Source organism: Alteromonas sp. KUL106 (assembly GCF_009811415.1).
GTDB lineage: Bacteria > Pseudomonadota > Gammaproteobacteria > Enterobacterales > Alteromonadaceae > Alteromonas.
The window spans coordinates 1-57,671 of record NZ_BLIG01000039.1; the positions used below are offsets into that span (position 1 = coordinate 1).

At 44.6% G+C, this 57,671-nt stretch carries 43 protein-coding genes and 1 pseudogene (1 of these 44 running past the window's edge); 17 read left to right on the forward strand and 27 right to left on the reverse strand.

The window, feature by feature from the left end; translation table 11 throughout:
* The first annotated feature begins 434 nt into the window (after nt 1-434).
* Nucleotides 435-1,841, forward strand: coding sequence for a sodium:alanine symporter family protein (locus tag GVO63_RS13935; RefSeq protein ID WP_159580639.1), 1,407 nt, complete (start codon nt 435-437; stop codon nt 1,839-1,841).
* 67 nt (nt 1,842-1,908) lie between these two features.
* Here the strand turns inward: GVO63_RS13935 and GVO63_RS13940 are convergent, their stop codons facing one another.
* The 3 genes from GVO63_RS13940 to GVO63_RS13950 form a co-directional block, all read right to left on the reverse strand.
* The gene (locus tag GVO63_RS13940) at nt 1,909-4,482 is read right to left on the reverse strand and encodes a hypothetical protein (RefSeq protein ID WP_159580641.1); all 2,574 of its coding nucleotides are present in this window, start codon (nt 4,480-4,482) and stop codon (nt 1,909-1,911) included.
* Between the two features lie 222 nt (nt 4,483-4,704).
* Nucleotides 4,705-5,358, reverse strand: coding sequence for a cupin domain-containing protein (locus GVO63_RS13945; protein WP_159580643.1), 654 nt, complete (start codon nt 5,356-5,358; stop codon nt 4,705-4,707).
* 50 nt (nt 5,359-5,408) lie between these two features.
* Nucleotides 5,409-6,029: a flavin reductase family protein gene (locus GVO63_RS13950; protein WP_159580645.1), complete on the reverse strand. Its 621-nt coding sequence runs from the start codon at nt 6,027-6,029 to the stop codon at nt 5,409-5,411.
* A 93-nt stretch (nt 6,030-6,122) separates the two neighbouring features.
* Here GVO63_RS13950 and GVO63_RS13955 point away from each other — a divergent pair, with 93 nt between their 5' ends.
* Nucleotides 6,123-6,710: an acyl-CoA thioesterase gene (locus GVO63_RS13955; protein WP_159580647.1), complete on the forward strand. Its 588-nt coding sequence runs from the start codon at nt 6,123-6,125 to the stop codon at nt 6,708-6,710.
* Nucleotides 6,711-6,753: 43 nt separating this feature from the next.
* Here GVO63_RS13955 and GVO63_RS13960 read toward each other — a convergent pair whose 3' ends face one another.
* The gene (locus tag GVO63_RS13960; RefSeq protein WP_308469300.1) at nt 6,754-7,338 is read right to left on the reverse strand and encodes a winged helix-turn-helix transcriptional regulator; all 585 of its coding nucleotides are present in this window, start codon (nt 7,336-7,338) and stop codon (nt 6,754-6,756) included.
* 49 nt (nt 7,339-7,387) lie between these two features.
* Here GVO63_RS13960 and GVO63_RS13965 point away from each other — a divergent pair, with 49 nt between their 5' ends.
* The 3 genes from GVO63_RS13965 to GVO63_RS13975 all read left to right on the forward strand — a co-directional run bounded on the left by GVO63_RS13965 (nt 7,388) and on the right by GVO63_RS13975 (nt 11,514).
* Entirely contained in the window at nt 7,388-8,749 is a 1,362-nt protein-coding gene (locus GVO63_RS13965; RefSeq protein WP_159580649.1) for a cytosine permease, read from the forward strand.
* Nucleotides 8,750-8,834: 85 nt separating this feature from the next.
* Complete coding sequence (locus tag GVO63_RS13970; protein WP_159580651.1) at nt 8,835-10,418, forward strand: hydantoinase/oxoprolinase family protein; 1,584 nt, start codon at nt 8,835-8,837, stop codon at nt 10,416-10,418.
* Nucleotide 10,419: 1 nt separating this feature from the next.
* Nucleotides 10,420-11,514 (forward strand): DUF917 domain-containing protein, encoded by a 1,095-nt coding sequence (locus GVO63_RS13975; RefSeq protein WP_159580653.1) that lies wholly within the window; start codon nt 10,420-10,422, stop codon nt 11,512-11,514.
* A gap of 106 nt (nt 11,515-11,620) precedes the next feature.
* Here GVO63_RS13975 and GVO63_RS13980 read toward each other — a convergent pair whose 3' ends face one another.
* Both GVO63_RS13980 and GVO63_RS19530 read right to left on the reverse strand, forming a co-directional pair.
* Entirely contained in the window at nt 11,621-14,182 is a 2,562-nt protein-coding gene (locus tag GVO63_RS13980; protein WP_159580655.1) for a TonB-dependent siderophore receptor, read from the reverse strand.
* Nucleotides 14,183-14,762: 580 nt separating this feature from the next.
* Nucleotides 14,763-14,933: a hypothetical protein gene (locus GVO63_RS19530; protein WP_201281915.1), complete on the reverse strand. Its 171-nt coding sequence runs from the start codon at nt 14,931-14,933 to the stop codon at nt 14,763-14,765.
* Between the two features lie 204 nt (nt 14,934-15,137).
* Here GVO63_RS19530 and GVO63_RS13985 point away from each other — a divergent pair, with 204 nt between their 5' ends.
* Entirely contained in the window at nt 15,138-15,320 is a 183-nt protein-coding gene (locus GVO63_RS13985; RefSeq protein WP_159580657.1) for a hypothetical protein, read from the forward strand.
* Nucleotides 15,321-15,478: 158 nt separating this feature from the next.
* Here GVO63_RS13985 and GVO63_RS13990 read toward each other — a convergent pair whose 3' ends face one another.
* Entirely contained in the window at nt 15,479-16,030 is a 552-nt protein-coding gene (locus GVO63_RS13990; protein ID WP_159580659.1) for a carboxymuconolactone decarboxylase family protein, read from the reverse strand.
* A gap of 149 nt (nt 16,031-16,179) precedes the next feature.
* Here GVO63_RS13990 and GVO63_RS13995 point away from each other — a divergent pair, with 149 nt between their 5' ends.
* On the forward strand, nt 16,180-16,770 hold the full coding sequence (locus tag GVO63_RS13995) for a TetR/AcrR family transcriptional regulator (protein WP_159580661.1): 591 nt from the start codon (nt 16,180-16,182) through the stop codon (nt 16,768-16,770).
* A gap of 10 nt (nt 16,771-16,780) precedes the next feature.
* Here the strand turns inward: GVO63_RS13995 and GVO63_RS19535 are convergent, their stop codons facing one another.
* Entirely contained in the window at nt 16,781-16,957 is a 177-nt protein-coding gene (locus tag GVO63_RS19535) for a hypothetical protein (RefSeq protein ID WP_201281916.1), read from the reverse strand.
* Nucleotides 16,957-18,156 carry an FAD-dependent monooxygenase gene (locus GVO63_RS14000; RefSeq protein WP_159580663.1) on the reverse strand — a complete coding sequence of 400 codons (1,200 nt, stop codon included), beginning with the start codon at nt 18,154-18,156 and terminating at the stop codon, nt 16,957-16,959. Before GVO63_RS14000 ends, GVO63_RS19535 begins: the two co-directional genes overlap by 1 nt.
* 306 nt (nt 18,157-18,462) lie before the next feature.
* On the opposite strand from GVO63_RS14000, the gene miaB reads away from it, so the two are divergent.
* The 6 genes and pseudogenes from miaB to GVO63_RS14030 all read left to right on the forward strand — a co-directional run bounded on the left by miaB (nt 18,463) and on the right by GVO63_RS14030 (nt 24,965).
* Complete coding sequence (gene miaB / locus GVO63_RS14005) at nt 18,463-19,896, forward strand: tRNA (N6-isopentenyl adenosine(37)-C2)-methylthiotransferase MiaB (RefSeq protein WP_159580665.1); 1,434 nt, start codon at nt 18,463-18,465, stop codon at nt 19,894-19,896.
* A gap of 29 nt (nt 19,897-19,925) precedes the next feature.
* On the forward strand, nt 19,926-21,002 hold the full coding sequence (locus GVO63_RS14010; protein WP_159580667.1) for a PhoH family protein: 1,077 nt from the start codon (nt 19,926-19,928) through the stop codon (nt 21,000-21,002).
* Complete coding sequence (ybeY, locus tag GVO63_RS14015; protein WP_159580669.1) at nt 20,999-21,475, forward strand: rRNA maturation RNase YbeY; 477 nt, start codon at nt 20,999-21,001, stop codon at nt 21,473-21,475. The genes GVO63_RS14010 and ybeY overlap by 4 nt, the downstream gene beginning before the upstream one ends.
* 116 nt (nt 21,476-21,591) lie before the next feature.
* Nucleotides 21,592-22,449: a CNNM family magnesium/cobalt transport protein CorC gene (gene corC / locus GVO63_RS14020; protein WP_159580671.1), complete on the forward strand. Its 858-nt coding sequence runs from the start codon at nt 21,592-21,594 to the stop codon at nt 22,447-22,449.
* Nucleotides 22,450-22,555: 106 nt separating this feature from the next.
* Entirely contained in the window at nt 22,556-24,061 is a 1,506-nt protein-coding gene (gene lnt, locus GVO63_RS14025) for an apolipoprotein N-acyltransferase (RefSeq protein ID WP_159580673.1), read from the forward strand.
* 141 nt (nt 24,062-24,202) lie between these two features.
* Nucleotides 24,203-24,965: pseudogene (locus GVO63_RS14030) on the forward strand (NYN domain-containing protein).
* A gap of 61 nt (nt 24,966-25,026) precedes the next feature.
* Here GVO63_RS14030 and pta read toward each other — a convergent pair.
* Nucleotides 25,027-27,165 carry a phosphate acetyltransferase gene (gene pta / locus GVO63_RS14035; RefSeq protein ID WP_159580675.1) on the reverse strand — a complete coding sequence of 713 codons (2,139 nt, stop codon included), beginning with the start codon at nt 27,163-27,165 and terminating at the stop codon, nt 25,027-25,029.
* A 50-nt stretch (nt 27,166-27,215) separates the two neighbouring features.
* Complete coding sequence (locus GVO63_RS14040) at nt 27,216-28,397, reverse strand: acetate kinase (protein ID WP_159580677.1); 1,182 nt, start codon at nt 28,395-28,397, stop codon at nt 27,216-27,218.
* 239 nt (nt 28,398-28,636) lie between these two features.
* On the opposite strand from GVO63_RS14040, the gene GVO63_RS14045 reads away from it, so the two are divergent.
* Nucleotides 28,637-30,487 (forward strand): GGDEF domain-containing protein, encoded by a 1,851-nt coding sequence (locus tag GVO63_RS14045; protein WP_159580679.1) that lies wholly within the window; start codon nt 28,637-28,639, stop codon nt 30,485-30,487.
* A gap of 171 nt (nt 30,488-30,658) precedes the next feature.
* Nucleotides 30,659-31,108, forward strand: a complete 450-nt coding sequence (locus GVO63_RS14050; RefSeq protein ID WP_159580681.1) for an Hsp20 family protein — start codon at nt 30,659-30,661, stop codon at nt 31,106-31,108.
* A gap of 99 nt (nt 31,109-31,207) precedes the next feature.
* Here GVO63_RS14050 and GVO63_RS14055 read toward each other — a convergent pair whose 3' ends face one another.
* The 10 genes from GVO63_RS14055 to dapB all read right to left on the reverse strand — a co-directional run bounded on the left by GVO63_RS14055 (nt 31,208) and on the right by dapB (nt 44,735).
* Entirely contained in the window at nt 31,208-31,600 is a 393-nt protein-coding gene (locus GVO63_RS14055) for a DUF3224 domain-containing protein (protein WP_159580683.1), read from the reverse strand.
* A gap of 91 nt (nt 31,601-31,691) precedes the next feature.
* Nucleotides 31,692-32,231 carry an NUDIX hydrolase gene (locus tag GVO63_RS14060; RefSeq protein WP_159580685.1) on the reverse strand — a complete coding sequence of 180 codons (540 nt, stop codon included), beginning with the start codon at nt 32,229-32,231 and terminating at the stop codon, nt 31,692-31,694.
* A gap of 71 nt (nt 32,232-32,302) precedes the next feature.
* On the reverse strand, nt 32,303-34,288 hold the full coding sequence (locus GVO63_RS14065; protein ID WP_159580687.1) for a methyl-accepting chemotaxis protein: 1,986 nt from the start codon (nt 34,286-34,288) through the stop codon (nt 32,303-32,305).
* 182 nt (nt 34,289-34,470) lie between these two features.
* The gene (locus GVO63_RS14070; protein WP_159580689.1) at nt 34,471-35,199 is read right to left on the reverse strand and encodes a hypothetical protein; all 729 of its coding nucleotides are present in this window, start codon (nt 35,197-35,199) and stop codon (nt 34,471-34,473) included.
* A gap of 266 nt (nt 35,200-35,465) precedes the next feature.
* Nucleotides 35,466-36,395 carry a hypothetical protein gene (locus tag GVO63_RS14075; RefSeq protein WP_159580691.1) on the reverse strand — a complete coding sequence of 310 codons (930 nt, stop codon included), beginning with the start codon at nt 36,393-36,395 and terminating at the stop codon, nt 35,466-35,468.
* Between the two features lie 467 nt (nt 36,396-36,862).
* Nucleotides 36,863-38,278, reverse strand: coding sequence for a cytochrome-c peroxidase (locus tag GVO63_RS14080; protein WP_159580693.1), 1,416 nt, complete (start codon nt 38,276-38,278; stop codon nt 36,863-36,865).
* A 327-nt stretch (nt 38,279-38,605) separates the two neighbouring features.
* Nucleotides 38,606-39,082: a transcription elongation factor GreA gene (gene greA / locus GVO63_RS14085; RefSeq protein WP_159580695.1), complete on the reverse strand. Its 477-nt coding sequence runs from the start codon at nt 39,080-39,082 to the stop codon at nt 38,606-38,608.
* A 117-nt stretch (nt 39,083-39,199) separates the two neighbouring features.
* Nucleotides 39,200-42,421, reverse strand: coding sequence for a carbamoyl-phosphate synthase large subunit (gene carB / locus GVO63_RS14090; protein ID WP_159580697.1), 3,222 nt, complete (start codon nt 42,419-42,421; stop codon nt 39,200-39,202).
* 13 nt (nt 42,422-42,434) lie between these two features.
* A complete protein-coding gene (gene carA / locus GVO63_RS14095) occupies nt 42,435-43,565 on the reverse strand; it encodes a glutamine-hydrolyzing carbamoyl-phosphate synthase small subunit (RefSeq protein ID WP_159580699.1) in 1,131 nt (376 codons plus the stop codon).
* Between the two features lie 366 nt (nt 43,566-43,931).
* Nucleotides 43,932-44,735, reverse strand: a complete 804-nt coding sequence (gene dapB / locus GVO63_RS14100) for a 4-hydroxy-tetrahydrodipicolinate reductase (protein WP_159580701.1) — start codon at nt 44,733-44,735, stop codon at nt 43,932-43,934.
* A 361-nt stretch (nt 44,736-45,096) separates the two neighbouring features.
* On the opposite strand from dapB, the gene GVO63_RS14105 reads away from it, so the two are divergent.
* Entirely contained in the window at nt 45,097-45,780 is a 684-nt protein-coding gene (locus tag GVO63_RS14105; protein ID WP_159580703.1) for a cytochrome b/b6 domain-containing protein, read from the forward strand.
* Nucleotides 45,781-45,836: 56 nt separating this feature from the next.
* Here the strand turns inward: GVO63_RS14105 and GVO63_RS14110 are convergent, their stop codons facing one another.
* The 6 genes from GVO63_RS14110 to grpE form a co-directional block, all read right to left on the reverse strand.
* Complete coding sequence (locus tag GVO63_RS14110) at nt 45,837-47,735, reverse strand: propionyl-CoA synthetase (RefSeq protein WP_159580705.1); 1,899 nt, start codon at nt 47,733-47,735, stop codon at nt 45,837-45,839.
* Between the two features lie 140 nt (nt 47,736-47,875).
* A complete protein-coding gene (locus tag GVO63_RS14115; RefSeq protein WP_159580707.1) occupies nt 47,876-50,446 on the reverse strand; it encodes a GGDEF domain-containing phosphodiesterase in 2,571 nt (856 codons plus the stop codon).
* Nucleotides 50,447-50,837: 391 nt separating this feature from the next.
* Complete coding sequence (locus GVO63_RS14120; RefSeq protein ID WP_159580709.1) at nt 50,838-51,320, reverse strand: cytochrome c; 483 nt, start codon at nt 51,318-51,320, stop codon at nt 50,838-50,840.
* 675 nt (nt 51,321-51,995) lie between these two features.
* A complete protein-coding gene (gene dnaJ, locus GVO63_RS14125) occupies nt 51,996-53,126 on the reverse strand; it encodes a molecular chaperone DnaJ (RefSeq protein WP_159580711.1) in 1,131 nt (376 codons plus the stop codon).
* Nucleotides 53,127-53,327: 201 nt separating this feature from the next.
* Nucleotides 53,328-55,253 carry a molecular chaperone DnaK gene (dnaK, locus tag GVO63_RS14130; RefSeq protein ID WP_159580713.1) on the reverse strand — a complete coding sequence of 642 codons (1,926 nt, stop codon included), beginning with the start codon at nt 55,251-55,253 and terminating at the stop codon, nt 53,328-53,330.
* 118 nt (nt 55,254-55,371) lie between these two features.
* Nucleotides 55,372-55,995, reverse strand: coding sequence for a nucleotide exchange factor GrpE (gene grpE, locus GVO63_RS14135; protein ID WP_159580715.1), 624 nt, complete (start codon nt 55,993-55,995; stop codon nt 55,372-55,374).
* 476 nt (nt 55,996-56,471) lie between these two features.
* Between grpE and GVO63_RS14140 the strand changes: the two genes are divergently transcribed.
* Nucleotides 56,472-57,671 carry the start of a PAS domain-containing hybrid sensor histidine kinase/response regulator gene (locus tag GVO63_RS14140; RefSeq protein ID WP_159580717.1) on the forward strand. Its footprint extends 2,241 nt past the window's final position, so only the first 1,200 of its 3,441 coding nucleotides appear in the window; the start codon lies at nt 56,472-56,474; the stop codon falls past the right edge of the window.

A 57,671-nucleotide genomic window follows, 5' to 3' on the forward strand; every position in this document is an offset into this window, starting at 1 on the left:
CAGGTATAGTCGTTCTACATCAAGGTGACACAACAAAGAGTACGGACATTTTAAACTCGCCCTACGGGAAGGTCTGGCAAGCTTCCTAGCTTCATTCTGGGAATTTAAAAGGGAACAGCCATTCCTGCATTCCCACGCTTCGCTAGGAAACTTGCCAGCGCCTTCTGAGTGGGCAATTATCTATGCGGATTGGTATTAATGAATAAATTTGCTATATACGAGCATAAAACGTCATAGTTTCAGTACGTTTTCATTGTCCAATCATTTAATTGTCGTGCTAGTATTGGTGCTTTATCGATAAAGCTCGGCTTATTCTAAGGTTTAGCAAATACGTGTTTGCTCAAGCCGAAGCATTTGTTCTGACAACGCACCTGTCATGTTCAGTTCATTTTTACACACCGAGCAGCCATTAAAACAATAACGAAGGAAAGTGCGTGATAAACGAATTCGTTTCATTAGTTAATAATATTCTTTGGGGAGACGGCCAAGTACTTATCATCATGCTGCTGGCATGTGGTATTTGGTTCACAGTGAAACTTGGCGGTGTACAGCTCAGACACTTCGGCCATATGTTCAGCCTGCTTAAAGGCAGCAACACCTCAACAAAAGACGGGATCAGTTCATTCCAGGCCTTATGCACGAGCTTATCAGCGCGCGTGGGCACCGGTAACCTCGCGGGCGTGGCCGTTGCTATATCGCTAGGTGGTTCTGGCGCTATTTTTTGGATGTGGATGATTGCTCTATTAGGCATGGCGACCGGCTTTGCTGAAAGCGTGTTAGGCCAGCTATACAAAGTACGTGACGAAAACGGCGAGTTTCGTGGCGGCCCAGCTTACTACATCAAACAAGGTCTGAATAAAACTTGGCTTGCAGTGGCGTTTTCACTTTGTTTATTCTTTGGCTATGGTTTTGTCTTCAGTGCCGTTCAAGCCAACACTATCACCGATGCATTAAACAACGCATACGCGTTCCCAAGCGAATATGTAGGGCTAGCCATTATTGCGTTAGCGGCATTGATTGTAGTGGGCGGCCTTAAGAGCATTGCCCGCTTTGCCGAGTTTGTGGTGCCCTTCATGGGCATAGGCTATGTGCTTGTGGCACTGGCTATCACGTTTATTAATATTTCAGAGCTTCCCGCTATGCTGCTCGACATTGTTAAATCAGCATTTGGTTTACAAGAGGCGGGCGCTGGTGCGCTGGGCGCGGCCATTAAAAATGGTATCCAGCGCGGCCTGTATTCAAATGAAGCAGGAAGCGGCTCTGTACCCCACGCCGCGGCAAGCGCCGTTCCAAATCCTAATCACCCAGTATCGCAAGGTTACATTCAGATGCTAGGTGTTTTCTTAGATACACTGGTGCTGTGTACATCTACTGCGTTTATCATTCTACTTGCCGGCGGCTCAAGCTCTGATCAAATGGAAGGAATACGCCTAACCCAAGATGCCATGAGTAGCCACCTAGGCGAAGGCGGTACTGACTTTGTGGCAGCCGCCATCAGCTTATTTGCATTCACATCTGTAGTAGCAAACTACGCTTATGGCGAAAGTAACCTACACATGTTCAAGCTGGATAACAAAATAGGCCGTGCAGTCTACACCATTGGTTATTTAGGCATGATCTACTGGGGTGCACAGGCAGCACTTCCTCAGGTATGGGCCATGGCCGATATGGCGTTAGGTTTGATGACGGTAATTAACATTATCGCTATCGTATGGATGACCCCAACCATTGTGTCTATCAGCAAAGACTACTTTAAGAAAAAAGACAGTGGCGCCAACATGGAATACAAAGTGGGTGACTGCGAAATACAAGGGAAGTCAGAAGATGGTGTGTGGGATTAACCCAACATTTTAAGTGTAAACAAGAAGGGGCATCATTGATGCCCCTTCTTGTTTCTTTAAAGCAATTTTAATGAGTTTGATAAAGTACTTTGCCGGTAGCAAAGGTTAACCTGGCATTACCGTTACTATCTTCGTCACAGTAAATGTTGTTATTCAAACTGGCTTCTCTTTCTGAATCTGCAAATAAGAAATCAGACTCCCATATAAGCTCGCCTGAACGCATATCTAATGCGTACACTTTTGATTTAGCTTGGCTAGAATCATATTGCAAATCATCGGTTAAGTTAAATTCTGGGGTAATGACATATGCCACACCTTGGGCTTTCGTATCGGAAAACTCGCTACAATAGTCAAGGCGATTTGCTGATGTCACTCTGGAGATTTCAATGCTCGAATCAGAGTAAACAGAAACAAAGCTGTCATCAACAACATTATAAATGTGATTGAAAAGAAGCTCTTGTGGGTTGGTGCTATTAACGTTAATTCTCTCCCTAACCATGATGGATACAAAGGGGCTATCGTCATAGTATGAGTTCACAATAGCGGGCTCATCGGAGATAAGATACACCTCTTGCTCCGTTGGGTATTTAACTTTTCTAAAGACTTCAAAGCTTTCTGGTGTCTTTTGTACAATAACGAGATGATCGTCGACAATCATTGCAATATAGTGTTTCTCTTGCCATGTATAACTACTCAGCCCTCTGATTCGTCCGCTTCCTTCAAGGCCCCATAAGGTTAGTTGCGCCACTTCCTGCATGCTGTCTTGTTCAACAATGAAGAGCTCTCTGTTTACTCTTACGAGGATATAGTCAACACCAGCCACGTTAACAAAATCAAATTCTGGAGGGCTACCATTCACATTAATCGCGTATTCTGACACTGCATTACTGTTAAAACTTTTTCTTACTAACGAAGAGTCAAATACCTCCCAACCGTAAATATCAAGAGAAGTGGTCGATAAAGAAACAAATGTAGGCTCTAGCTCGCCAGCCGCTTTTTCAGTAAACAAAGTACTTCTATCTTCATTTAAACTAAACACCCCTTTTAAACTACCCACCGCATAGCCGTCTCGTGTTGCAGCAATGTTTCCCAGAACCTCGTAATAGTCGGCGTCTGAAATTAAATTCTCTACAACAGGGTCAGGTGTGCTGTTGCCAGCTACTGTAAGGGTGTGTTTGAGCCTTGTTGCATAATCGCGATTTCTCACCTCTATTTCAAAGTGAACGTTTAGCGGGTAGCCAAAATTAGGCACAAATGCTTCCCACTCAATGGTTCCGTCATCGGATATTTGCATATCTAGCGGCGAGGTAACTAACCTAAATTCAAAAGGACCGTTACCCTCTGGGTTTAATATCTCTATATTATTTGAATATACTTCACCCACCTGAAGGTTACTCGCTACGCTCGCGAGCTCTATTTGTGGCTGGCTTTGTTTAACATAAACCGACACCGTCACAGGGTCTGACTCAACCTTTCCATCAAAAGCAATAACCTGAAGCTGATATTGGCCCGACTGAGTAAAGCTTACGCGAGTATTGTTAAAGCCGTTATTTTGAAATGTAACGTTAGCACCTTCAGGGGCCGATAACACGTTCCACTGGAAAGTAAGAAGGTCATCATCAACATCACTACTTTCGCTTGTGTCTAATAACATAAACACGTTACGGTCAGCTTCAAGTGACGTAGAGGCCACACTAACAAGTGGCGCCGTATTTTCAGCACTTAAATAGTCTTGGTTACCGATAAAAGAAAAGGGAATAACAAGCGTAGGCTCTTCAGCATTATTGATATCGCTGAAAAGGCCAACAGAGACAAGCCCTTCTTCCTTTTCTTTGATTATAAGCGTGCTTGAACCCGATATAGCTAGAGCAAGAGACGGTGAAGTGAATGAGCCTGGTCTCAAAGTCGTGATATCAACGTAACCATAAGGAGAAATGTAGATTCTGCCTTCGGGCACTAGCACTGGGTTATTTTCGGAAATCGTCGTGTCGATGTCTACGTCATCAATAAATACTGTAACACCGGATGACGCATAAGTAAGCAGCCCGTTTACGGTGGCTGACTCTGTGTATTGTTCACCAACAGATGCTTCAATCGTACCCTCGAAGTTTGCAACCATTCGTGAATTGTCGATGGTTAGGCTATCAAATGACAGGGCCCCCTCAAACGACTCGCCATTAGAAGACACAGACGATACAGATAACGTACCTTTACCATCAAAGGTATAGGGCCCCAAAGCGCAGTTTATGTATTCAACCTCAGAGGTATCATTTTTTAACTCGCCAACAATTAATTCCCCAGACTCACAGTCTAATCCAGACGGTTGCTCGTGATCCGTTAACACTCGGTCAAAACGGGCATAAGGGAATTCGTCAGCATGCACTAACATTACAGACGTATCTAAAGCCGACGTTACATAATAGGCAATATCATAAGCAGAAGTGCTGTCGACAACTGCTTCATTCTTAAGCCCCTCATACTTGCTAAAAAGTCCGCTTGGAGGAGGATTAGTAGGTGTTACAGGGGTTGGGGTAGGTGGAGGGGGTGAGGAATCTCCGCCTCCGCCGCCGCACGCAGTTAATGCAGATAAAGTGACGATAGCTACCGCACCATGTTTGAATAGGTTAACTAAGCTGTTCATATTACACTCGTAGTTATGAGCATACTTTTTAAGAACATCGGAAAAAATAGAAGGGGTACTGCTATAGAGAGGTAAATTTACTTAACTGTATCCAATACACGACGACTAAAACTATCCATGTTTTTAAACGGTAAGAATGCTCGGCTCTCTCTGTTAGTAATCAGCTCGAAAAGTTACCTAGTAATCCCCCTCTTTTCAAGCCCTATTTTATCATTGTACTTACTACGACACTGGCAAATGCCCGGTCTTTACCCATATCACTGTCTCTTCGTCAACGTAAGGATGATGCTGGCTCATATGCGGGCTTCGAATCCATGTACCTTTAGGGTATTCGCCGTGTTCATCTTTAAACGTACCTGATAGTACAAAAATCTCTTCGCCACCGAAGTGTTTATGGGGTTTAAATACTTCGCCCCTTGGCCACTTAACAAGCGCTACGTGCTCGTGCTCGAAGCTGTGTAGCGGCATCACTTGTAAACCACCCTGCCCTTGCAGCCATCCCACAGTGTTCGTGTTTACCCTAACCTCAGCCAAATCGCGCTTATCAAACTGATTCAGCTTCACTAAAATCACACAGCCTTCTTTGCTGAACGGGCTATGCTTGCTGCCTGGAGGGTTACGTAGGTAAGTACCTGCGGGGTAATCTCCGTGCTCATCGGAAAACACGCCCTCAAGTACAAAAATTTCTTCACCATACGGATGGCTATGCTGCTTAAAGCTAGCGCCAGGTTCATACTTCACCACGCTAGTAGTGTGGCCCGACTCTTTCGCTTCACGCTCCAGAGGTTTACGCCACACGGTTGACGAAGGTGATGCTTGCCACTCTTGCACCTGCGTATTAATAGCAAGGCGTTCATCAAAATTCATATTTAACATCTAGATCACCGGTTGGTAATGGCGCGTTGTCGCCCGCTTATTAAAGACCGCTATTCTGGCCTTAACATTTCAAAAAAGTTGTCTTGGGATAGAGTGTAGTAGTCACCACGACCACCGCCACGACTCACTGGCGCACTTTTAAGCGTACTGTAAACACCGTTATTGATAAGAGCCTTATCAATGTGTACGCCTACGACTTCGCCCATAATAAACCAACTATTCACTGCCTCACCTGAGGCTGACTTTAGCTGTACTACGTCGGTAAGTTTACATTCCATGCTCACCTTACTCGCTTTTACGCGGGGAACCTGCACAATTTCACTGTCTACGGTTTGAAGCCCGGCATGGTCGAATTCGCTCTCCTCTGGCGCTAGCGGCTTGCTTGTTGTATTCATCGCATCAACCAAATCTTCCGATACAAGATTCCAGCAAAACTCACCCGTTTCCTGAACGTTTACCAGCGAATCTTTTTTACTGCCCACCACCGAGAAACCAATAATCGGTGGCGTGTAGTTTAAAGCATTAAAAAAGCTATACGGGGCAAGATTTAACACACCCGCTTTTGATTTTGTAGAAATCCACCCGATAGGACGTGGCGCGATTATCGCGTTGAAAGGGTCGTGAGCCAGGCCATGACCTTCTTTTGGTTGATAAAAATGCGTTTGTGACAAAACCATTCCTTAAAAAGTGTGTTAGTTTAAAAACTAGCGTTTATATAGCTACGCTCCCCACCGTTTTCAAGATTAATAACAATAAGGGTGTTTATGACTGCACGTAGTGTCGCTTTTTCACGAACAAGACTCACTGAATTAATGGTGCCTTCTTTTGCTAATTTTGGTGGTAAGGTACATGGCGGTGTCATTTTATCGTTAATGGATAAGGTCGCCTATGCCTGCGCAAGTAAACACGCGGGAGCCTATTGCGTAACTGTTACTGTTGATGGCGTTGAATTTCTGCAGCCTGTTGAGGTTGGCGATTTACTTCATTTAGATGCGACCGTTCATTTTGTGGGCAACACATCCTTGGTTGTGGGAATAAAAGTCACTACAGAAAACATCAAAACCAATGAGGTAAAGCACACCAATAATAGCTTCTTTACTATGGTTGCCAAAGATGATGGCGGAACCCCTGTCGCCGTTCCTGAGCTTGAACTCACTAATCATCATGAGATGCGCAATTTTGTGACAGCCATTCGCCGCAGCAAAATTCGTAAGGAAGCCCAAGTTAAGCTTCAGCGTGATTATGACGCATTTATTCCTCAAGAAGATTTTGCGCTGCTAGATGAGCATCGATGTACCGTTAGCTTTGAACGGGATAAAGTGCCAGCTAGGCAAAATGCTGAAGATAAATAGAAAAACATTGAACCCGTTGTGAAACTAAAATTCACTAAGTAAGTTACTCAATCCACTTCAGCTTTTCTAAAGGGTACCCTAGGTACCACTTAGTTCGCTCTAACACTGGGCGGATAACAATTCTGTTTATCCCTAAACTTGGGTTGTCAGATAAACTGTCGCACATTTGTTTTAGCGCATTGTAGTTAGGGAAACAGGTGAATGAAATATAATCCACGTCACCGCTCATTCTTAAGCAGTCCATAAACTCGGGGATGTCTTGCAATGCGTTTTCAAACTGCCGCCGCTGCTGCGCTGTATTGCTTTTAAGATAGAACTCTACGTATGCCAACACATGTTCGCAGATACGATCTAAATCCATCTCGGTATGAAAATTAAAAAAGTACCCTGCTTCCTGCAAAGCTTTTTTGCGCTGAAAGCAGGCGCTTGCCGACAAACCAACGCGATCTGCTAATTCTTGATTAGAGAGATCGGCGTACTTGTGAATGGTGGCTAGAATTTTTTTATTGTATTCATCTAGCTTAATGGTCTTTTTGGCGATGTGCTGTCTCCTTCCAAAACTATCTTTTGTTTTGCGACTGTACTTAAAAAGAAAGTTTTTTAAAAGCGCTAAACAACGGTCAGAAATTCACTATTAACTCATTTACACTAAATTTTCACTTACTAAGAGAAAAGATATGGAATCACCATACGACACATCACAACAAAGTATTGAAGACAACGCGCTAGTTTCATGGCCCAGAGTCGCTGCTGTGTCAGCTATGGTCTCATTTTCGATACCGACATTTATGACGGGTATTGAGCTATTTTCATTACTTCCTTGGGAAAAAATTGCGATAACGCTACTTATTGGAGGGGCGCTGCTAACCCTAGTCGGCGGATTGATGGGCTCTATTGGCGCTATAACACGCAAAAATTCTTACATGCTGGTTAAAGTAGCCTTTGGTGATCAAGGTGCGCGAATTCTGAACCTGCTTTTTGCCATTTCACTGGTGGGCTGGTTTGGCTTGAATTTAGACTTATTTTCATCTTCCGTTGCCGCAATTTTAAATTATGACGCCCCCAACAACACTCTTACCATAGGCATAGAAGCCACTGTTGGCATGCTGATGATACTCACCACCATGTACGGGTTTAACGTAATCAACCGCTTGTCGATTATCTTAGTGCCTTTAATGTTAGTGGTAAGTGGGGTTTTATTATATCAGTCTCTTACCGTTACCTCTTTTCACCACTTTACCTCTGCTATGAGCCATGCCCACGGTTCTATTAGTCAGGGGGTTAGCCTGATTGTGGGAGTGATTATAATTGGTGCCATTATTTTACCCGATATCACCCGCTTTAGCCGTCAGCGTAGAGGCGGTGCTTACACCGCATTTTGGTCGTACTTAATTGCCCAAAGCGCGGTAATTGTTATTGCTGGCTTCGCCGCGTTTGCACTTAAAGCGAATAACATACTTGATGTGTTACTCGCACTGGGAATAGGAAGCTGGTCTCTACTTATTGTTATTGCGGGCAGCTGGATTTTAAATGCGCTAAACCTTTACAGTGCGGAACTTGCCGTCAATGCAAGTTTGCCCCGGTTAAAGCAAAACCTTGTGGCTATTGGCTTAGGTGTGGTGGGCATGTTCGCGGCTTTTGCTAATATTCTCGAAATATTCGTGTTGTTTTTATCCGTCTTGACGGCTGTATTTATTCCAGTAGCCGGCATTATCGCAGTAGACTTTTTTGTACTGAATAAAAGCGGATACTCTACTGCTGTTTCGCTCAAGCGAATAACTTGTACGCCCCCAACGTCTGGGCAGCTTTCTGATAAGGCTATTGCTTCTGAGCAATACCCCACCAGCGTGCAGAGCCCCCTATCTTCTAATCACAAAAGCGCGTTAATCGCATGGGCAGTAGGTGCTGGAATTGCCGGCTATGACTTGTTTGAGCCGCTCTCTCTTATTTCAGGTATTGCCGCATTAGATGCCATTGTTGTAAGTGCGATATTGCACTTAGTCGTTTGTTCTGCATCGCGCTTGTTTACCGATAGATGAGTTTCGCTATGAATTTAGTTGGCCCGCTGTCACGCACACTGACCTGTTTACTATTTATTTCACCTAACCATTAAGAGGCGCTACCATGCGTATAGGCATTGATGTTGGCGGCACACATACTGATGCCGTACTGCTAGACAATGAGACAATTTTAGCGACCAATAAATCATTAACCACTTCAGACGTCGCTTGCGGAATTATAGAAAGCCTTAATGCACTTCTTAACAAGGCGTCGATATCTGCAAGTGATATTAATGCGGTAATGATTGGTACAACGCAGTTTACTAACGCCATCATAGAACGGCGTCAGTTATCTAATATTGCAGTTATTCGCTTAGCCCTTCCTAGCGGAAAAGGCTGCCCTCCTATGATTGATTGGCCAGATGATTTAGTTAACGCTATAAACCCCAATATTTACGAATGTCATGGCGGCTACTTGTATGATGGCAGCCCCGTAGCTGATATCAATATTCAAGAAATAGAAGCCGTTATTGCTGATATTAAACGAAAAGATATTAAGTCGGTTGCGATTGCTTCGGCATTTTCGACCATGAATGCTGAACCAGAATTGCTGGTAGCTAAACTTATACATACAGCACTTCCCGACTGTGAAATCACATTGTCTCACCAAATTGGTAGTATTGGCCTGCTTGAACGAGAAAATGCCGCCATCTTAAATGCAACGCTGCGACCATTTGCTCGAACAGTGGTTAATGCATTTGAACGTGCATTAACGCTACACGCCTTTAGTTGCCCGTTTTTCATAAGCCAAAACGACGGAACACTCATGAATGCGGATTTCGTGCGAGCGTATCCGGCCCTTACCTTTGCATCTGGGCCCACAAACTCACTTAGAGGCGCCTATAAACTTACCGGCCAAGAAAACGCCATCGTTGTCGATATTGGCGGCACCACATCAGATATTGGTGTTTTACAAAACGGTTTTCCGAGGGAATCAAACCGAATAATAAAAGTGGGTGGAGTACGAACGAACTTCCGCATGCCTGATATTAATGCTGTGGGACTTGGTGGAGGAAGTGTTGTGCGCAATGAAGGCAAGCGCATTGGGCCAGATTCTTGTGGGCATAATTTGGTAAACGAGGCATTGATATTTAACGGCAACACCTTAACGACTACCGATATTATTGTTGCCAGTGGTAGTGCAGACATTGGTGATAGTGAAAAAGTAAAGCATGTCAGCACTGACGTTATCCAAAGCGCCATGAAAACCATGCGCGAAACCCTTAACCACCACATTGAAATGATGAAACCCGACGACATGCCAGTACCAGTAATTTTAGTGGGAGGAGGCGCCGTGTTAATTCAAGGCGATTTACCCGCTGCCAGTGAAGTTATTCGCCCAGAAAACGCAGGTGTAGCCAATGCTATTGGCGCAGCTATTGCGCAAGTTGGCGGAGAAGCAGAGAGCATGTTGTCGTACCGCGCTATGTCACGCGACAAAGCAATAGAAAGCGTGACTCAGCTTGCCAAAGACAAAGCCGTTGCTGCTGGTGCCGACAAAACGACAGTACGCACCATCGACATAGAAGAAACCGAGGTACCTTATATGGAAGGCGATATGCGACGCGTACGTGTGAAAGTTGTAGGTGACATCACCACAGATAACAAAAGTACACGAAACTCTAAGCAACACACAGGAGGCTACTAATATGCAGCGCAATTCATATGTAACGGTAGACGATTTAGAGGCGCTAAGCATGGGGTCGGTATTTCTGGCAACCGGTGGTGGTGGCGACCCCTACCTTCCAATGCTGTTGGCTAAACAGGCACTGTTGGAATACGGCCCAGTAACCCTTGTAGCGCCCGATGAGTTAAGCAACGAAGACTACGTAGTTGCTCTTGGTGCGGTGGGTGCGCCTACGGTGAGTTTAGAGCTTCTGCCCTCTATTGATGAAGCTGGCGATACGCTTCAAGCCTTTGAAAACCACACGGGCAAAAAAGTAGACGCCATTGCATCGTTTGAAATTGGGGGGGGCAATTCGCTATTACCACTTGTTGCGGCTGCCGGTGCTGGCATACCTATGATAGATGGCGATGGTATGGGCCGCGCCCTACCCGAAGCACAAATGATGACTTACGCTATTGCTGGTGCAAAGCCGACACCTGCGGTGGCACGTGACTATGCTGGAAACACGGCTGCGTTTTCAACTTCAGATACACTTACTTATGAGCGCCACATAAGAAGTTTTGCGATGGCGGCTGGCGGCATGATAACGACAGCGGAACACCCAATGTCGGGAGGCTTCATTAAAACCGCTATTATCCCACACACGGTGTCGTTCGCTATTAAATTAGGCAAGGTGCTTATGCAGTATCGCGGTCATGTTCAGCAAATAATGCCACATTTAAAAGCATGTTTTAAAGATTCAGTTTATGGGCAGTGTGAACTACTATTTGAAGGTAAAATAATCGATAAAAGCGTGGCTATTGTGGGAGGTTATGACGTAGGTGAGCTTACAGTAGCAGGCTTTAATGGCGAACCGCCAGTGACCATAAACATTAAAAATGAATACCTGATTGCCAAGCAAAACGACAAGGTGTTAGCAAGTGTTCCAGACTTGATTGTACTTGTAGATATTGAGACCAGCGAACCTATTAATGCAGAGCGTCTTAAGTATGGCCAGCGGGTAGCGATTATTGCAGTGGAATGCCCGAAGTTTTATAAATCAGAACGCGCCCTAGCGGTAGTATCTCCCAGAGCGTTTGGTTTCGATTTTGACTACGTTGCGCTGTCAGCGAACTAAACGTTTCAAATATTAATACAAAAAGCCCCGACAGATGGGATGTCCAACTGTTGGGGCTTTTCCTTTACAGCAAATTCTTGCTGCTATCCGTATTGCAATGGCTTAATTAAAAGCGATAAGACACTTTTCCGTAAACAAAACGCCCAGTAAAACCGTAAGGCGAGAAGCCTGAATACGGGAACAAGCGCGAGAACGTGGTTACATCATCAACCAGTTCGCGGGTTGTTTCAGGATACACATCAAAGAGGTTGTTGGCACCCACAGACACGGTCAATCCTTCTGTTAGCGCAATGCGAACGTCTAAGTCTGTGATCCACTCAGATGGAATAATTTCGTTTCGTGCCTCAACCGATGATGGGTCTTCCACTTCTCCGTAACGGGTGGTACGCAGCGTTGTTGTGTAACGGTCGTAATTCCACGTAACACCTAAGTTCACTTTGCTGTCAGGTGAAGCGGTTTCAAAACGACGAAGTTCCACATCGCTGAACAAGTTATCTTGATCAAAGCCAGCGTTTTGCAGAACATCTGGCGCATCAATGATATTCGTCACTTCATTATCATTAAAGTTAGCCCCTGCGTTAAAGTTAAACGCACCGTAATCCGCGGTATTTAGCGTATAGGTAGAGACAATATCCACACCCTGTGTGCGTGAATCGATAGCATTTAAGAAGAAACGCGCTTGGTTAGCGCCAGTTCCCTCAAGTAATGCCTCTATTGCATCGCCCGATAGGTTGTTAGACAACACAATACGATCATCAATATCAATACGATAGAAATCTACGGTTAAGTTGAAGTCGGCGGTCGGCGAGTAAGTAAAACCTGCGCTGTAGTTATTCGACTCTTCCGCATCTAAACCTGGACTACCTAATACTTGTGCTACATCACTTGATGGCGCAAACGTGCCTGTTTCGGTAGGCTCGCCATCAACGAATACCGTCGCAATAGAGGTAAAGAACTGCTGCTGTAGTGATGGTGCTCTGAAACCGGTTGACACTGACGCGCGAAGGGCAAATGCATCGCTGAGGGTTACTCGGTGCGACATCTTCCAGTTAAATGTACTGCCAAAATCAGAATAATCTTCAAAGCGTCCTGCTACAGCCACGTTCCAGTTTTCTAAAACATCGGCTTCTAAATCAACGTAAAAGCTGTAGTTGTGGCGGCTATTGTCACCTGCTGACTCTGGGGTAAAGCCAGGGAATACTTGCGAACCCGCTGCGCCAAATGGGCCGTCCACAGGGTCTGTAACAGCGCCGCCAGGCCCAAAGGTACCTTGAATGTAAGAGTTTTCTTCACCCGCAGTTATTTCGTAGCTTTCGTGACGGTATTCGGCCCCCATTGCAAAGTTCATTTCACTATAGAACAAACCCGTATCAACCAATCGTGACGCGTCTGCATTCACAATCGTCGTGTTGTATTCAAGCGTACCTGCGTCAAACTCAGTTTGGCTTGTTGGGCCAAGTGACGTATTTAATGTGTTTACTACGCCGTATTCTAGCTCGTTACCACCGTGAGTCAGTGACAGGTCATAATTCCAGACATCCCCATAACCTTTAATGCCAGCGATAAGCGACATATCGGTAATATCGGTTTGGATAGAAGGCAAGAAACCATCTGGATAAATCTCAACAATGTTACGCGAGTCCTGCGCACGACGATAAAAACCACTGCCAAGAGAGTCTCGAGTGCTATAGCCGGCTGTAGTGTAAAACTCAACGCTGTCAGTTAGCGCTTTACCCGCGTTAATAAACAGCGCGTAGTCCTCTACTTCACCGTTGCCGTAAACGTGGTTATAGCGATTAACCGTAAGTTCACGCGGGTCTATGTTGCCCTCAGCATCCCGCGCATAGTTTTCGCGCTGATCGTAGTCTGCGCGATTTGCTTGGCCGCGGTCGCGATATTCACCAGACACGTTTACAAAGCCGTCGTCGCCCCACTCAAAGCCCACATTGCCTCGAAGGGTGATAGTTTGACCGTCGGTTACTTCACGGTCACCGCCCTCATCAAATGCTAAATTTCCGTCGGCACCAACACTTACGCCCTCAAGATTTGGTACACCGTTCATTGAGGTAACGTTAGCACCGTAAGTCGCTGATACTTCGCCGCCTTCAACCGCATCTTTTAAGACAATATTGATTACGCCGGCAATAGCATCTGAACCGTATTGCGCCGCCGCACCGTCTCGCAATACTTCAATGCGTTTAATCGCATTGGCTGGAATTGCATTTAAATCTACCGCCGAAGAACCACGACCCACCGAGCCGTTCAGGTTAAGAAGCGCTGAGGTATGACGACGCTTACCGTTTACCAATACCAAGGTGTGGTCAGGTGCTAAACCTCTTAGCTGGGCTGGACGCACGTGGTCGGTACCGTCGGTAATAGAAGGCTGAGGAAAGTTAAAGCTTGGCAGTAACTGATTTAAAATCATATTGGTTTCAGTTAGGCCCGTGGCTTCTATCGAGGATGCATCAATGATATCGATTGGCACTGGAGAGTCATTAACAGTGCGGCCAACACGACGAGAACCTACAATTTGAATTTGCTCAACATCTTGCTCATCAACAGAAGCTTGCTCTTGTGCAAGAACCGACGTAGAAAAAGGCATTCCCGCTATCGCAGAAGCAATAAGGGAAAGCTTAAAAGCAGAAGCGTTAAATTTTGCCTGTTGCATTGTGTTGTTCCTGAATTCTTTTAAAAATTTTGCTTATTGAAGTGAGTCACTTTGCACTTGAAATCGTTGATTAACGCTCAGTGCAACATGTTAATTCTGTTGTTGGGGTACTGCTAAACGCCAGATTGTCTGATCAGACTTATTGTTATTAGAAATGAAAAGCATTGCGTGCTTTCGGGCTGAGTAAATCACAAATAGATTCGCTCGCACAATACTAAAGTCGTAATTATGCCTTAATATCGACGACGGGTAGATTTTTAAAGATGAAGTGACGGAATTATCTATTGCAGTGAAATTAAGCGTTTTAATAAGGACAAGCGCGCCTTGCGCACATTCACGAAAACACAATCCACAACGTACAAAAAGCGCTCTATCAAGAACGCGTTTGATACCTTTTTACAGTGAGGAAGTTAGACTTTTTTAAGCTTCTTCTTCAGTTTTTTCAGCTTCCCCTCTTGCTTAGCAATTTTAGCTTTTGTTGCTTTGATTTCTTTTTTTAGCTCTTTTTTCTTCGCCATGATTTCAATCCTTAGCATTAGTAGCAATGTTTATTTTACGAACGTTACGTTTAGTAAAGCGTTTATTGTTCGCTGTGTTTTGCGATGTATTCTCGAATGAAGCGTCTTACTTCGCGAGCAGCAGACGTATCTAATGCTTCGCACAGTTCAATAAATTGCGCCCGTTCTTCGTCGTTAATACGAATAATCATCTGACTATTCTTTTTTTTCTTCTTATTGTTTTTCTCAGACATTTTAACTCTCAACAAGGTCAGGCTACTTCATTCGATTTGAAAATGTATATCTTATGTATATACATTACAAGGAATATTGAACCTTTCGCTTTGTTTTTTCATAGAAACATCACAGCGTTGTCACAATTGTGACTTCAGGTTAAGCCATATTTTATTTTAAAAGTGCCAATATCGAATTTAGTCAACCTAGAAGTGAAGTAGACCATGACACAAGCACAATCTATGACTCATCTTTCTTGTTTCATCGAAGCGGTGGCTATCGCCAAGAACAATAAATGTAGCAGCCGCGAAGATTTGAAAGCGCTGCTGCAGCAGAAAGGTTATGAAGAATTGGTTGCAATTGAAACCGTAGCAGAATTAAGCCCCCAACTGCCTTTGGCTTCATGAGGGTTAAACGTTAAGCTTTTGAAAACGCTCGCGGTTCTTTTGAAAAGCTGCGTTGATTAGCGCACAGTTATCTAGATTCAAAATATTGGTAAACCGGCACGCTAGCTTAAAATGAAAAACGGAAGCTATGCTTCCGTTCCTATAGAGTCGAACTCACATTACTTGGGTGACCATTCAAATTGTTTGAAAGGCTCATCTACCGGTGTTTCGGCTAAGTGATTGGTATAGTTACTCATTACTTTTTGCGCCAGAATAAGAATAATTTCAAGAAGTTGCTGATGTTTATAGCCAGCAGCATAAAACGCATCTAACTGCGCATTGTCAACATTGCCTCGGCCGCGAGTAAGGGCAAGCACAGTCTCTTTAAGGGTATTCAGCTTGCTATCAGACAAAGTTTCATCGTTACGTAACGCTTCAATTAAGTCATCGCGCACTTTCATGCTTTTCGCAATGCCGGTATGCGCCGGTACACAGTAATGACAGGCATGCTCAACATTTACGGCCTGCCATACTACCGTTAGCTCTTCTGCATTAAACGATGTGTCTTGCGCTAGCTTGTGAAGTACTTGGTAACCTTCAAGTAACGTTGGTGCCTCTGCCATAACCGCGTGTAAGTTTGGCAACATACCAAATGCACTTACAGAATTATCAATGAGTGGCTTTGCTGCTTCTGGTGCAGTTTCTTTCGTATGTAAAGTAAAATCGCTCATGTCACTCTCCTATTGATGTGAACAAAAACCTGAGTAGCGCTATGCGCTTCTCACAACTCGTTATGACAGCAATAATAGGTTTACTTGAACGATCGTTCAAGCGACAATTGAACACCTGTTCAAAATATTCACGTATAAGGTATGCAGCAATGAAATATGACCACGATGACGTTATTGAAAAAGCCACTGAGCTTTTTTGGCAACGAGGCTTTCAGGCAGCAGGTATGCGCGATATTCAACAGGCATTGGATATGCGCCCGGGCAGTATCTATGCGCGCTTCCAAAGTAAAGAAGGTTTGTTCAAGCTCGTTGTAGAAAACTATGCTCAAAACAGCGCAAAGCGCCTAAAGCAGGTGGCAGAAGCTGAGTCACCGCTTGGCGCGCTTTATCATTTTTTTGAAACAGCGTTAACTGGCCCCGACGAGCAACGCTACATGCGCCAATGCTTACTGGTAAAGTCTATTGCTGAATTAGATATCATCGGTGATATAGCCAAAAAAGCAGTACTTGAGAGTATGCAAACCCTAAAGACTGGTTTTAGAGATATTATTGAAGCCTGTATTGAAAACGGTGAACTGCCTGAACAGACACCAGCGAAACTGGCTGCGGAGTGGCTTCAAAATCAATTTGTGGGTTTACGCGCGTTTGCAGTAGTGCAAGACGACGATGAACCTATCACTCAAATGATAGATAAAGTTCTGTTAGATATTAAGGGTCAATGGCCGTTAAACACACATTAGTCAGGTTAATTTATGAAAACAGCAAACGCAACAACTGCACGATAAGCAAAATTCCCATTAAGGGCCAAATCCACTTGGCCCATTTGGCTGCATCCTCATTGCTGATGCGCATTTTAGAACGTTCTATTAGCGGCACTATTAATGCTAGTGCACCGAACAACACGGCGAGTAAAATTAATACTTCCATTATCGTATCCCTATCGCATATTTAAGTACTTCTTGTTTAGCAGGCTCTATGCGCTGCGCCACAGAAAGAAGCTTGTTTCTTATCCATTTAATGGGGGTAACGTCATTGCTAAACAAGGTATAAAACCCGTCCATTGCCGTCATCATCACCAAGTTATCTCGCTTTCTAGGCCTTTCATAGGTGCTGATGAGTTTTTGCGAAAATACGCTATCGGTGAGCGACGAAGGGTTGCCGTTACCAATAGGTTTAAATTCAGCACACACCGAAAGAAAGGTCTCCACATCTTTAAAACCTAAGTTCACACCCTGCCCAGCAAGTGGATTAATGGTGTGAGCTGCATCGCCAATTAACGCACAGCAACCTTTGACATAGTGATTAGCATGAGAACGGGTAAGCGGAAAAATAGCTTTATCAATAACTGAAAAGCTATTGCCATGTTGAGTTAATTCGTTGGGAAACGTTTTAAGAATTTCACTTTTAAGCTGGCTGGCTTTTAAGCTTTTTAGACGTTTAAGTTCATCGGGCGTGTCGTACCACACAAGCGAGGCGTAATTGTCGAACATAGGCAGAAACGCTTTGGGGCCACTCGATGTGAACTGCTGCCAGGTCACAGGCTCTACAGGCTTTTGCATTTTGATTGTGATACCCATTGCCTGTTGGGCATACTGCCAACCTGTGGTGCCAATACCGGCTGCTTGTCTTACCTGAGAGTTTGCGCCATCTGCGCCAACGAGCCACTTGGCTTCGATGGTTCTGCCGTTTGAGAGCATGACCTTTGCCGTATTCGCTAACTGAATATCTTGCACCATTTGACCCGAGATAAGCTCAACATTGTCACACTGCTGGAGTGCCTTATGGCATCCCAGCTGCAACAATCGGTTTTCCACAAAAAAGCCCAATTGCGGCATGTCGATACTTTGTGCAGTGAAATCTGTTCGATGGGAAGGGTCGTCCCACACGCTAAGACCGGTGTAGGGTTTAACGCGCATAGCAGCAATGTAGTCCCAAGCACCCAAGGCTTTTAGCAGCGTGACCGACGCTTCGCTGATAGCTGAAACTCTTAAGTCAGGCCCATCCTCGGGGTTAAATGGGGCCGGTAAATAAGGCTCAATTACCACTACCTTGAAATGCTGCTGCGCAAGTCCGAGTGCCAGTGCAGCACCCACCATTCCGCCACCATTTATACAAAAATCGACCATTTACTCTCCTTAAAACACGCACTTGCATTATGTCTTAAAACACAAAGCAGTGTGAAGTAAAACGTAGAACTGGCTTGCCCTAGATCAATTCTTAACGAATCGTCGTAAGACACTGGGAATATGTTTGCATAACAGGTAAAATATGCGGCTATTTTGAACATCTTCCTGTAACTGACATTTCCGGTGTTTTTTGCAAGGGCGACTTAAGCGCCATATGTAAACGCATATTCTGCCCAGTCACCTTGCTAAACACAGGTAATACTGCTTTCACTTACAGGAACATTAACAGGTTATCGAATAGTTGTTATGACTAAAAAGCTGTATATCAAAACCTGGGGCTGCCAAATGAACGAGTATGACTCGGAGAAAATGGCAGACTTACTAGACTCGACGCATGGCTACAGTGCTGCAGAAAGCGCTGAAGAAGCTGACGTCATCTTGCTTAACACCTGCTCTATTCGTGAAAAAGCACAAGAAAAGGTGTTTCATCAGCTGGGCCGTTGGAAAAACCTTAAGCAAGACAAACCCGAACTTATTATCGGCGTGGGCGGCTGTGTAGCCTCTCAAGAAGGCGATACTATTCGCCAACGCGCGCCATTTGTAGATTTGGTATTTGGCCCCCAAACACTGCACCGCTTGCCTGAAATGATTAATCAACTTCAGGGCGGCGCAAAATCTGTAATTGACGTAAGCTTCCCGGAAATTGAAAAATTTGACCGCCTGCCTGAGCCACGCGCTGAAGGCCCAACAGCGTTCGTTTCAATTATGGAAGGCTGTTCAAAATACTGCACATTCTGCGTAGTGCCATACACCCGTGGTGAAGAAGTAAGTCGTCCTGTTGACGATGTGTTATTGGAAATAGCACAGCTTGCTGGGCAAGGCGTTCGTGAGGTAAACCTCTTAGGTCAAAACGTAAATGCATACCGCGGTGAAAACTACGACGGTACAATTTGTCGTTTCTCTGAACTACTTGAATTAGTTGCCGCTATCGACGGTATCGACAGAATTCGCTATACCACCTCTCACCCGGTTGAATTTACTGACGATATTATTGAAGCATACGCGTCTATTCCAGAGTTAGTAGACCACCTGCACTTGCCTGTTCAAAGTGGCTCTGACCGTATATTGAACTTGATGAAGCGTGGCCATACGGCATTAGAATACAAATCAAAAATGCGTAAGCTGAAGAAAATTCGCCCGAACATTAGCTTGTCGAGCGACTTCATTATTGGTTTCCCAGGTGAGACCGACGCCGATTTTGAAGCCACCATGGATTTGATTCAGGCGGTCGATTACGACCTTAGCTTCAGCTTTATTTACAGCGCTCGCCCGGGTACGCCTGCTGCCGACGCAGTGGATGATGTAAGTGAAGAAACGAAGAAACAACGCCTTCATCTACTACAACAGCGTATTACACAACAAGCTCTTCGTATTGCTCGCCATATGGTTGGCACGGAACAGCGAATTCTGGTTGAAGGTCCGTCTAAGAAAAACCCAATGGAGCTTTCTGGACGTACAGAGAATAACCGTGTAGTGAACTTTGAAGGCACGCCGGACATGATTGGCGAATTCGTTGATGTCAACATTACAGACGTGTTCACCAATTCACTTCGTGGTGAAGTTGTGCGCAGAGAAAGCGAAATGGGGTTGCGTGTTGCCGTTTCGCCCCAATCTATCATGGCAAAGCATCAGGCAGATTTGCCTGACGATCTTGGCGTGGGTCAATTTAACCCAGCCTAATTACGTTTTAAAGCGAGGAAAAAAGCAGCTTGAGTACATTGGTTAGTAACGAATTTGATTTAGAACCGGCAGATAGCAAACGCCTGTCGAGTTTATGTGGCCCCTTTGATGACAACATTAAACAAATTGAGCGCAGGTTAGGCGTAGAAATTACCTACCGAAATAACGCGTTCAAAGTGTTGGGTGAACCGCAGCAAATAAAAAGTGCTAGCGAATTACTTAAGCTTCTTTACATAGAAACTCAGCCTATCAAGGGCCGAATTCCTGAGCTAGAGGCAGAACAGGTCCATCTTGCCATTCAAGAAGCCCGCGTTATTGAAAAAGACGCCACAGGCGGCTATGGCAAAGAGGTGAACATCAAAACGAAGCGCGGTGTTATTAAGCCGCGCAATCCAAATCAAGCGCAGTACGTGGCGAATATTATTAACCACGATATCACCTTTGGTATTGGCCCCGCCGGTACAGGTAAAACCTATCTGGCTGTGGCTGCTGCTGTTGATGCACTTGAGCGCCAAGAAATTCGCCGTATCTTGCTTACCCGACCAGCGGTGGAAGCAGGTGAAAAGCTCGGCTTTTTGCCTGGGGATCTATCGCAAAAAGTTGACCCATATTTGCGCCCTCTTTACGACGCCCTGTTTGAGATGTTGGGCTTCGAGAAAGTAGAAAAGCTGATGGAGCGCAATGTTATTGAAGTAGCGCCGCTTGCCTACATGCGTGGTCGTACACTAAACGACGCCTTTATCATCTTGGATGAAAGCCAAAACACAACGGTAGAGCAAATGAAAATGTTCTTAACCCGTATTGGCTTTAATTCAAAAGCAGTCATCACCGGTGACATTACACAGGTAGACTTACCTCGCGGTGCCAAATCAGGTCTACGCCACGCTATTGAAGTGTTGAGCGAAGTGGATGACATTTCTTTTAACTTCTTCAACGCTGAAGACGTGGTTCGCCACCCTGTGGTTGCACGTATTGTTCGAGCTTATGAACTGCATGACGCCGAACAAGAACGACTGCGCAAAGAACGTAAAGAAGAAGCATTGCGACTTCAACGTGAACAGTCGGCTCACAGCTCTGAGCAAACGAACGACGACAGCGCATCGTGACCGCCATTATTGATGTGCAACAAGCGTTTGAAGGTGACGAAGCTATTTTAGCGGCCATCCCCTCACCTTCCGAACTCGAGCGTTGGGCGAATGCTGTTTTGCAATACGAAGGATTAAGCGAGCAAGAAGTGACGATTCGCTTTACTGACGAAGCCGAAAGCCAAAGTTTAAATAGTGAATACCGCGGGAAAGACAAGCCAACGAATGTTTTGTCTTTCCCTTTTGAGGCACCTCCAGGTATTGAAATTAACTTATTAGGCGACCTGGTTATCTGTGCCCCGGTTATTAGCCGCGAAGCAGACGAACAGCAGAAAAAAGTGAGCGATCACTACGCACACATGATGGTTCATGGGCTATTGCATTTGATGGGATATGACCATATTGATGATGCTGAAGCCGAGGAAATGGAAAGCAAGGAAATTGATATTCTTGCGCGCCTTGGCATTGATAATCCCTACGAAGTTAACGATTGAATATTGATCTTAAACAATTGTTATATAAACACTTCAATACTTAGTAACAATAAACCATTGACGGCCAGCAAGAACCATTTTAACGTTGGCGTTGAACTAACAATAAAACGGATATTATGAGCGACGATAATCCTCACTCTACCAACGGCTCATCAGGCAAGAGTTGGTTAGATAAACTAAAAAATTCAATTTCTGGCGAGCCGAGAAGTAAAGAAGAGTTGGTATCAGTGATTACTGATGCGGAACATAACGAAATCATTGACCCACAAACCCGCGAAATGATCGAAGGGGTGATAGGCGTCAATGAGATGCGAGTGAGGGACATCATGATCCCTCGCGCTCAAATGACCACTATAGATGTAGAGAAAAAGGTAGAAGAGTTTCTACCACTCATGCTCGAATCTGCCCACTCCCGTTTTCCTGTTATCAGCGAAGACAAAGATCACATTGAAGGCATCTTGCTTGCTAAAGATTTACTTGCGTTTGCTTTCAATGCAGAAAAAGAGTTTAACTTAAAAGATATTTTGCGCCCTGCGGTCATTGTGCCAGAAAGCAAACGTGTAGACGTTTTGCTTAAAGAGTTTCGTCAACAGCGCTATCACATGGCCATTGTGGTAGACGAGTATGGCGGCGTATCGGGCCTTGTTACCATTGAAGATATCTTAGAAATCATCGTGGGTGAAATCGAAGACGAATACGATACTGAAGAAGACGGTACCGACGATATTCGCCCATTAAACAAGTCTACCTACTCGGTAAAAGCGCTGACGCCTGTTGATGATTTTAACGAGTTTTTTGAAACCAAGTTCAGTGAAGAAGAAGCCGATACCATTGGTGGTATTGTGCTTAAAGCGTTTGGTCATATGCCTGAAACCAATGATGAAATCACCATTGGCGATATTCAGTTTAAAGTGACTAACTCAGATAAACGTCGACTTATTCAACTTAAGGTTTCAGTGCCTTCACTCGAATAGTGAAGTAGCGCAAACTTGCTTCTGTTTCAGCACAGGGCTGCTCGATTTGTTCGTGCTTCCCCTGTGTTGATTTAACAATTCTATTAACCACGATCAGATGACGCCAATGCTGAAACGGTTTACTCCCCACCTTCTTCTTGTACTAAGCGGCGCAAGTTTAACGCTGGCCTTCGCTCCCTTTAATATTTGGCTTTTAACGATTCCTGCCCTTGCACTTGCGCTTCGCCAGGTAATAAAGCTAAAACATCGCCCATTTTTAGCTGGATGGCTATTTGGCGCAGGATGGTTTGGTGCGGGCATCAGCTGGGTTCATGTAAGTATTGCTGACTTTGGCGGCTTACCGCTTGCTGCATCCGTTGCACTCATGGCGTTACTTTGCGGCTACCTCGCGTTATACCCTGCCCTTGCCACAAAAGTTACCGCAAAATATTTTTCGCCTCAGCTATGGCCCATGGTGCTGCCTTTTTTCTGGGTGGTTACCGAATGGCTACGAAGCTGGATGCTAAGCGGTTTTCCGTGGCTATCGTTAGGCTATAGTCAGATAGATAGTCCGCTTTCAGGCTTTGCGCCGATTATCGGTGAAACAGGAATAAGCGCGCTTATCGTTATCAGCGCTACACTATTTGCGTTAATACATAATAAACGAACGTTCGCCAATGCAGTGCTGGTTGCGCTGTGCTTGTTTACTAGCGGCTACTTACTTAAGCAACATACTTGGGTTGCACCCGAAAAGACCTACTCAGTAGGCATGGCGCAGGGCAACATTGCCCAAAGCCTGCGATGGGTGCCAGAGCAAGATGGTCCAACCATGGACACGTATTGGAATTTAACCGAAAGCCTATGGGATAACGACCTGATTATTTGGCCTGAAGCCGCCGTTCCAAAGCTTGAGCCATTGGCTCAACCTTATCTTGCTAAAGTTAACGAAAGAGCCTTTCAAGAGAACACGGCCCTTATTACCGGCATCGTTAATTATAACTGGGAAACCGACGAGGCTTGGAACAACCTTATTGTGCTTGGAAAACGCACACCAGATGCTGCTTACCCAGATTATCAATATTTTCATAACAACCGTTTTTCGAAACATCATCTATTGCCTGTAGGCGAATTTGTGCCTTTTGAAGATTGGCTTCGCCCGCTTGCTCCTTTGTTCGACTTGCCAATGTCGTCGTTTTCTCGTGGTGACTATCAGCAGACGAACCTTGAAGCAAACGGCATACACCTAGCGCCTGCTATCTGTTTTGAAATCGCGTTTCCTCATCAGGTCATGGCGAATGTCTATGATGATACTGATATGATCATAACGGTAAGTAACGACGCGTGGTTTGGCCACTCACATGGCCCTGCTCAACATTTACAAATTGCACGGATGCGCGCCCTTGAGTTGGGCCGCCCTGTTGTGAGAGCGACAAACAATGGCATTACCGCCTTTATAAACCATAAAGGTGAAGTAACAGCTCGCTTGCCTCAATTTATAGCCGGTAATATTTCAGCGCCTGTTGTTGCAACTCGCGGTTTTACGCCGTATTACCACCTTCAAGAGTTAGGCGTTTGGACATTGGTCATTGCACTGATGCTCGCTGCCATAGTAATTGAAAGACCGAAACATTAATGTACCCTTACTGTGACAACTTTTGTCCTGAAGCTAAGGGAAAAAAGCCAAAATTTCTGTTGGCTACGTTAGGATTGATAAGTCGCAGTAACATTATAAATACAGAGTAATACGAACAAGTTTAGTAGCAAGGAGGCACACTTGAGAGACAAAGAGACAATTGCAGTTTTTATTGATGCTGATAATGCACCTGCGCAGAAAATAGATAAGGTCCTTTCTGAATTGGCACGCTATGGTGTAGTCAATATCAGAAAGGCATATGGAAACTGGAAAAATCAGAATTTAAAGCCGTGGGAAGATGTTCTTCACGAGTTTGCAATTCAACCCATTCAACAATTTGATCTCACGAAAGGCAAAAATGCGACAGACATGGCACTAGTCATTGATGTCATGGATGTATTATATACAAAAGATATAGACGTTATTTGCCTCGTATCGTCAGATTGTGACTTCACTCCACTTGTAACCCGTACATTAGCCGATGGAAAGTTTGTAATAGGATTTGGCGAGAGAAAAGCACCTTTAGCTTTTGTTAATAGTTGGCGAGAGAAAAGCACCTTTAGCTTTTGTTAATAGTTGCTCTCGCTTCCTTTATTTGGACAAAGAAAGTGAGAAAGAGGCTCCTATTCAAAAAGATACGAAGAATATTAAAAGCGACACTAGGTTGATGAACCTGTTGAGACAGGCAGTTGAAGCTGTGGAAGATGATGAAGGTTGGGCGATGTTAGGGCCCATTGGAACACACATTTCAAACCATGCATCCTTCGATCAACGCAATTATGGATTTAAAAAATTGAGTGATTTGTTTCAAGCCATAGATCTTTTTGAAATGAAGAAAACAAATGGTTCTGTGTTGTGGGTTAGAGACAAGAAAAAAGCAAAGCAAATTGGCAAGTTGAAATGAGCAGCGCCTGAATATTAGACGCTGCGTAAATCAATACCTTCGAGCGAAATCCAACTATATATTAATTGCCCGCCGCCTGAATAGCCGTGAGGGCTATGGTAAACACGATATCATCCACCAACGCGCCGCGGCTTAAATCGTTAACTGGCTTTCTCATGCCTTGCAGCATCGGGCCAATACAGACTAAATCGAAGCTACGCTGTACCGCTTTATAAGTGGTGTTACCTGTGTTTAGGTCTGGGAATACAAATACGTTTGCTTTCCCTGCTACTGGGCTATTAGGCGCTTTGCTCTTACCTACACTTTCAATGGCCGCGGCATCGTATTGAAGCGGGCCATCTATCAGTAAATCAGGGCGAAGACGTTGCGCAATTTTAGTGGCTTCACGCACTTTTTCTACATCGCTACCTGCACCAGACGACCCCGTACTGTAGCTAATCATGGCAACGCGGGGCTCAATGCCAAACATTTGTGCAGACTCTGCAGATTGAATAGCAATATCGGCAAGCTGCTGAGCGTTAGGGTCAGGGTTAATCGCACAATCACCGTAGACCAAAACTTGGTCAGGCAATAACATGAAAAATACGGATGACACCAAAGAGGCATTTTCAGCTGTCTTAATTAACTGCAGCGCGGGGCGAATAGTATTAGCCGTGGTGTTAACCGCGCCAGAGACCAATCCATCCACATCGTCTTGCTGAAGCATCATAGTACCAAGCGTTACGTTATCTTGTAGGAGCTCTTGAGCCACCACTTCGGTCACACCTTTGTGACCACGTAACGCCACTAAGCCCTCAACGTAGTCTTTCTTTATGGCCGACGGCGATAGGATTTCCACACCATCGCTAAGTACTACGCCTTGCTGTTCCGCTACCCGTCTGATTTCGGTTTCGTCGCCTAACAGTACAGGGCGTGCAAGACCGCGCTTAGCACAAATAGACGCTGCTACCACAGTTCTGGGTTCGTTTCCTTCTGGCAATACAATGCGCTTATTAACTTGTCGTGCACGATTTGTCAGGTAAAAACGAAACGCTGATGGAGAGAGCTTTTTCTGACGGGAAACTTTCTGAGTAAGAGAATTAACCCAACTGGCATCTAAACTTTCAGCAGTATGTACCATTACTTTTTCTATGCGTTGACTGTCATCAACCGGTACTTCTTGATTAAACGCGTGAAGTGCTTGTGCAGTCTGCCACGTGTTGGAGTTGACCAACATAACTGGCAAACCTGTCTCCATCGCTTGACTGCATAGCGCCATGATATTCTCGTCGGGCTGGTAGCCACCGGTAAGCAATAGTGCACCTAACTTGGTTCCGTTCAACGCAGCTAGACAGCACGACACAAACACGTCGCCGCGATCGCCAGACATCACAAGTAACGCGCCTGGTTTAAGGGTGTGTGTCATGTTATGAATTTCTCGGGCACAAAACGTCACACTGCTCAAACGACGCTCCGATAGCTCACCTTCGTTAAGCAAAGTCGCTTTAAGGTGCTTAGCTACATCGGTTGCGCGAGGAGACACTAAATCAGCGCTCCAATCTATCGTACCAAGTAAGCTTAACCCCTTTTTGAATATTGGCAGCTCTCGTAGTGCCTGCGTGCGCTCTTCATCGTGCTCGGGGGCCTCTATGGCGCCAATATCGGCACGAAGTCGGCCATGCTCATCAAATGGCGCGTTAACTTTATTGAAAATACAGCCCACGACTTTCTGCCCTTTATGGCCACCATAGGTATCCACGACGATTTCAAGGCGATGGTTTATATCAGTGACGGTATCATTCCCAGGCACAGCAACAAAAACAATGTCAGCATCAAGTGCGCGGCTTATTTCCAAATTCAATCGCTCTGCATAAGGGTGGTGACGCGTTGTCACTAATCCTTCAATCACCGTTACCGCTTCTTGCTCGCTATTTTCTTCAAAGCGCTCAATGATTTCTTCAAGCAATTCATCGGTACTGTCATTGCTAATCATACGCTCAACATAGTCAAGCTGAAACGGCGCAATCGGCGAGACGCTGGCATGATGAGCGATAATCGCGGTTGAACGTTCTTCACCGTTATCACCTCTTCGAGGCTGCGCCACGGGCTTGAAAAAATTTAGCTTAATGCCTTGTTCTTCAATGGCGCGAACAAGGCCCATGCTGACCGTAGTTAGGCCCACACTGGTACCTACGGGGATCAACATAATTCTACGAGACATAGTTACTCCTGCTATTGCCCACGCACAAGCGCTGGCGTTGCTAGTTGAATTTACGCGAAGGTTGCAGCTTCAGCCGCAATTACCCATTCTTCATTGGTAGGTATGACATAAACAGCCGTTGACGCTGTATCTGTAGAAATTTTTCCACCTTGCCCAAATCGCGCATCAGTATTTCTTTGCGCATCTAAAGTAATGCCAAAGTGAGCGAAATATCCCATGGTCGTCTCTCTGATAAGCGACGAGTTCTCACCAATGCCGCCGGTAAAGACAATTGCGTCTAACGTAGGCACGGCTACCATATAGCCCGCAATGTATTTAGCCAGGCGGTAGCAGAATATCTCGATTGCCAGCAATGCCCCTTCGTGCCCCTCAAGTGCAGCTTCTTCAAGGGTTCTACAGTCGTTACTTAGTTCTGAAATACCAAGAAGTCCTGACTGTTTGTTTAACAAATCGCTGATTTCATCGGCCGTTTTGCCCAGTTTTTTCTGTAGCGTTCCAGGTAAGCTTGGGTCTAAATCGCCGCAGCGCGTTCCCATCACCAGCCCTTCAAGCGGAATAAACCCAAGGCTTGTGTCAACGGCTTGACCTTTTTCGATAGCCGATACACTACAGCCATTGCCTAAGTGAGCACTGATGATGCTAGTGTCTGAAACAGGCTTATTTAGCATTTTTGCCATGCTATCAAGAATAAATTTATGGCTCGTGCCGTGGAAGCCATAGCGTCTTATGCCATGTTCGCGATAAAGCGACATGGGTAAAGCATAAATAAAGGCTTTCTTGGGAAGGGTTTGAAAAAAGGACGTATCAAACACCGCGACGTGGGGCAAATCTGGGTAAGCGGCTTGCGCGGTGACGATGCCCTTCAAGTTCGCCATATTATGCAACGGCGCCATGCTCGCGTAATCTTCGATTGCTTTTAAAACACTGTCATCAACAAGTGCGGCCTGCTTAAATTTCTCTCCGCCATGCACGACGCGATGCCCTATAGCGATGGGCTGAACGCCTGTGCTGGAAATGATCTCTTGAATGGCGTTAAGTGCTTCGGTATGCCCCGCGTTCTTGCTCAGCGAAAGCGTTGTCTTTTTACCGTTCACTTTATAAGACAAACTCGCATCAATATTACCGAGGCTTTCCGCAATACCAGATAAACCGGCAATACCAGTATCAGCGTCTATAATGGCAAACTTGACAGAAGAACTGCCGCAATTTAATACAATGACTTCTTTTTTCATTTGGCTTTTCAAGTAGTATGATTGGGATTGTGTTGCTTTGTGAATTGTAGCATTTATAAACAGGTACGTTGGTTAACGTTATGCTAAATAGTTTATAAAAATTATCGCATGCGCTTGTTTTTGCTCAGTTCATCGCCTTAATTTAGAGAAAAAATAATGTCGTTAAGACAAAACACCTCCTCAGCCAACGCTTTCAAAGAAAGCCGCAGTAACGGCAAGTAGACAAGGTATATGTAGCAATGCGTGTTGTCCTCATCATTCTCACTCTTTTTGCGATAAGCAGTACTAACTGTGAAGCTGAAACCTCCTTTAAAGAAGTCACAGATTACTTTGACAGTAATGCCTCTTTTGAACAAAAGCTTATGTTTTTGAAAAAGCATGAAGCAACCAGTAATCATTGGTCTGTGCAGCAGCAAGGTATCTTTCACCAGCTTTTGGGCACTGCATATGGGGAAGAAGCAATGCTAGATGAGGCACAGAAACATTTAAGCCAATCGATTGCCATATTAACCACGCTTCCCGAGAGCAAGCACCTTGTTCACAGCTTATTAGAAAGATCGTATTTTCAATATGTTGCTACAAATGACACCGCGATTTATTGCCCTGACCGTTATCGCGCCTTAAACGTAGCGAGAGCGATTAATGAACCAGAACAATTAGTGCAAGCACTGACGTCAGCGGCTTTTTGTGCCAGTGACACACGAGATTTTGCGCGGGCAATGAGCCTCCTACAAGACGCTATTTCACTGCACGACACATATCAGTTTCCGCCATCACAAGAAGCACTCATTTACAATGCGACGGGCAATATCTACAAGGCAAATGGACTCTATCAAGATGCGTATGACTATATTCGCAAAGCACTCCATGCGTGGGAGAGTATCAACAGCACAGAAAGTGCTTTCAACATGCGCTTCACGCTTACCGACTTAGCATTGCAACTCGACAAGTTCAGCGATGCGCAACAGCAGGTTGACGAGATGTTCGCCATGGCAAATAAACCTGATGCCAACCAAGACTTTTTGTTCTTTAGCCATTTAAGCCAAGGTAATATTTTTGAGAAGCAAGAAAAAATCGAGCAAGCTTATCAAAAATATTTAGAAGCACTCTCTCTAAAAGATACAACGGTGGAAGCGGGCTTCGTTAACCTGTTGTACTTTAAGCTCAGCCTAAATGCATATAAATTGGAAAAATTCTCACAAGCTAAAGAATACGCGGACCAAGTCTCGAATGGCTTGGATAATTTGCCGCGCTATAAATCTATTTTGAATATCCTCAAAACAGGGCTATCTGGTGAGCCAGATGCCCTTGAGTTAATTGAAAAAGCATTGGCATTGGATAAATTTCATACCCAAAACTTGTCTGAGCTTATTGAAGGACAAGTCATTCTTACCGCTTACACGCACAACCAAACTATTGATAAAATGGAGAACGAAATACTGCAGCAACAGCTGGAAGTGACGCAACTTGAACTTGAGAATCAGCGAGCCCGTGAACAGTACAGAATGCTTATCGTTTATGTCTTTATCGGTATTATACTTGCGCTAACTGTCGCGGCTTTTTTCCTTCTTCGCGGTAGAAATTATTACAGGAAAGCAGCAAATACGGATTTTCTCACGGCCTGCTTCAATCGAAGGTGGGCGTTCAAAAAAGGCAATATGCTCTGCAAAGAAGCCAATGTAGCGGGTACGGCGCTTTCGTTAGTCACGTTTGACGTCGATCACTTCAAACGAATAAACGATTTATATGGGCACGACGTCGGAGACCAGGTTTTGAGGTTTATTGTGAAAACCTGTCGTACTCATCTAAAAAAATGCGACATACTCGCACGTTTAGGGGGTGAAGAGTTTGTCGTGATATTACCTAATAGTGAGCTGACAGATGCAATGAATTTTGCTGAGAAGCTGCGACTCGAACTGTGCGATACGCCCTTTATGGCGAACGGTGAGAAAATTCGAATTACCGCTAGCTTCGGTGTATCAACCTACAATAAATCTTTTTCTTTTGAGCAACTACTCAATGATGCCGATGAGGCGCTATATGTAGCCAAGAAAAATGGGCGCAACAAAGTTGAAAAACAAACACTTTAAAATCAAAGGTTTAAAAATTTTTTTAATTTTTTTGATTTTTTCCAGTTGAAAAGAAACATTCTACTCCTATATCTGTTTTGTCGGCGCTGAAAGGTCAGGTCGACGAAACCGCCGCCGCGAAGTCGGGGCATTTAAATTTTAAACATATTGCTTAATTTTGAGGATATGACTATGCGTACTATCGATCTATCTCCACTTTACCGTTCATTTATTGGTTCTGACCATCTTGCATCACTTATCGATGCAGCATCTCGTGCTGAGAAGCAAAGCACTTATCCGCCATACAACATCGAATTACTTGGCGATGACAAGTATCGTGTCACTATGGCCATAGCAGGCTTTAGCAAAGACGATGTATCTATTCAGGTTGAAGACAATACGTTAACCATTACTGGCACGAAAAAAGCGGAAGCGGAAGACAAAGAAAGTAAAGAGCGTAAGTTCTTACACAAAGGCATTTCAGAGCGTAACTTTGAACGTAAATTCCAACTTGGCGACCACGTAAAAGTACTGGCAGCCGACATGGAAAATGGCCTTTTACATATTGATATGGAGCGAGTCATTCCTGAAGCCAAGAAACCTCGCCAAATAGAAATTGGTTCTCGTTTACTCGAAAACTAATCGTTAGTTTCTTGGTTTGTTTCCCAACTTTTAGCGGCGCCTTATGGCGCCGTTTTTTTTAACTTATGGAAAAGGCGTTGACTGACAGAGGCTTGCCTCTTATCCCTCAACCACCTCAATAGTATAGTCCGCGTTACCCGACTCACCGGATTGGAAGCTACCTCGAAACGTAAAGCCGCTCAGTTCCCCCGTAGCAGTCTCCTCAATAGACACGAAGTTGCTACTAGCAACACCGTTTTCAAACTTGCCATTGTGCTGAAAGGTAATGGTGCCGCGCATACCATTAATCACGCCAACAAATGTTTCAAACCCCGTAAATTTGGCGGTCATCTGCGATTGGTAGGACATTAAAAACTCGACGCTAGACTCGCCGCTCATATCACCGGAATACATTTGCTTAATACTGGCGTGAGATACCTTGATGCCCTCAGATTTTTCACTAAGTGTATCTTCATCCCATTGAGTAATAGAAAATCGTCCGTTCAGCGCCATGGATATCTCTTTTCAAAATAAATTTAAGGTAAGATCTGTAAAAACTAACGCCTTAGAAAGAAAAAGACAGTCGAAAAATGTAACAAGGTGTTTAAACAAATCCCTTAAGAATGGCTAAGCCCACCGCGTTACAGGTGCTAGCATCCTTTATCTCACCCTTAATGATTTTTTCTTTTAACTCATTTAGGGAAAGTGAAACAACACGCAAGTCTTCTTCCTCAACATCTAGCTTCTGCGTGCCTTGAGTTAGACCTCTAGCGACAAAGATATGGTAACCCTGATTACAAAAACCATAAGCCAAATATTGAAAACCCACATACTCCATAGATTGCGCGCTTAAACCTGTCTCTTCTTTGAGTTCTCCCTTTGCAAGCTCCACAGGATCAACATCAGGGTTACCCTCCCATGCACCTTGTGGTAGCTCAAGCTGGCGCTGTTTTATGGTATATCGATATTGCTCTACCATGTAAACCTTATCGCCTTCGATAGGTAAGATAATGGCAAAGTCTGGCTTTTCTACTACACCATAAATACCTTCATTACCGCTGCTGCGACGTATTTTATCTTCTCTTACACGAAGCCATTTGTTTTCGTACACTATTTTTGAATGTAGCGTTTCAATGTCTGCCATCGTTATCCTTGTCGTTGCGCGATTAACTGTAATAACCCTTACCGACAAATATAGTGAGCGATGACTCACACTCAGTCAATTGTGAAATTAGCGATAGTTCGACTGAGTACTAAATTGTTCTCTTTCATTGAATGAGACAATTCTGACAACGCCTGCGCCAACTCAACTTCATGTTTTGCTGCTGCCTCAACGTCAACAATATCTTTTGCCACTTCTTGCGTCGTAACAGATTGTTGCTCTGCCGCCGCAGACATATTATTTGCCATAAGCTCTACGTTCGACGCGGCATCTTTCACTTTTTCAGCTGTTTCTCGCCCACTTCCTGTAATTTCAACTGACTTTTTCACTGCCATCGCATTTTTATTTACGTCTTGTACAACCACCAAACTTGCTTGCTGCAGCGACGCAAGTAGTGTGGCTATTTGAGCGGAAGCGTCTCTACTGCTCTGCGCGAGTTTACGAACCTCATCGGCAACAACGGCAAAGCCTCTGCCGTGCTCTCCTGCGCGGGCTGCTTCTATCGCTGCATTTAGGGCCAGTAAGTTAGTCTGATCTGATAAGGTGTTTATGGTTTCAAGTATACTGCTTATATCAGTTACCTGTTTCTCCATCGCAGCGGCGTTCTCCTCAACATGCGTCATGTCTTCTTCTAACTGCTTCATGGCTTTTCTAATCGATTCATTAATCTCAAAAGCTTCAATTGCCAGTTCATCCAGTGACTTACTTGCTGTTAAAGTATCAAAAGCCGACTTAGCGATATCGGTACTCGTTACCGATATTTCTTCTAATGCTGAAGCAATGTTGAGCGACCGCTGCTGTGTTTTTCCCGCGTCCTGTACCATTTCCGTGCAGGATGCTTCTAATTCCGATGACAGACGAGCGCTTGCGCTAATAGACTGCTCTAGCCCTCTGATTAAATCTTTCAATGCCAATATCGTTTTATTAATCGCAATAGACACTGTACCGAGTTCATTTTGTACCTGCATTTCTACATCAACCGTTAAATCGCCTTTCTCGGCAATTTTTGAGAGGTTGTGTGTAAGACGAGTGAGTTGCGTGTTGAGTATGTATAACAGCGCGCGATAAATAAGGAAAATAACTACAATGCCAACAAAAATAATGATAAGTGTAAGTATCAATGCGAAAGAGGCATCGCTGTGCATGTCTTCTGCATTTTTATTTACTTGTACCCATATATTGTCGAGTATCGCTTTTACATCTTTGATTTGTGATGTCGCCGCTCCAAACCATTCGCTATTTGAAGGAAGCGCGTTAGCGTCAATGTTTCCAGAGTTCAGAACTTTTAATGTGCGACTTATTAACGTTGCTTCATTTGATGTCATTGCTCGCGTAAACATCGCAACACTGTCTTTAGATAAACTGTTTTCCAGCTTACCCGAGATATATTGTGCCTCTTGTTGATACCCCTTCAACTCGTTTATTACGGTTTCACTTGCCTCTTTTCGCGCTATCACGCCATTCACTTTCCCTCGTTGTTGCCCCAAACGCTCTTTTAATTGCGCTAGAAGAATAGCGTTAGACAACTGTTCTTTTGACGCTAAATTGTTAACGTATATCGTTAATGCAGTAGCGGCATTTAGCGCTGACGCATTGAGTGAGCTGTAGAACGTAAACGCCCTCGTCCCTTGTTGACTATCCACCTCGCGTCTTAGCGCCTCTTTGTCACCTAAATAGCCGAGCAATGGGTTAAGAATTTTGATTACCCTGTCGCTGTACGCTCCATCATTTTGGAGCAACAACATTAATTGTGCGGCCGCGTTGTCTGCCTGTTTTCGCTGAGCCTCAACTTTATCTCGGCCTTCGGGTGTGGGGTTGCCTAAGTAGCCGGCCGTTAATCCGCGCTCAACGGCGTGATGGTGTGCCACAGACTCCACGGCGGCAATGAGGGCTATCATTTCAATATCGGTTGAAGCCGCACGAGTTACCTCCAATGACCGTTTGATATCTTTGAAAGCCAAGTATGAAACACTTATTAATAGTATTCCCGCGCCTAACACAGACAGCTGTAGAATAGAAAATCGTTGTAGCAAGCGCACTAATAAGACTCCATGTAATACAGTACTGCTTAATGAGACGAATGAGGAAAGGTATACCTCCTATAATTGCCTTAAAAATAGGCAATCGCCTTCAGTATAGGAAACATTAGAATAAGCGCAAATCTATCATGTAAGCGGAGTTTCATACGGTAATATACACAACCTAAAGTATGCGGTACTACCTAAACCATTTTCGAAATTTCAATTAATTGTTGCAGATACTCATCTACAAGTGCGCCAATTATCCACGATACCGGAACCGAAAATACGATAGCGATAGTCTTCATTCCTTGTGGAATATCAATAGCCCATTCAGAAACCGTAGAAATTTGCTGTTTTGAATTTATCAAGGAACTTAACTTCCGCAGGCGAACTGGATCGTCAGTTAAACGCCTTTTATAGTTCTCGTTGAGCAGAAATAGCTGCTTTATCGAATCATTAATGCGCGCAATCGCGAGGGATTTCTTTTTAGCGATAATTCGCTGTACTTTATGTACCGGAAGAAACAGAAAATAAATCAGCAGTAAAAATACGATCGATACAATTACCCGATCAATTATCGGCACGCTAGTGCCAAGCCAAAAAATAGGAATTAAACTCAGGAACAGCGCGCTTATAACTGCGTTAGAAATAACCAAGTCAGACAGATGCTGAAACCTCTCTATACCAAATAGGTCAATCAAAGCTTCATTCAAAAAATGTGTTAACACAAAGCGAGTCACAAATAACAAGCAAAAAAGCGTGTAAATCACGTATCGCCAAAAGAAAAGACCTACAGCACTCAAATACCACGATAGCGGATCAGACTCTAGCGACAATAATCCTTCATATAGAAGGTAAGCAACTGTGAGCAGTCCTCCCCCTATCCAGCTATACCTTCGCCCCTGTTCAAAACCGTTTTGTAATTTCACAACCATTGTTTGATGTTTCATTTCACTGGGGTATTTGCTTAAGAAATCACTGAAGCATTTAACCGAACGATGGTATAGATACCTATTGGTGTAAATAAAAAATACAATCATTAATCCAAACGCTAGCGCTGCATTTCGCTGCCTTATTCCAAGCGGGGTTTCTAATCGCGTTAACTCAAATGCACCAAAATAATGAGCTCCTATTAGAATGCAAATCCCTGCTAGCACACAAAACATCAGAGTCGAATATCGCTGCATGTTTACATTCATAACACCGCCTTTATTAATTGACTTACAAGACCAGCGCCTGTCCAAGACAGCATTGGGAGTAAAATTAGCGCAAAAATTTTCAACGTAAAAGGAAGTGTAAGTGGCCAACTTGGTGCCCGTTCAATTTCAGTTCGCACCGTTAACAAGTCAGAGATGAATTGAAGACGACTGTCATTATCGACTAAACGCCTCGTTGCACTAATACGGTTTTTAGGGGAAATTTCAATCTTGAGGCTGTCATTTATTCGAGCTAGCGCCAATGAGCGCTTTTGTGCTACCACGTGGTGCACCTCTAGAATGGGTTGAAGTAAAAGTAGAACAAGTAGAAAAGAAATTACCGACAGTAACATTGCATCAGTAAGGGGCACCTCAACAAACAAAAACGTTATCGAATAAATTGCCAGCAAGATCGACGCTAAGCAAAAGTTGTGCAATACCAGTTTACAAAGAGGCATCAGTTTTTCCATTTCAAACAACCTTATTCTGAAATGCTTTTGTAAGTGCCGCTTAATGAACCGCAAAACGATGATGTTAGAGGTAAACAATAACAACCCTGATATCCACATCGGAATGGCTTGTAGAAGCAAAAATAGTCTCTTAGGCTGCTCTGTCACTTTATCTGCAATGCCTTGTGAAAGCACATAAGCGCTGGCGACACAAACAGCGAAAACTACAATATAGGGCAGCACTTTTGACTGCTGGGAAAAAAAAGTAAGTCTTACCGTTTCAACTAACCTTAACCTTGATTTTTTTCTTCGGTGAGATAAAAGAAAAGACAAATAGATAGCTGAACTCTCGAGTGTTTGATGAGATGCCCACCACGCAAAAGCGACAAGAATAGGCGCCGTTAGTGCTGTACCAGCATCTCGAGCAGCGAGTGAAGTCGCCTCATAATCGAAGGAAATAAAACCTAGATAGAAGTTCATGCTCAACACTATAAACAAATATAATGCGGGCAATAAATAATGTGGTTTGTACAAACGTCCGTGTTGAAACATGCCTGATAGTGTGTAGCGTTGATTTTCCTGTACATTATTTATACAACACTATAATGGCTTGCACAAACAAAAACGCCGAGTATGTTCTCTGCGCGTTTCTCAATTCTCGTTATTTAGATATATTCAACTTCGATGCTTCCCACTTCCACTGCCAGTTGGAGTTTGAAAGCCACTTTATCATCGAGTCCTTTACCTGTGAGGCCACGAACGATAGGGTATTTTCTAAATTAGTTATGTTCAGTCAACTGTTGGTTTAAGAGAGGGCGGCGTATCAACTCAGGATGAGGATCATTCGTCTACCATTATTTGCTCGAAAAAAGCAGAATAAGAAGGGAAAAAAGTAAAGATCTTGAGCTCTTGCTTTTTTCCCTTTATGCAATGGCGCTTTTTTTCATCTAGGGTGCGCAGTTTAGGTCTATCTTCGATTGCTCATCTGCTACAGGGAAACATGCTCCTGATGGCAAAGCATCGGGTACATACCTATCAAGGTTCGGGTCGTAAAGTCCTTCTTCTAAAAATGCGACTAAATCATCGATTTCCTCGTCATTAAGATTCAGCGGCACAAATCGTTCATCAATCACACCGTCCGCCAGTCTTTTTTGTGGCACACCTGCATTCTTGTATAACACCACCTGCTCAACACTCGTGAAACTTCCACCGTGACCAAACACGTTTGAATCTTTCAGGTTATAGAGCTGTGGTACTTTAAACTTATAGTTATCTTCTATACGTCCAGTAAACCCACCTCTACCCTTTGCATCATTTTCAGTTACCACTCCCGTAATTTCAGGGTTTGACGTATCGAGATCGGCAAAACCGATGGCCATAAACATCTCTTCGTTAGCAGCTCCTATATTTGAACTCAAAGCAGGGCCAGTATGACAGCTTGCGCAACCCGCTTTGCCAAAGAAAAGTAGGCCACCTCGTTTTTCTTGGTCCGTAAGCGCTGCGTCTTCGCCTTGTAACCAACGCTGAAAAGGCGCTTGATTAGCTAGTACTGTTCTCTCATATGCGGCAATTGCCTTACCCATATTTTCAAGAATATCATCGCCCCCCTCCGGAAATGCTGCTTCGTATAACAATTGATACTCAATATTTTGTTGGACGAAAGAGTTGTTGAACGTGTTGAGTCTATGCACTTTTGTACCCGCAATTGCTTGGGTTTCCAGGCCCCCCAAACCACGCGTATTTTCAGCTTTCGGAGTACCGGCAGTGGCCAATATCTCACTCGGTAATTCAGCATTAATTAGCCCGCCATCCTGATTACCAAACTGGCCGTTCCAAAGCATGACTTCTTGATAAGCTGTATTTAAAATACTGGGGGAAGTAAGTGGTTGAACATCGGGAATTAAACTCGGATCGCTGCTTGATTTGTCGAAGCCCTCGGTTAATACACGCATTTCTCCTGCAACACCAAAACCGGTTCCACCTTCTCCTATTCCCTGCACAACACCGGATTTGAAACCAGCAGCAACATGGTGACAGCTCGCACATGACCACGTGTTGACCAACTGCTCATGAACACCTTCCGTTGCAACGGCTGTTTCATGAAAGAGCATCATACCAAGAGAAACTTTCTCTTCAGTGAGTGCGTTGTTGGGATCGGCGGGAATACTGGAAAAATCTGAAGACTGGGGCAATTGAAGCCCTACCGCACCGCCATCTAATTGCTCGTTCAATGTTGTCATTAATTGTGCGGACAGCGAACTTTCCTCGAGAGTAGGCTCTTTCTCTTTATCTGCCCCACAACCCACCATCATTATAACAACACCAAGTATCAATACATTCTGAATATAAGGAATTGACTTCATGACTTCACCTTAACCGCATTCAACGACAATTAAATTTCAAAGCATCAGGGCCACGAAGTGACGATGGTACTCAGTAAAAGCATACTTATTAACATTATTTAATATAGTAGACCAAGGCAGCAACTTCGAGTGATAGTCGCGTATTTTAAACATTAATTTGACGCACACGCCTTTGAAAAACTGAGGCTTGTATTTCATGCGAGAAAAGGTATCAGAAGCGTTGTGATGTTTGAACGTAAAAAGCCCCCAAATATTGGCACATTCAATTGTTTGGGGGCTTTTCAAATTGCGGATTTTTATTAATTTTTTCTTAAATTAAAAGAAAAACTAAATGTACTCTACTTCAATGATTTCCACTTCAACCTTGCCTGCGGGCGTTTGAATAGTCACCATATCATCGAGTTCTTTACCTATCAGGCCACGTGCAATTGGTGAGTTTACCGATATCAAGTTGTTCTTAATATCCGCTTCGTCATCACCTACAATGCGATAAGTTGTTTCTTCATCGGTATCAACGTTTAAAATAGTAACAGTAGTGCCGAAAATAACCTTCCCGGTATTTTCCATTTTAGTGACGTCGATAATCTGTGCGTTTGAAAGTTTGCCCTCGATATCTTGAATACGACCTTCACAGAAGCTCTGCTGTTCACGGGCCGCGTGATATTCAGCATTTTCTTTCAAATCGCCATGCTCACGCGCTTCTGCGATAGACTCGATTATACGTGGGCGTGTTTTCGTTTTTAGCTCATTTAATTCGTCACGCAGCATTTGAGCGCCGCGCGCTGTCATTGGATACTGACTCATGAATACTGTCTCACTTAGCTAGTAATTTAAACAGAAAAGTGCGCCGCGAAGGCGCACTTTTTATTCGTTCACACAAATGTAATATCGCTAGGATACCTCGTATCCTAGCGTATGTCATTAGTGTTTAAGTCTAGCGTGCAGTTCTTGAACAGAAGCCACTTTGTTACGATCATCTGCAGACTTCGCTCGAATAGTCGCGAATGCTGCATTCATCGTCGTAGTATACGTGACCTTATTCAACAGCGCTTCTCGACGAATGTAAACTGAGTCAGTAATGGCTTGGCGACCCTCTGTTGTATTTATCAAGTAGGCGTATTCGCCATTTTTGATAGCATCAACGATATTAGGACGGCCTTCCGACAGTTTATTCACTACCGTGCTCATTATGCCTGCATCGTACAAGGTTGTTGCTGTTCCGCGTGTCGCTTCAATACTAAAACCAGCGGCGATAAGCGCCTTGGCAAGCTCAATGATTTTAGGCTTGTCAGTCTCACGAACAGAGATAAGCGCTTTACCTTCTTTAGGTAATGGCGCACCCGCACCTAAGTTCGCTTTCGCGTACGCTTCTTCAAAGGTATCGCCCACGCCCATAACCTCACCGGTAGAGCGCATTTCTGGGCCTAGCAGTGGATCAACGCCTTGGAATTTAGCAAATGGAAGAACCACTTCTTTCACAGAGTAGAAAGGCGGGATCACTTCTTCCGTTACGCCCTGCTCGGCCAAGCTTACACCCGCCATTGCACGCGCTGCCACTTTCGCAAGCGGAATACCTGTGGCTTTTGATACAAACGGTACGGTTCGCGCTGCGCGAGGGTTAACCTCGATAAGGTAAACTTCACCGTCTTTAATCGCGAACTGCGTGTTCATCAAACCAACGACACCGAGTTCAAGGGCCATAGCACGCACCTGCTCGCGCATTACGTCCTGAATTTCTTTCGAAAGCGAGTGTGGCGGCAGTGAACATGCAGAGTCACCCGAGTGAACACCTGCTTGTTCGATATGTTCCATGATTCCGCCGATGACCACGTCTTTACCGTCGCAAATCGCGTCGATATCAACTTCGATGGCATCGTCAAGGAAACGGTCTAGCAATACTGGCGCGTCGTTAGACACTTTAACTGCTTCGTTTAAGTAACGTTTCAGGTCTTTGATGTCGTATACGATTTCCATCGCACGACCACCAAGTACATAACTTGGACGTACAACAAGCGGAAAACCTATTTCTTTAGCTTTCTCAAGTGCTTGCTCAACGTTAGTTACCGTCGCATTCGCAGGCTGCTTGAGATTAAGCTTGTTCACCATTTGTTGAAAACGTTCACGGTCTTCAGCACGGTCAATCGCTTCTGGCGAAGTACCCATGATTGGTACACCGGCTGCCTCTAGTGCACGGGCAAGTTTAAGTGGCGTTTGGCCACCATACTGCACAATAACGCCTTTTGGCTGCTCTTTAGCAACGATTTCAAGCACATCTTCCAGCGTTACTGGTTCGAAGTACAAGCGGTCAGACGTATCGTAGTCAGTAGACACTGTTTCTGGGTTACAGTTGACCATAATGGTCTCGTAACCGTCTTCACGCATGGACAGCGCCGCGTGAACACAACAGTAATCAAACTCGATACCTTGACCAATACGGTTAGGACCGCCACCTAACACCATGATTTTGTCTTTGTCAGTGGGGGCCGCTTCACACTCTTCGTCATACGTAGAGTACATGTAAGCTGTGCTCGTAGAGAATTCTGCTGCACACGTGTCTACACGCTTGTACACTGGCGAAATGCCAAATCCACGACGCGTCTCACGAATGTCACTTTCCGCTACTTTGGTCAGCTCAGCAAGGCGTGCATCTGAGAAGCCTTTGCGCTTCAGTGCGCGCATAAAGTCTGCATCGATACCCGGCAAACCAAGATCCGCAACTTTCGCTTCTAGTAGAATTAGGTCTTCAAGCTGCACAAGGTACCAACGGTCGATATTGGTAAGGTTAAATACCTCATCAACCGTCATGCCCATACGGAACGCATCGCCAATGTACCAAATGCGCTCTGCGCCTGGCTGGCGAAGTTCGTAAACAACCTTGTTGCGTGACTCTGGGTCTTCAAGGTCAACCATTGGGTTAAGGCCTGTTGCACCGACCTCAAGACCGCGAAGCGCTTTTTGCAATGATTCTTGCTGGTTGCGACCAATTGCCATCACTTCACCTACCGACTTCATTTGAGTAGTTAGGCGGTCGTTAGCACCGGCGAACTTTTCAAAGTTGAAGCGTGGGATCTTCGTGACTACGTAATCGATAGACGGCTCAAACGACGCAGGCGTTAGGCCACCCGTAATGTCGTTAGCCAATTCATCTAGCGTGTAACCTACCGCAAGTTTCGCTGCCACTTTCGCGATTGGGAAACCTGTTGCTTTCGAAGCAAGCGCTGATGAACGCGATACACGCGGGTTCATCTCGATGATGACCATACGGCCCGTTTTAGGATCGACACCGAACTGTACGTTTGAACCACCCGTTTCAACGCCAATCTCACGTAGTACGGCCATTGCCGCATTACGCATAATCTGGAATTCTTTGTCGGTCAGGGTTTGTGCAGGTGCTACAGTGATTGAGTCACCTGTGTGTACACCCATTGGGTCGAAGTTTTCGATAGTACACACGATAATACAGTTATCTGCTTTATCGCGTACTACTTCCATTTCGTATTCTTTCCAACCTAGCAACGATTCATCAATAAGCAGTTCGTTGGTAGGAGACAGGTCAAGACCGCGGTGACAGATTTCGTTGAACTCGTCAATGTTATAGGCAATACCGCCGCCGCTGCCACCCATGGTGAAAGAAGGGCGAATAATACATGGGAATCCTATACGGCTTAACACATCGTGCGCTTCATCCATGCTGTGTGCGATTTCTGCACGCGGACATTCAAGGCCGATATTTCTCATTGCTTTGTCGAAGCGCTCGCGGTTCTCCGCTTTATCGATGGCGTCAGCCGTTGCGCCGATAAGCTCACAACCGAACTCTTCTAGTACGCCATGTTTATCTAGCTCAAGCGCACAGTTTAGTGCAGTCTGCCCACCCATCGTTGGTAGGATGGCATCTGGACGTTCTTTTTCGATGATCTTGCGAACGACTTCCCAGTGAATTGGCTCAATGTAGGTTGCATCTGCCATTTCTGGGTCTGTCATAATGGTAGCTGGGTTAGAGTTTACCAAAATAACACGGTAGCCTTCTTCGCGAAGGGCTTTACACGCTTGCGCGCCTGAATAATCGAATTCACAAGCCTGGCCAATTACAATAGGGCCAGCACCAATGATAAGAATACTTTGTATGTCGGTACGTTTTGGCATAGTTGGCTAATTCCTACTGCTTGTGTTGTTCAATAAGTTCGATGAAGTGGTCGAATAGCGGTGCCGCTTCATGAGGGCCTGGGCTGGCTTCAGGGTGACCCTGGAAGCTAAATGCAGGCTTGTCGGTGCGGTGAATACCTTGCAACGACTTGTCGAACAACGAAATGTGAGTTACTTCTAGGTTATCTGGCAAGCTAGACTCGTCAACAGCAAAACCGTGGTTTTGGCTAGTGATCATAACTACATTACGCTTAAGGTCTTTCACCGGGTGGTTTGCGCCGTGATGACCAAACTTCATTTTCACCGTCTTCGCACCACTTGCGATAGCAAGTAGCTGGTGACCAAGACAAATACCAAAGACTGGCGTACCCGTTTCTACGATGGTTTTAATTGCTGCCACTGCATAGTCACATGGCTCAGGATCACCAGGACCATTTGACAAGAACACACCGTCAGGGTTCATGGCTAATACGTCTTCAGCGGGAGTTTGTGCGGGTACCAGGGTCACTTTACAACCGCGGTCGGCAAGCATGCGAAGAATATTATTCTTAACACCGTAGTCGTATGCAACAACGTGATACTTGAACTCGCTTGGTGTTACGTAGCCTTTGCCAAGCTCCCAACTCCCTTCTGTCCATGTCTTCGGCTCAGTAATACTGACTACTTTGGCCAAATCCATGCCTTTAAGGCCAGGAAAAGCTTTTGCTTGCGCCAGTGCGCTAGACTCGTCTAATTCATCAGAGCAAATAATGCAGCCGTTTTGTGCACCTTTGTCTCGCAAGATACGCGTTAAACGACGTGTATCAATGTCAGCAATACCCACAACGCCTTTCGCTTTAAGGTATTCAGACAGTGTTTGCTGTTGACGAAAGTTACTAGCAACAAGCGGTAAATCACGAATAATGAGACCTTTCGACCAGATTTTATCTGCCTCGACGTCTTCTTCGTTAGTACCGGTATTGCCAATGTGTGGATAAGTAAGGGTGATGAGTTGTTCAGCGTAGGATGGGTCGGTGAGAATTTCTTGATAGCCGGTCATGGAAGTATTAAAAACGACTTCCCCGACGGCGGAGCCTGTAGCGCCTATCGCCGTACCTTTAAAAACAGAACCATCCTCTAACACCAAAAGGGCAGAATTAGCCAAGTCAACCTCCAGATTAAGGATAACTATGTGTTTGCGCAGTTTTCTGCACAAACCCCACAAAAAACGGGAGTTATTGATAACAATACATCCCGTTCTACGATCTTTGCAGCTAATAAAACCGCACTCTTCAGCCGGTTTGACCGCTTCAGAATACGAAATTCTGGCAAATTCAGGCGAGTATACATCACTGACCGAAAATGGCAAATTTATTTCTAATAATTTACTAAAATAACGCTTATGCCACCTTTTTTGCGCAAAACCACTGAAAGTACGCTTTATTGCTCACAAAAAGTTCAACTTTAGTTTAACACTTTGATAACGCCTCAACGTTTATTTGCTTTTGTCGCAAGCTAACGTTGAATATGTTTATAGTTTCAAGTCTAGTACATCAACCATGGAGTATAGACCAGGTTCCTTACCATACAACCATTTTGCGGCGTGTACCGCACCTTTGGCGAACGTTAAACGACTAGAGGCTTTGTGAGTTATCTCTAGACGCTCACCAATATCAGCAAATAATGCGGTATGCTCGCCAACAATATCCCCTGCTCTTATTGTGGCAAAGCCTATGGTACCCTGGTCTCTTTCAGGCTCTTTGCCTTCTCGGCCATAAACCGCACATGTCTTTAAATCTCGGCCTAATTCATCAGCTATCGCTTCACCAATGGCCATTGCAGTGCCTGATGGCGCATCTTGTTTAAATCTGTGATGTGCCTCTGTAATTTCGATATCAGCAGTTTCACCTAGTACGCTTGCCGCCTGTCGAACAAGCGACAACATAAGATTTACGCCAACGCTGTAGTTTGCTGCAAAAACGATAGGAATGTGTTTAGCGGCTTCACGTAGTGCAGCGAGTTGATTATCGTTAAGACCGGTGGTCCCAATCACGACTGGCATGTTGTTTTCAACACACCATTTTAGGTTGTTTTCAATAACGGAAGGTAATGTGAAGTCAATCATCACGTCGGCGTCGCTTCCGCTTAAACTCGATAAAGCGGAACAATCAATGTTCTTCTTACCAATACCGGCAAGCTCACCTACATTTAAACCCACCCATGGAGAATCATCTCGGACCGTTGCAACACTGAGTTCTGCATCATCACTTAGGTCAAGTGCCTCGACAAGAACACGCCCCATTCGCCCATTGGCGCCAAACAAACCTACTTTCATTATTTGTATTACACTTTTATTTGCCTTCAACTAGCACGCATTTTGCCAAATGCCTGCACTATTGCAATGTGAGATTAATAATAAATACATATAACAATTAACACAGAAAACGTTTCGCTTTCCTCTGTAGATGCATTCACTCAAAAAAACACGCAAGTATAGGCTTTCAAAAAAGGCTTGTGCTTCTCAATTCGCTGACGTCGAATGACGTAAGCGCAAGATTCACTCCCAAAACTATTGTCTGTCGCGTTAATAGATATTACGGTGAATGTGCTCGCTAAATCGTTGGCTAGTCTTGTTTTCTAGGGCCAATTGAGTGACGCTGTTGGCAATCATAATTACTAATTCAAATGAAAACATTATGCAGAAAGTACTCGTTTGGGATATCCCTACCCGCTTTTTTCACTGGCTTCTGGTTGCCAGCCTTTTAGCACAGTATGCGACGGCCGAATGGTTCGAAAACGCAATACAATGGCATTTTTATATTGGATATTTCACTTTATTTTTGGTTGTCTTTCGCGTTTTATGGGGTTTTGTAGGTACCCATTATGCTAGATTTAACAGCTTCGTAACCGGTCCGCGAGACGTTGTAAACTATGTAATGACCTTGTTTAATAAACACTCGGCATCTTCTGTTGGGCACAACCCGCTGGGAGGCTGGTTTGTTATCGTCATGCTTGTTTTAGTCGCTGTTCAAGCAGTTTCAGGCTTGTTTATGACGGACGATATTTTCTTAGATGGTCCTTATCGCCAACTGGCAGATAAAGAAACACTCGCGCTGATGAATACACTACACCATCTCGCATTTGACATTCTGCTGTATGTCATTGCACTTCATATAGCGGCGGTCATTTTTTACGGTGTTTATAAAAAACAAAAATTAGTGCCTGCCATGGTGCATGGGAAAAAAGAGTCAAAAACCGCTGGTATCTCTGACTCTCGCTTAGTTATTGCACTTTTGGTCGCGTTGTTAGCTGGGGTAATTGTGTACGTAGCGATTGACGTTTTTCCGCCCACGCCTGAAGTGGACGAGTATTACTATTAACATGGTACTTAAGGGCCTGCTATATAAAATAGACAGGCCCTGCCTCGATGAGTCATTCAAATTAAGCCCTGTACCAATCCTTTTTGCCTCATTAGCGACTCAATCTCTTTTACACTTGTTGGATCATCAATTGTAGAAGGCACGGCGACCGTTTCATTTGCCGCTATTTGGCGAAGGAGTTTGCGTAAAATTTTTCCGGAACGGGTTTTCGGTAATCGCTCAACGACAATAGCGCGTTTAAAACAGGCTACCGGACCAATTGCGTCACGTACTCGCTGAACCAGCGCTTTCTCTAGCTCTTTTTCGTCAATTGAAACTCCATCTTTAAGTAATACTAACCCAACGGGCAATTGACCTTTAAGTGCGTCATGAACCCCGATGACACTGCATTCGGCTATGGCAGGATGCGCTGCTAACACCTCCTCCATTTCGCCTGTAGAAAGCCGGTGCCCTGCAACATTGATTACGTCATCTGTCCTCCCCATAATAAAAACGTAACCGTCTTCATCCACATAGCCATTATCGCCGGTGCTATAGTAGCCAGGAAATTCCCGCAGGTAACCGTCGCTAAAACGCTGATGATCTCGCCAGATTGTAGACAAGCACCCCGGGGGTAAGGGAAGTTTGATAGCAATCGCACCCGTTTCTCCCGTTGTTTGTTCTTTATCGATACCTTTGAGCACCGTTACGTGAAACCCTGGCGTTGGAACACTGGAAGAGCCTGGCTTAGTTTCCATGGGTTCCACCCCCATTGGGTTTGAACAAATCGGCCAGCCCGTTTCCGTCTGCCACCAATGGTCGATAATCGGCACGCCTATTTTATCTAGTGCCCAGTAATAGGTCGGCGGATCAAGCCGCTCACCCGCCATAAATACTGTTCGCAGACTTGATGTATCGTATGTGGAAAAAAGGTCAGCTTCTGGATCGACTTTTCTAATTGCACGAAATGCAGTAGGGGCTGCGAAAAGCACATTGATTTTGTGGCTTTCTATCATTCTCCAGAACGCACCCGCATCCGGTGTACCTACAGGTTTACCTTCATACAGCACAGTCGTAGCGCCTTTTATTAACGGCGCATAAACAATGTAGGAGTGCCCCACAACCCAACCCACGTCCGACGCTGCCCAAAATACGTCGTCCTCACCAATACCGTAGACGGCTCCCATGGAATAGTGAAGCGCGACGGCATGCCCACCATTATCTCGCACCACACCCTTGGGCTTACCCGTAGTTCCAGAGGTATAAAGTACATAAAGTGGATCAGTGGCATCGACCGCGACGGGGTCAGCGGGCTCACTATTTTCCGCTAATGTCATCCAATCGTGATCAATATCTTCGTTTAATTGCGCAATTAATTGTTCACGCTGAAACAAGACACACGCATTGGGCTTGTGGTTGGCTATCGATACGGCCTCATCGACTAGCGGTTTATAAGGCAGTATTTTGCTGCCCTCTATGCCGCATGACGCCGTAATAATTACTTTCGGTGTTGCATCGTCTATTCTGACGGCAAGTTCATTCGCGGCAAAGCCACCAAAAACAACTGAGTGGATAGCGCCAATGCGCGCACAAGCCAGCATGGCGATCGCAGCTTGGGGGATCATGGGCATATAAATAATGACCCGATCGCCTTTCGATACACCTAAACGCGACAAGCCGCCAGCAAATGTCGCGACCTGTGAAAGCAATTCATTGTAAGAAAAATACTGTGTGGTTTGTGTGACTGGCGAATCATATATAAGCGCTGTCTTCTCACCCCGTCCATTTTTAACGTGGTGATCTAGCGCAAGATATGACGTGTTGAGTTGACCTCCACGAAACCAGTCATAGTAACCATTATCCGCTTTTTGACAGCCATTTACTGGGGGCTCAAACCAAGCGATATTGCGAGCTTGTTGTAACCAAAACTCATCGGGATGTTGTATGGAGGCAATGTATTCATTTTTATAAGTCATAACCATGTCCTGAGTAGGGTTTATGAACAACCTAATGCAGTTCGCGATAACGTGGTTATAAGACTTCAGGCGTAAACGTTATAACAGCCTGATTTACATAGCATTAAACTTTCATAGAACTTTAGATGTCGACATGAACGTTACTGCGAAGTGAGCGCTATTTTTTCACGCCAACTTTCAACACTCATGGGTTTGTCCAAATAAAAGCCTTGGAAAGCGCTGCACCCACACGCTTTAGCTTGCTCAAGCTGATGCGTGGTTTCGATGCCTTCTGCCACTGTATCTAAATGAAGCGCTTTGGCCATGTTGCAAATACTCGTGATTAACAGTGTTTTCTGCGCCGAGCCTTCCATTGCTTCTATAAATACTCTATCAACTTTTAATTCTTTTATGGGCAAATCTTGGAGGTAATTCAGGTTTGATTCGCCTATTCCAAAATCGTCAATTGATAGAGAAAAACCTTGTTCGGCGAGTTCTCTCACGCGATACTGAATGATGCTTACCCCCCTAATTAGCGAGCCCTCTGTCAATTCTAGCGTTAAGCTTTTATGCGCTACCTGCCATTTATTGACGATTGCCACAAACTTACTGACAAAATCAGCTCTTGCCAAATGCTTAGCACTGATATTAATAGACAGCTTGGTGTCTATCTGTTGAGATTGGCATTCTTTGAGTAATTTACACGCTTCATTGCAAACCCATAATCCAAAATCGGCGATATGTTCGTTTTCTTCAGCTATCGGAATAAATTCGGTGGGATTGACTATGCCTAAATGTGGATGCTTCCATCTCAGCAATACTTCCGAGCTAATAACATTGTTCAGCCCATCATACTGAGGCTGTAATTCGATGAATAGCTCGTCGTTCGAAATTGCTCTACCTAATGAACGCTTAACGTAGCTATAACGTTCAATATCGCTTGCTTTTATGTGGGAATACTCGTTTGCGCTTGGCGGCTTGTCTTTAAACGTTCGCTGTGGGGTTCGCGCTAAAGTCTCACGTATTTTTTTAAATGAAAAGTGCGTATTAGGCAATGTGCAGCTAATTGTTTGAGTCTCGATCGTTAAGAGGCTGTTGTGAAGCGTTATGGGCAGTAAAATATGTTCATGTAGCAGGTTAGCGTAGTTTTTCGCGACATGAATCGCGTCGGATTCTTCCTCGAAATATTGGTCAACGTGAACAAAAAAGGCTCCCCTTCCGCATTTAAACACTCTTGCTTTATGGACGCTTTTATCTTCGAAAACCCGCATAAATCGGCTAGCTAAAATACGGGATAAGTAATCGATAGTTGGCTCACCAAAAGCTTCTTCGTACTCATTGAAATTGCAAATATTCACGCGAATGAATACGGACAGAGGTTTTGACTCACTGCCAACGCGGGCCTTTTCAGCGAGGTAACGTTCAAATTGATGTTGATTAGGAAGACCTGTCACTGCATCTGTTAGTGCGAGTTGCTTGAAGTGTTCCAGTTCAACGTGATGAGATGAAACATCTCTTATGGTAGCCACGACCAACTGCTGACCGTTGATGATACAAGGCGATAAATTCACATCACAAGAAATACGCTTCCCGTTCTTATGACGCAAACATTCCGTGACAACCCGCTTTTCAGCGCAAATATTCAATCCTTTAGCCCGCTCAGAAAAATAAGAGGGCGCATCGCTGTTTTGTACTTTTGTGGAAATTAATCTTACGTCTTGCCCTATCAACTCATCAGGTTCAAAACCTAAAACGACAGAGAGGTAGTCGTTAGACGATAAAATCGTACCATTTTCATCTATGCATAACACAACGCTATCGACGTTGTTTAACAATGTAGCTAAGTAGTTAGTGTAGTTATGCTGCGACTCAGAAAGTCGCTGAACGTCAGTTTCATCTTGAGCGGTACCATAAAAACGCGTGACCTTTACACCTCTTTTTTTACCCTTCTCGACTTGCAAAAATGCCGAAAGCTTAACACTTTTCGTTTGTCCCTGCTTATCTCGAAAATTAAAGTGCATAGTAAATTCTCGGTCGCCTTTCAGCGCCTTCGTTATTTTGCGTCTTAACGCTACCCTATCACTCAATGTAAGCATAGAGAGAACTTCACGGAGGCTCACACTTTTTATCTGCGGCATTCCCAATAGCTTTTTCATGACTTCAGTTGATGAAAAAACACTGGAAAACCTATCTATTTCCCACGCCCCTACCTTTGAGATTGAACACACTTTTTCTAAAAGGGATAACTGCTCTGAGAGCTTATCAGAATAGGGGTGTCTTACGAGTTCGTACTGGTAACTCACTTCTACTTTTTGACGTGTGATATCGATAAGTGCATGTTGCCGGGCGTTCAGCACGTTATGCTGCACAAAAGTGAGGAAAACGCCCATGACTTCCCCTTGAATATCTCGAATCATTGCAACAACAATGTGACTGCTGGAATATTGCTGAAGCGAATCAGGTAACTCAAATTCCTCTGACGGAATAGGCGCACTGAGCGGCGTGAGAGGAAGCATGAGCAAAACGTGGGAAGGAAAAATAATACTTTCAGCATCTTTAAAGCTGTGATTAGCATCGCTAGCAACAATTGTAGCTCGCCCGGTATTGGGATTAATTGATGCCAATAACATGCACAGAGCGTGGGCTTTCGCTTTATTTTCATTTAACAACGCTGTGACGTTGTGCTGCGTTGTTCGTACTGTCGATAACATGCGTTCACTGCGTAAGTCCATCTAGGCAAACCTTCTAATAATCCGTTAATTCAAAAATAGTGACATCACATGATGTTGATAAGATAAAGGTATCTTTCCTTGTGCACCCTTAAGCCCTGCCGTGTTTTTCCGCATTTTATGATTTTGCAGCGCATCAAGAACAACGCTACAAGTCGCCCAATAACCACCGTATCAGTTTTTATTGAAGAAAAAAGACCTGCGTTTTTTGCAATATAGCTAACAGTCGTATAAATATCCAGCAGGTTTTAAGGCACCAGCGCGCACGCTAACGAGCAATATTGCTAGTGCGAGACTCGGCGTGAAATTTGTGGGAGCGCTCCCCTTTTTCATTTCAGCCCCGTTACAAACTTGGTTAATGAAAAAGAGCAGCGCTATAAAAATGATTGATTAATCAGTCTTTTTTGTAATCGTCATGGCAGGATTTACAGCTTGCGCCAATTTTACCAATAGCAGCGCGATAGGCACTCTCGTCACCCGTTTTTACAGCGGCTTGAAGACCTTTTGCGGCTGTTTTAAGCGCCATCACTTTTGATTCAACATCTGAAAAATTTTCCCAAATTTCGTCTTTAGCACCTGTCTCGACATCAAATTTGCGAGTATCCACTGAAAGATAATCGCCCATCATATCAGCCAGTTGCTCAAGGCGAACGGCATTCGTTTCCATAACGGTTTCGTCAAATGGTAACGCGCCTTTAGCCATGCCGCCAAGCGGGCCCATGTTGCTGCGAACAAGTTGAAACACTGCTTGACGGTATTGTGTTGCTGCTTTAGCGTGTTTTTCTGAAGACGCTTCGGTTACATCAGCAGCTACTGAAGCTGACATTACCAACCCCATCGTTGCCACAGCGACTATCGCTTTATTAAAAATTTTCATGCCTGTTCCCTTTGTTTGAATTGATTATATGTGCGTAACACTTATTCAAATATTTGTTGTTACCAATACCATTAATCCGCATAGAATCCACCACTAAGAAGGGCGAGTTGAATATGTCCGTACTCTTTGTTGTGTCATCTTGATACAGAACCACTGTACCTGAGGTAACGCGCCGCGGTTACGAACATGTTAAGTCTCACTAAGTGGGTAATTATCTATGCAGACTGGTAGTACAGGTCTATCGTGACGAATAGTTTGAGTCAGCGCAAGAAATATAACGGTGAATTAGCCGACTAGAAGGATTAACGCCAACGCATCATGTTTGAAGCGTTTTTGGGACATGCAGCCAAGTACAGCTTCGGACAGTCACTCAGTTAAAACATAACCAGCGTACAGTTTTGGACAGACACTCAGTTAAAACATAACCAGCGTACAGTTTTGGACAGACACTTAGTTGATATGGAAAGCACAGTATTATTGTGTGATTAGTTTACTGAACCAAGTACAGCTTCGGACAGACACTCAGTTAAAACATACCAACGTACAGTTTTGGACAGACACTCAGAAAATATAGAAAACACCGCATAATTGTGTGATTAGTTTACCGAACCGTTTAGTGGCAAAAAAAAGCCCTCTTAACGAGGGCTTTAGAATCACATTGCGCGTTTTTGACAATTAATTAGTTAAATCATCAAAGAACTTCTTAACACCGTCGAAGAAGCCTTGTGCTTTCGGGCTGTGCTTGCTTGACGCTTTACCCATTGACTCTTCCAGTTCTTGAAGCAGCTCTTTTTGGCGTGATGATAAGTTTACTGGTGTTTCAACCACAACTTTACACATCAGGTCGCCCATAGCCCCGCTGCGCACTGACTTAACGCCTTTACCGCGAAGGCGGAACATACGCCCGGTTTGCGTTTCTGCGCTAATTTTCAGCTTAACTTTACCGTCTAATGTTGGCACTTCTAGTTCACCGCCTAGAGCAGCCGTTGTGAAGCTTAGCGGAACTTCACAATATAGGTTATTGCCATCGCGCTTAAAGATATCGTGTTCGCGCACATGAACCTGAACGTACAAGTCACCTGCCGGCGCACCATTTTCACCTGCTTCACCTTCGCCAGATAGACGGATGCGATCGCCCGTATCTACGCCAGCTGGGATTTTAACGTTAAGGGTCTTGGTCTTTTCTTTGCGACCATGACCATGACAGCTGTTACACGGATCTTCAATGATCTTGCCTTTGCCCGAACACGTTGGGCAGGTTTGCTGAACAGCGAAGAACCCTTGGCGCATTTGAACTTGGCCATTACCGTGACAGGTTGGACATGTCTTCGGTGAAGACCCTTTCTTCGCGCCTGAGCCGTCACACACATCACATTCGACCAGGGTGGGAACGCGAATGTCCACACTTTTGCCTCGAACCGCTTCTTCCAAGCTCAATTCTAAGTTATAGCGAAGATCTGAACCTTGTCGTGCGCGCGATTGACGTCCACCTCGGCCACCGCCAAAGATATCACCAAATACATCGCCAAAAATATCGCCGAAGTCGGCACCACCACCGAAGCCACCGCCACCACGGTTTGGATCAACACCCGCGTGGCCATATTGGTCGTATGCTGCACGTTTCTGCGAATCTGACAGAATTTCGTAGGCTTCCTGGATTTCTTTAAATTTGTCTTCCAGGGCTTTATCGCCTTGCGTACGGTCAGGGTGATATTTCATCGCAAGCTTTTTGTACGCTTTTTTAATTTCGCGTTCGCCTGCACTTTTATCTACCCCGAGTACTTCGTAGTAGTCTCGTTTCGACATATCGTTTACATATCCTACTTTTTGTCAATGAGCATTGCGTGCTCATCGAATCTACATCTGACTGTTGTGAAAGTAACCTGAATGTATGTTCAATTATCGCCAAGTCATTTACACAACAAAGGCGCAACAAGAAATTCCTGCTGCGCCTGAACTGCTAACACGGCCCGCTAACCTATTAGATAACGGACCTGACGCAACAGTTTACTTCTTGTCGTCGTCTTTCACTTCTTCAAATTCAGCGTCAACAACGTCATCGTCAGCTTTACCAGAAGCTTGTTGCTCTGCACCTTCAGCGCCACCGGCAGCAGCTTGCTGTGCTTGCGCCGCTTCCATCAGCTTGCTAGATACTTGGATAAGTTCTTGCGTTTTCGCTTCGATTTCAGCTTTATCTTCGCCTTTAACAGCAGTTTCAAGTGCTGAAAGTGCTTCTTCAATTGGCGCTTTATCGTCTGCACTTAATGCATCGCCAACTTCTTCAAGTTGTTTACGTGTGGCGTGAACCATACCGTCAGCTTGGTTACGCGCTTGAATCAGCTCTTCAAACTTCCTGTCAGATTCTTTGTTCGCTTCTGCGTCAGCTACCATTTTTTCAACTTCTTCGTCTGTTAGACCTGAAGAAGCTTTGATAGTGATCTTCTGCTCTTTACCCGTATCTTTATCTTTCGCAGACACGTGTAGGATACCGTCAGCATCTAGGTCGAATGTTACTTCGATTTGCGGTACACCGCGTGCTGCTGGACGAATACCTTCTAGGTTGAACTGACCAAGAGACTTGTTGCCACTTGATTGTTTACGCTCACCTTGCAGTACGTGTACTGTTACTGCTGACTGATTGTCTTCAGCAGTTGAGAACGTTTGCGACTTCTTCGTTGGAATCGTCGTGTTTTTCTCAATAAGCACGGTCATTACGCCACCCATTGTCTCGATACCTAGAGACAGAGGTGTAACGTCTAGAAGTAGTACGTCTTTAACGTCACCTGAAAGTACGCCACCTTGAATTGCTGCGCCTACTGCAACGGCTTCATCAGGGTTTACGTCTTTACGTGGCTCTTTGCCGAAGAATTCAGTCACGTACTTCTGTACTAGCGGCATACGTGTTTGACCACCAACGAGGATGATGTCATTGATGTCGCCAACAGATAGATCTGAATCCGCTAGCGCCTGCTTAAGTGGCTCAAGTGAATTCTTAACTAGATCTTCAACCAAAGACTCAAGTTTTGCACGAGTAAGCTTAATAGCTAAGTGCTTAGGACCTGTTGCATCAGCAGTGATGTAAGGCAGGTTAACTTCAGTCTGTTGTGAAGAAGAAAGCTCAATTTTCGCTTTTTCACCGGCTTCTTTAAGACGCTGCATGGCAAGCGGATCTTTACGAAGGTCGATGCCTTGGTCTTTCTTGAATTCTTCAACTAGGTAGTTGATAACACGGTTATCAAAGTCTTCACCTCCAAGGTGAGTATCACCATTAGTTGCTAGTACTTCAAAGGTGTGCTCGCCGTCTACTTCATCAATTTCAATGATAGAGATATCGAACGTACCACCACCTAGGTCATATACTGCAACAACATTGTCGCCCTGCTTTTTGTCCATGCCGTAGGCAAGAGCAGCAGCAGTTGGCTCGTTGATAATACGCTTAACTTCAAGACCTGCGATACGACCCGCGTCTTTCGTTGCTTGACGCTGAGAGTCGTTGAAGTAAGCAGGAACAGTGATAACTGCGCCAGTTACTTCTTCGCCAAGATAGTCTTCAGCAGTCTTTTTCATTTTCTTAAGTACTTCAGCAGAAATCTGCGGAGGCGCCATTTTCTCGCCTTTCGCTTCTACCCAAGCATCACCGTTATCAGCACCTACAATTTTGAAAGGCATGATATCGATGTCGCGCTGTACTTCTTTATCTTGGAAGCGACGACCAATTAGACGCTTGATTGCGAATAACGTGTTAGTCGGGTTAGTTACCGCCTGACGCTTTGCAGACTGACCTACCAATGTTTCACCATCGTTTGTGTAAGCGATGATTGAAGGGGTTGTACGATCGCCTTCCGCGTTTTCAATAACGCGAGGTTTGTCGCCGTCTAGAACTGCGACACATGAATTCGTTGTACCTAAGTCGATACCTATGATTCTACCCATTTCGTGTCTCCGAATGATTTTCTTAATGCTGTACTTTTAGTGGGGTTATTTCCCCGCCTTTTCAATAGATGCCAGTTAAAAAAACTGACATTTCTGTGTGTTTGTCGCAAAAAGCGTATTAAGCTTGCGTATCCACACCGCCGCTTGGTGCACGCGATACCATTACCATGGCTGGGCGTAGCAAACGGCCGTTAATTTGATAACCTTTCTGCATAACCGCCATTACTGTATTTGGCTCGTGGTCTGCACTTTCTTGCATCGACATCGCCTGATGCAAATCAGGGTTGAAGGTTTCACCCTGCGGATCAATAAGGCTTAAACCAAATTTCTCAATAGTGCTCAAGAAAGTTTTGTGTGTCATTTCCACACCTTCCAACAGCGGCTTAATCGCTTCATTGTCGCCATCGGTCAATTCTATTGCACGCTCAAGGTTGTCGATAACCGGTAGCAGTTCGCCAGCGAAGCGTTCTAGGGCGAATTTACGCGCTTTTTCCACTTCTCCTTCAGCTCGACGACGCGCGTTGTCAGCGTCTGCACGCGCACGAAGCACACTGTCTTGCTGTTCTTTGATTGTTGCTTGTGCTTCAGAAAGTGCCGTTTCCAGCTCGTAAATGCGCTGTGCATTTTCATCAAGCTCTACACCTTCTGCTTCAGACGCTTCTACTTGAACTTCTTCTGCACTTTGAACAGTTTCATCAACTGTATTTTCTTGTTCTGCCTGCACGTCGCGATTATCGCTCATGCCTACCTCCACACGTTTTTCTAAATTAGGCATTGCCCAACAACCTAAAATTGTTGGGAACAACTCTGTTGCGCTTAGTTATGGGGCTAGTTTGAGAGCGATCAAGGGTATCCACACAATTTTTGTGGGTGATTTTAAAAAAATATAAAAAAGCCAGACCACAACATGAAAATTGCCTTTCTATCGCTCAACATGGCAGTCGCTTTTTTAATTATTTTTCTTTGATGCTTTATAAGAAATAATCCAAACGAGATAGTCATGCGCCGTATTTTTAGCCCATTCATCTGCCGTCCTTTAAACCTTTTTGAGCTTTGACTCTATTTTGTATTCATTCCTGGTACCAGCAGTGGGCCTTATATCAGGCACTTAGGCATTCATTGAAGATGCGTCATATGTGAAAACCGTGTTAATGTAAGTTCATAAGAAAACGCGCTTTTACAGGCGCTAATACATGCATTTATCTACACGGAATGTCTATGCTAAGTATCTGGACAGTTGGCACTCTTGTTGGTTTTTATCTCCTCGCCCTTTTTGCTGTGGCATTTTGGGGCGATAGGCGCCTGCGCGATAACCGGCAGCACCCTGTTCTTTACAGTTTAGGTTTGGGCGTACACTGTACATCGTGGGCTTTTTTTGGCACAACGTCGCAAGCGGCGCAATACGGTTGGGCAGTCATTCCCACTTATCTGGGTATCATGTTAACGATGGCATTTGCGTTTCCTGTCGTGCTTCATATAAGCAGACTATGCCAACAACACAACATTAGCTCTTTGGCAGATCTCATCTCACTTAAATATCAGCATTCTCATTTAATTGCCGCGCTAATCACTTTGCTTTGCTTTTTTGGGGTTGTGCCCTATATCGCGCTTCAGCTAGATGCGATTACAAAGTCAATTAACTTACTCACTGGTAAATCCCAAACAAGTACACCTTGGTTAAGCATCTATGTGGCTAGCTTGCTCGCTCTTTTCGCCATTACCTTCGGCACACGCACACTTAATTTGACAGATAAACATCCCGGATTGCTGCTTACAATTGCCTTTGAGTCGATAATAAAGCTCGTCGCGCTCTGGGCTGTAGGAATTTTTGTCTGCTTTTTTCTATTTGACGGCGTGTTAGATTTGATATCGAAGGCCGCATCAAACGTCAACGCAAAAGAAGTCATTTACGCCGATAGTGCACCGTGGGTTTATGTTTCGCACGTAGCATTGGGTGTTTGCTCCATGTTCGTATTGCCCAGACAATTTCACATGAACTTTGTTGAACAAAACGGCGAGGGAGAGCTTCGTACTGCAAGGTGGTTATTTCCTCTCTACTTATTCGGCATGACCCTTTTTCTTATCCCCATTGCGCTTGCAGGCAAAATGCTGCTGCCGGTAACGACAAGTTCAGATGCCTACGTTCTCGCGCTTCCCCTTTATACCGAAAACCTAGCCCTGTCAGGTTTTGCCTTTATTGGCGGTTTGTCTGCAACCACCAGCATGGTGATTGTCGCAACCTTGGCGTTGGGAATAATGATTTCCAACAATGTCGTTACCCCACTTTGGCTTAAAGCACGCCTTAAAACTTCATCTACTCGCTCAATGGAGCCGAGTAACATTCTCTCTATTCGCCGACTCACCGTATTGATCGTTCTAAGCATTGCACTGTGGTATCACCTAAATATCAGTCAAGCT

Coding starts and splice junctions, on each gene's coding strand:
- GVO63_RS13940 (WP_159580641.1), bottom strand. CDS start 4,482: ATGAACAGCTTAGTTAACCTATTCAAACATGGTGCGGTAGCTATCGTC.
- GVO63_RS13945 (WP_159580643.1), bottom strand. CDS start 5,358: ATGTTAAATATGAATTTTGATGAACGCCTTGCTATTAATACGCAGGTG.
- GVO63_RS13955 (WP_159580647.1), top strand. CDS start 6,123: ATGACTGCACGTAGTGTCGCTTTTTCACGAACAAGACTCACTGAATTA.
- GVO63_RS13965 (WP_159580649.1), top strand. CDS start 7,388: ATGGAATCACCATACGACACATCACAACAAAGTATTGAAGACAACGCG.
- GVO63_RS13970 (WP_159580651.1), top strand. CDS start 8,835: ATGCGTATAGGCATTGATGTTGGCGGCACACATACTGATGCCGTACTG.
- GVO63_RS13975 (WP_159580653.1), top strand. CDS start 10,420: ATGCAGCGCAATTCATATGTAACGGTAGACGATTTAGAGGCGCTAAGC.
- GVO63_RS13980 (WP_159580655.1), bottom strand. CDS start 14,182: ATGCAACAGGCAAAATTTAACGCTTCTGCTTTTAAGCTTTCCCTTATT.
- GVO63_RS19530 (WP_201281915.1), bottom strand. CDS start 14,933: ATGTCTGAGAAAAACAATAAGAAGAAAAAAAAGAATAGTCAGATGATT.
- GVO63_RS13985 (WP_159580657.1), top strand. CDS start 15,138: ATGACACAAGCACAATCTATGACTCATCTTTCTTGTTTCATCGAAGCG.
- GVO63_RS13990 (WP_159580659.1), bottom strand. CDS start 16,030: ATGAGCGATTTTACTTTACATACGAAAGAAACTGCACCAGAAGCAGCA.
- GVO63_RS13995 (WP_159580661.1), top strand. CDS start 16,180: ATGAAATATGACCACGATGACGTTATTGAAAAAGCCACTGAGCTTTTT.
- GVO63_RS19535 (WP_201281916.1), bottom strand. CDS start 16,957: ATGGAAGTATTAATTTTACTCGCCGTGTTGTTCGGTGCACTAGCATTA.
- GVO63_RS14000 (WP_159580663.1), bottom strand. CDS start 18,156: ATGGTCGATTTTTGTATAAATGGTGGCGGAATGGTGGGTGCTGCACTG.
- miaB (WP_159580665.1), top strand. CDS start 18,463: ATGACTAAAAAGCTGTATATCAAAACCTGGGGCTGCCAAATGAACGAG.
- corC (WP_159580671.1), top strand. CDS start 21,592: ATGAGCGACGATAATCCTCACTCTACCAACGGCTCATCAGGCAAGAGT.
- lnt (WP_159580673.1), top strand. CDS start 22,556: ATGCTGAAACGGTTTACTCCCCACCTTCTTCTTGTACTAAGCGGCGCA.
- pta (WP_159580675.1), bottom strand. CDS start 27,165: ATGTCTCGTAGAATTATGTTGATCCCCGTAGGTACCAGTGTGGGCCTA.
- GVO63_RS14040 (WP_159580677.1), bottom strand. CDS start 28,397: ATGAAAAAAGAAGTCATTGTATTAAATTGCGGCAGTTCTTCTGTCAAG.
- GVO63_RS14045 (WP_159580679.1), top strand. CDS start 28,637: ATGCGTGTTGTCCTCATCATTCTCACTCTTTTTGCGATAAGCAGTACT.
- GVO63_RS14050 (WP_159580681.1), top strand. CDS start 30,659: ATGCGTACTATCGATCTATCTCCACTTTACCGTTCATTTATTGGTTCT.
- GVO63_RS14055 (WP_159580683.1), bottom strand. CDS start 31,600: ATGGCGCTGAACGGACGATTTTCTATTACTCAATGGGATGAAGATACA.
- GVO63_RS14060 (WP_159580685.1), bottom strand. CDS start 32,231: ATGGCAGACATTGAAACGCTACATTCAAAAATAGTGTACGAAAACAAA.
- GVO63_RS14075 (WP_159580691.1), bottom strand. CDS start 36,395: ATGAACTTCTATCTAGGTTTTATTTCCTTCGATTATGAGGCGACTTCA.
- GVO63_RS14080 (WP_159580693.1), bottom strand. CDS start 38,278: ATGAAGTCAATTCCTTATATTCAGAATGTATTGATACTTGGTGTTGTT.
- greA (WP_159580695.1), bottom strand. CDS start 39,082: ATGAGTCAGTATCCAATGACAGCGCGCGGCGCTCAAATGCTGCGTGAC.
- carB (WP_159580697.1), bottom strand. CDS start 42,421: ATGCCAAAACGTACCGACATACAAAGTATTCTTATCATTGGTGCTGGC.
- dapB (WP_159580701.1), bottom strand. CDS start 44,735: ATGAAAGTAGGTTTGTTTGGCGCCAATGGGCGAATGGGGCGTGTTCTT.
- GVO63_RS14105 (WP_159580703.1), top strand. CDS start 45,097: ATGCAGAAAGTACTCGTTTGGGATATCCCTACCCGCTTTTTTCACTGG.
- GVO63_RS14110 (WP_159580705.1), bottom strand. CDS start 47,735: ATGACTTATAAAAATGAATACATTGCCTCCATACAACATCCCGATGAG.
- GVO63_RS14115 (WP_159580707.1), bottom strand. CDS start 50,446: ATGGACTTACGCAGTGAACGCATGTTATCGACAGTACGAACAACGCAG.
- GVO63_RS14120 (WP_159580709.1), bottom strand. CDS start 51,320: ATGAAAATTTTTAATAAAGCGATAGTCGCTGTGGCAACGATGGGGTTG.
- dnaJ (WP_159580711.1), bottom strand. CDS start 53,126: ATGTCGAAACGAGACTACTACGAAGTACTCGGGGTAGATAAAAGTGCA.
- dnaK (WP_159580713.1), bottom strand. CDS start 55,253: ATGGGTAGAATCATAGGTATCGACTTAGGTACAACGAATTCATGTGTC.
- grpE (WP_159580715.1), bottom strand. CDS start 55,995: ATGAGCGATAATCGCGACGTGCAGGCAGAACAAGAAAATACAGTTGAT.